The organism is Desulfosporosinus nitroreducens, from assembly GCF_023897015.1.
Taxonomy (GTDB): Bacteria; Bacillota; Desulfitobacteriia; order Desulfitobacteriales; family Desulfitobacteriaceae; genus Desulfosporosinus; species Desulfosporosinus nitroreducens.
This window is the reverse complement of the sequence record NZ_JAMHFY010000030.1, coordinates 1-57,671: the sequence shown is the minus strand read 5'-3', so window position 1 is coordinate 57,671 and position 57,671 is coordinate 1. Positions and strand designations below refer to the sequence as shown.

36 protein-coding genes, 4 pseudogenes and 1 riboswitch (1 of these 41 running past the window's edge) are annotated in these 57,671 nt (G+C 43.2%); of the genes and pseudogenes, 7 read left to right on the top strand and 33 right to left on the bottom strand.

From position 1 onward, the window contains the following. Positions 1 to 8: the final stretch of a hypothetical protein gene (locus M8E35_RS22405; protein WP_252472683.1), read on the top strand. Its footprint begins 256 nt before the window's first position; 8 of the gene's 264 nt are visible here — the last part of the coding sequence; the start codon falls outside the window, past its left edge; it ends in the stop codon at positions 6 to 8. A gap of 237 nt (positions 9 to 245) precedes the next feature. Here M8E35_RS22405 and M8E35_RS22400 read toward each other — a convergent pair whose 3' ends face one another. The 5 genes from M8E35_RS22400 to M8E35_RS22380 all read right to left on the bottom strand — a co-directional run bounded on the left by M8E35_RS22400 (position 246) and on the right by M8E35_RS22380 (position 3,946). Beyond that, on the bottom strand, positions 246 to 575 hold the full coding sequence (locus M8E35_RS22400; protein WP_252472681.1) for a hypothetical protein: 330 nt from the start codon (positions 573 to 575) through the stop codon (positions 246 to 248). 15 nt (positions 576 to 590) lie between these two features. Further along, entirely contained in the window at positions 591 to 896 is a 306-nt protein-coding gene (locus M8E35_RS22395; protein ID WP_252472679.1) for a hypothetical protein, read from the bottom strand. A gap of 146 nt (positions 897 to 1,042) precedes the next feature. Next, on the bottom strand, positions 1,043 to 2,278 hold the full coding sequence (locus tag M8E35_RS22390; RefSeq protein WP_252472677.1) for an IS110 family RNA-guided transposase: 1,236 nt from the start codon (positions 2,276 to 2,278) through the stop codon (positions 1,043 to 1,045). Positions 2,279 to 2,482: 204 nt separating this feature from the next. Next, a complete protein-coding gene (locus M8E35_RS22385) occupies positions 2,483 to 3,091 on the bottom strand; it encodes a recombinase family protein (RefSeq protein WP_252472675.1) in 609 nt (202 codons plus the stop codon). Between the two features lie 372 nt (positions 3,092 to 3,463). Continuing rightward, entirely contained in the window at positions 3,464 to 3,946 is a 483-nt protein-coding gene (locus tag M8E35_RS22380; protein WP_252472673.1) for a hypothetical protein, read from the bottom strand. 652 nt (positions 3,947 to 4,598) lie between these two features. Between M8E35_RS22380 and M8E35_RS22375 the strand changes: the two genes are divergently transcribed. Next, complete coding sequence (locus M8E35_RS22375) at positions 4,599 to 5,087, top strand: helix-turn-helix domain-containing protein (RefSeq protein WP_252472671.1); 489 nt, start codon at positions 4,599 to 4,601, stop codon at positions 5,085 to 5,087. Positions 5,088 to 6,142: 1,055 nt separating this feature from the next. Here the strand turns inward: M8E35_RS22375 and M8E35_RS22370 are convergent. The 19 genes and pseudogenes from M8E35_RS22370 to M8E35_RS22285 all read right to left on the bottom strand — a co-directional run bounded on the left by M8E35_RS22370 (position 6,143) and on the right by M8E35_RS22285 (position 35,680). Continuing rightward, a complete protein-coding gene (locus M8E35_RS22370; protein ID WP_252472669.1) occupies positions 6,143 to 6,394 on the bottom strand; it encodes a hypothetical protein in 252 nt (83 codons plus the stop codon). Further along, complete coding sequence (locus M8E35_RS22365) at positions 6,379 to 8,238, bottom strand: RHS repeat-associated core domain-containing protein (RefSeq protein ID WP_252472668.1); 1,860 nt, start codon at positions 8,236 to 8,238, stop codon at positions 6,379 to 6,381. Before M8E35_RS22365 ends, M8E35_RS22370 begins: the two co-directional genes overlap by 16 nt. A 168-nt stretch (positions 8,239 to 8,406) precedes the next feature. Continuing rightward, complete coding sequence (locus M8E35_RS22360; protein WP_252472666.1) at positions 8,407 to 8,793, bottom strand: Imm50 family immunity protein; 387 nt, start codon at positions 8,791 to 8,793, stop codon at positions 8,407 to 8,409. Positions 8,794 to 8,809: 16 nt separating this feature from the next. Then, positions 8,810 to 18,223, bottom strand: coding sequence for a DNRLRE domain-containing protein (locus M8E35_RS22355; RefSeq protein WP_252472664.1), 9,414 nt, complete (start codon positions 18,221 to 18,223; stop codon positions 8,810 to 8,812). Between the two features lie 119 nt (positions 18,224 to 18,342). After that, positions 18,343 to 18,428, bottom strand: a riboswitch (cyclic di-GMP riboswitch). Between the two features lie 504 nt (positions 18,429 to 18,932). Then, positions 18,933 to 19,655 carry a CpsD/CapB family tyrosine-protein kinase gene (locus M8E35_RS22350; RefSeq protein WP_252472689.1) on the bottom strand — a complete coding sequence of 241 codons (723 nt, stop codon included), beginning with the start codon at positions 19,653 to 19,655 and terminating at the stop codon, positions 18,933 to 18,935. A 411-nt stretch (positions 19,656 to 20,066) separates the two neighbouring features. Beyond that, entirely contained in the window at positions 20,067 to 22,142 is a 2,076-nt protein-coding gene (locus M8E35_RS22345) for a cell wall-binding repeat-containing protein (RefSeq protein ID WP_252472662.1), read from the bottom strand. Positions 22,143 to 22,881: 739 nt separating this feature from the next. Next, a complete protein-coding gene (locus M8E35_RS22340) occupies positions 22,882 to 23,388 on the bottom strand; it encodes a type II toxin-antitoxin system HicB family antitoxin (RefSeq protein ID WP_252472660.1) in 507 nt (168 codons plus the stop codon). Continuing rightward, positions 23,354 to 23,944: pseudogene (locus tag M8E35_RS22335) on the bottom strand (DUF3102 domain-containing protein); the annotation flags it as partial. The pseudogene M8E35_RS22335 and the gene M8E35_RS22340, both read right to left, overlap by 35 nt. Further along, on the bottom strand, positions 23,844 to 24,059 hold the full coding sequence (locus M8E35_RS26780; protein WP_309446498.1) for a 16S rRNA (uracil(1498)-N(3))-methyltransferase: 216 nt from the start codon (positions 24,057 to 24,059) through the stop codon (positions 23,844 to 23,846). The pseudogene M8E35_RS22335 and the gene M8E35_RS26780, both read right to left, overlap by 101 nt. 116 nt (positions 24,060 to 24,175) lie before the next feature. After that, positions 24,176 to 26,137, bottom strand: coding sequence for an ASKHA domain-containing protein (locus tag M8E35_RS22330; protein WP_252472658.1), 1,962 nt, complete (start codon positions 26,135 to 26,137; stop codon positions 24,176 to 24,178). Positions 26,138 to 26,202: 65 nt separating this feature from the next. Next, positions 26,203 to 27,618: a MocR-like pyridoxine biosynthesis transcription factor PdxR gene (gene pdxR / locus M8E35_RS22325; protein WP_252472656.1), complete on the bottom strand. Its 1,416-nt coding sequence runs from the start codon at positions 27,616 to 27,618 to the stop codon at positions 26,203 to 26,205. A 593-nt stretch (positions 27,619 to 28,211) separates the two neighbouring features. Further along, on the bottom strand, positions 28,212 to 28,916 hold the full coding sequence (locus M8E35_RS22320) for a vitamin B12 dependent methionine synthase (RefSeq protein ID WP_252472654.1): 705 nt from the start codon (positions 28,914 to 28,916) through the stop codon (positions 28,212 to 28,214). 31 nt (positions 28,917 to 28,947) lie between these two features. Further along, positions 28,948 to 29,850 (bottom strand): pyrrolysine--tRNA(Pyl) ligase large subunit, encoded by a 903-nt coding sequence (pylSc, locus tag M8E35_RS22315; protein WP_252472652.1) that lies wholly within the window; start codon positions 29,848 to 29,850, stop codon positions 28,948 to 28,950. Beyond that, entirely contained in the window at positions 29,799 to 30,128 is a 330-nt protein-coding gene (gene pylSn, locus M8E35_RS22310) for a pyrrolysine--tRNA(Pyl) ligase small subunit (protein WP_252472650.1), read from the bottom strand. The genes pylSc and pylSn overlap by 52 nt, the downstream gene beginning before the upstream one ends. Before the next feature lie 3 nt (positions 30,129 to 30,131). Then, positions 30,132 to 30,947 carry a 3-methylornithyl-N6-L-lysine dehydrogenase PylD gene (gene pylD / locus M8E35_RS22305; RefSeq protein ID WP_252472648.1) on the bottom strand — a complete coding sequence of 272 codons (816 nt, stop codon included), beginning with the start codon at positions 30,945 to 30,947 and terminating at the stop codon, positions 30,132 to 30,134. An 18-nt stretch (positions 30,948 to 30,965) separates the two neighbouring features. After that, positions 30,966 to 32,111 (bottom strand): 3-methylornithine--L-lysine ligase PylC, encoded by a 1,146-nt coding sequence (pylC, locus tag M8E35_RS22300; protein ID WP_252472646.1) that lies wholly within the window; start codon positions 32,109 to 32,111, stop codon positions 30,966 to 30,968. Positions 32,112 to 32,153: 42 nt separating this feature from the next. Next, positions 32,154 to 33,212 (bottom strand): methylornithine synthase PylB, encoded by a 1,059-nt coding sequence (gene pylB / locus M8E35_RS22295; RefSeq protein ID WP_252472644.1) that lies wholly within the window; start codon positions 33,210 to 33,212, stop codon positions 32,154 to 32,156. 413 nt (positions 33,213 to 33,625) lie between these two features. Then, positions 33,626 to 35,017, bottom strand: a pseudogene (locus M8E35_RS22290) (monomethylamine:corrinoid methyltransferase). Positions 35,018 to 35,020: 3 nt separating this feature from the next. Beyond that, a complete protein-coding gene (locus M8E35_RS22285) occupies positions 35,021 to 35,680 on the bottom strand; it encodes a cobalamin B12-binding domain-containing protein (RefSeq protein WP_252472642.1) in 660 nt (219 codons plus the stop codon). Between the two features lie 574 nt (positions 35,681 to 36,254). Here M8E35_RS22285 and M8E35_RS22280 point away from each other — a divergent pair. Continuing rightward, positions 36,255 to 37,631 (top strand): uroporphyrinogen decarboxylase family protein, encoded by a 1,377-nt coding sequence (locus M8E35_RS22280; protein ID WP_252472640.1) that lies wholly within the window; start codon positions 36,255 to 36,257, stop codon positions 37,629 to 37,631. Positions 37,632 to 37,672: 41 nt separating this feature from the next. After that, positions 37,673 to 38,590 (top strand): CobW family GTP-binding protein, encoded by a 918-nt coding sequence (locus M8E35_RS22275; RefSeq protein WP_252472638.1) that lies wholly within the window; start codon positions 37,673 to 37,675, stop codon positions 38,588 to 38,590. A gap of 568 nt (positions 38,591 to 39,158) precedes the next feature. On the opposite strand, the gene M8E35_RS22270 is transcribed toward M8E35_RS22275, so the two are convergent. Together M8E35_RS22270 and M8E35_RS22265 are read right to left on the bottom strand one after the other, a co-directional pair. Next, positions 39,159 to 39,677, bottom strand: a complete 519-nt coding sequence (locus M8E35_RS22270) for a DUF3231 family protein (RefSeq protein ID WP_252472636.1) — start codon at positions 39,675 to 39,677, stop codon at positions 39,159 to 39,161. A 24-nt stretch (positions 39,678 to 39,701) separates the two neighbouring features. Beyond that, on the bottom strand, positions 39,702 to 40,232 hold the full coding sequence (locus tag M8E35_RS22265; RefSeq protein ID WP_252472624.1) for a DUF3231 family protein: 531 nt from the start codon (positions 40,230 to 40,232) through the stop codon (positions 39,702 to 39,704). 96 nt (positions 40,233 to 40,328) lie between these two features. On the opposite strand from M8E35_RS22265, the pseudogene M8E35_RS22260 reads away from it, so the two are divergent. Continuing rightward, a pseudogene (locus tag M8E35_RS22260) lies at positions 40,329 to 41,132 on the top strand (IS1634 family transposase); the annotation flags it as partial. A 719-nt stretch (positions 41,133 to 41,851) separates the two neighbouring features. Here the strand turns inward: M8E35_RS22260 and M8E35_RS22255 are convergent. The 3 genes from M8E35_RS22255 to avs3a all read right to left on the bottom strand — a co-directional run bounded on the left by M8E35_RS22255 (position 41,852) and on the right by avs3a (position 50,018). Beyond that, positions 41,852 to 42,721: an Abi family protein gene (locus M8E35_RS22255; protein WP_252472622.1), complete on the bottom strand. Its 870-nt coding sequence runs from the start codon at positions 42,719 to 42,721 to the stop codon at positions 41,852 to 41,854. Positions 42,722 to 43,072: 351 nt separating this feature from the next. After that, entirely contained in the window at positions 43,073 to 43,792 is a 720-nt protein-coding gene (avs3b, locus tag M8E35_RS22250; RefSeq protein ID WP_252472620.1) for an AVAST type 3 anti-phage protein Avs3b, read from the bottom strand. Continuing rightward, complete coding sequence (gene avs3a, locus M8E35_RS22245) at positions 43,719 to 50,018, bottom strand: AVAST type 3 anti-phage nuclease/ATPase Avs3a (protein ID WP_252472618.1); 6,300 nt, start codon at positions 50,016 to 50,018, stop codon at positions 43,719 to 43,721. The genes avs3b and avs3a overlap by 74 nt, the downstream gene beginning before the upstream one ends. Before the next feature lie 1,574 nt (positions 50,019 to 51,592). Here avs3a and M8E35_RS22240 point away from each other — a divergent pair. Together M8E35_RS22240 and M8E35_RS22235 are read left to right on the top strand one after the other, a co-directional pair. Continuing rightward, positions 51,593 to 52,456 carry a tyrosine-type recombinase/integrase gene (locus M8E35_RS22240; protein WP_252472616.1) on the top strand — a complete coding sequence of 288 codons (864 nt, stop codon included), beginning with the start codon at positions 51,593 to 51,595 and terminating at the stop codon, positions 52,454 to 52,456. Next, positions 52,449 to 53,616, top strand: a pseudogene (locus M8E35_RS22235) (IS91 family transposase). Before M8E35_RS22240 ends, M8E35_RS22235 begins: the two are co-directional and overlap by 8 nt. A 565-nt stretch (positions 53,617 to 54,181) precedes the next feature. On the opposite strand, the gene M8E35_RS22230 reads toward M8E35_RS22235, so the two are convergent. From M8E35_RS22230 to M8E35_RS22220, 4 genes are all read right to left on the bottom strand, one after another. Beyond that, a complete protein-coding gene (locus M8E35_RS22230; RefSeq protein ID WP_252472687.1) occupies positions 54,182 to 55,423 on the bottom strand; it encodes a DNA polymerase Y family protein in 1,242 nt (413 codons plus the stop codon). 214 nt (positions 55,424 to 55,637) lie between these two features. Then, positions 55,638 to 56,312 (bottom strand): SOS response-associated peptidase, encoded by a 675-nt coding sequence (locus tag M8E35_RS22225; protein WP_252472614.1) that lies wholly within the window; start codon positions 56,310 to 56,312, stop codon positions 55,638 to 55,640. 28 nt (positions 56,313 to 56,340) lie between these two features. Next, positions 56,341 to 56,496: a hypothetical protein gene (locus M8E35_RS27055; RefSeq protein ID WP_373887475.1), complete on the bottom strand. Its 156-nt coding sequence runs from the start codon at positions 56,494 to 56,496 to the stop codon at positions 56,341 to 56,343. A 19-nt stretch (positions 56,497 to 56,515) separates the two neighbouring features. Continuing rightward, on the bottom strand, positions 56,516 to 56,683 hold the full coding sequence (locus M8E35_RS22220) for a DUF5658 family protein (RefSeq protein WP_252472613.1): 168 nt from the start codon (positions 56,681 to 56,683) through the stop codon (positions 56,516 to 56,518). Positions 56,684 to 57,671 lie beyond the last annotated feature (988 nt).

Genomic DNA, 57,671 nt, shown 5'->3' with positions numbered 1-57,671 from the left:
ACCAGTGACAAACTGGGGAAGAGTTCCTCTTTCGAAGAGGGCGCTTTCCCCTCGTTTTTTTTGCACTTTTATCGGTGCCATCATCAACTTGCTCGCTGCATAATGAGGCTGAATTCACTGCAAAAGAAGAAGGACCCAGTTGACTTTTCGCTGGACCCTTGTTCCACATAGGTTTGTTAGAATCGATGTGCCGCGAAACTTACTGCAGAATTATTATTATGCGGTGAAATCAGTTTTAATCCTAGTCAGTTTTCTTTATATTCATAATCTAAGAGTATTGATTTGCCAATTATTTTTGAAGCATTTTGAATATCTAAATTCATTCCTTTTTTTATAAAAGATTTAACAACTTCATAAGCTTCATCTTCAATTGTTGGAAATTTTATGGTTACTACATATAAATTTTCATAAATATACTTCTCACAACAGCTATCACTTTCTATTGTTCCAGAAAATAATAACCCTTCACCAAAATTAAACGCTGGTCTTAAGATGTTATTCGTACTAATACCATCGTTAATTGCAGAATTTCCATTTGGACGAAAAAACATTATCTCTGCTTTTATTGCTAGCATTTCATTCCCACCTCATTAATAATTGTGAGTAATTTCTCGGATAATGTTATTGAAGTCACCTAGTTGGTCCGCATGAATTGTTACAGTACCGTTTTTAAACATAAACTTGTCAACTTGAGTGAAATCTCCAATTCTATTTAACATCTCTGTAGGTACTTTTACCTCAATTATTGCTCCAATATCCGAGTATTTATCTGCAAACTTCATCGTGTCCTCCATGCTTAATCCAAATTGTTTAGCTTGTAGCCCATTTGGAATGATACTAAATTCTCCAGTCTTCATAATATCATAGAATTCATCTGGGCCAACCGCTCTATACAAGCTGGTTAATCCTTCTCCAGCTTTACCCGCCCCCTTAGATGTAAAGCTATCATCACAAATATAAATTTGATGTATTATTTCACCTTACTCTAAAGAACTAATAATACTGCCTAAACCTAAATATACCAATTACATATACAATTCTATCATACTGCCTTATCCTCCGGGAGAGTTGGCAGGATATATTCAGTTTTATTCTTCAACATACCGTAAACAATGTTTACAAGCCTACGCATGATACATACCAGTGCCTGTACCTTTGTTTTGTTCTCTGCAAGTTTACGCTTATAATACACGAGAAATACAGGATTCCGGGGCAGTCCACTTCCTTTAGCTATCTGTATCTGCTGAATAGCCATAAAGTAGAATATACCATGTAACGTCCTGTTACCTTGCTTTGACTTTTGCTCTGTACCCTTCCCTGCAGAGCTGAACTTTACAGGTGCTATCCCCGCAAAACGTGCAAGTTTATTTGGATTGTCAAACCTTCTTATATCCCCAATTTCAGCTAATAGGGCGGCAGCAGTGACAGTATCCACCCCAGGCATAGATTCAAGCTTGTATCCCATTATTCCCAGTATGCGTCTAAGCTCAGCTTCTACCTTCACTATCTCCTGTTTTTTAAACTTAATGTCAGCCACAAGGCTTTTTACTAGAAAGTCCCTTGACTCTTGAAACTCCCTCTTTGGGTTATTATCCTTCTCTATGAGGGCTAATATAGCAATTGCCTTCTTTGTAGAGCAGGCATTATTGCTATGTTTACGAAGGAATCCAGCTAACGTTTCCACTTCTACAGCCCGCAGATGACAGGGTGAAGGATATTCCTCCCAATAAGCTAACGCAGTTTTACCATCAACATCAGAGTAAAATTGTGTATAGCTTGGATAACTGTGTGATAACTGGATATGAAGCTGATTATTCACGGCAGTCATTGCCTTTACAAGTCCATTACGTCTTGCAACAAGCTGTGCTAGGGTCCAGAATGAATCCTGTGGATTGGCATTCGGCAGTATTTCCAGCTTATTTAGCAGCACATTTGCTATACAGAAGGCATCCCAGCTATCCGATTTCTGTGTAGTCGGGTAGCTTTTACGTTCTGCAAACGACAATGCAGAATTGGCTTCTTTGACTATCTGCTTGTTCTCCAACAGGAATACCGCCAGCGAACGACCATAACCACCAGTATCCTCCAACCCGAACATAGGAACAAGTCCATTTTTGGCATGCTTACGCACCTTTTTCAAAAAATCATTGAATGCATGCTGTCTGTTCTCAAAGGTTATTTCATCTAATCTTTCGTTCCAACAGTTAATAATAACTGCCGTATTGGTGTTTTTATGCAGATCAAGTCCTACATAGACATACTTCTGTTTATAATGCATCAACCTCACTCCTCAATACTTCCCATCCAAAAGAATGTCGGCAACCTCAGCGTCAAGCGTTAACCTCCTTTACAGAAAGTCCGCATGGGGGCGACAACCTATCCATTCGTTTTTTAGAGAATACTTGACTTTTCTATATTTAGATCATTTAGAGCAATTTCGGTACTTTGTGCGTTAGTCTATAAAACCCGCATTCCCGAACTGCTACCTACCTTCATACTTCCTGACAAGCTTGTAGAAGGTAGCTTTTTTCAAATTAAGCCTTGTAAATGTTTCTACTGCTGTTGCTTTTCCATGCTTCCATAAACTGTAGTAATAGTCCCATTCAGGTGGGTATTCCATCGAGGGGCGACCGAATTTTACACCTTTCCTCTTTGCTATGAATATCCCCTCAGCCTGTCTTGTCTTGATGCGTGACCTTTCTTCCTCTGCAAAGTAGCTTAATAGCTGCAATACAATGTCAGTAATGAGACTTTCCAAACCGGAGATATTTTTATATTTGGTGGAGTCCAGTAGAGGCATGTCCATTACAATAATGTCTGCACCTATTTCCTTCGTGATGTTCCGCCATTCCTCCAATATCTGCTCTTTGTTTCTACCGAAGCGATCTAATGATTTGATATACAGCTTGTCGCCTGGCCTTAAATAGCTTTTTAAAACCTTATACATAGGTCTGTCGAAGTCTTTTCCTGACTGCTTGTCAATAAATATGTCTCGCTCGTTGATGCCAAGAGCAAGTATATCTTTAACTTGCCTATCAACATTTTGGTCTTTACTGCTTACCCTTACATAGCCAAAAGCCTTTGTTTGCATGCCCTTCACCTACTATACCTGATTTTTAAGCACATTATATGACTGACCGCTTACAAAGGTCGACCAGAAAATGCAAACGTTTACAAACTTGGTTTTAGGGTTTTATACACCCGAAAACATCGCCATTTCCGGCCGTACAAAAAAGTTTACGATTATGCACGGGGGTATTTATGTCTCAGCAACCCCCCTTAATATGCAAATTGTATTAACAAACTCCGATGATTCATTTCGGCAATAAGATATACAATTTTTTAGAGCAAATTTTATAGTAGAAATTGATCAATTTTAAAAATATTTTTTAAAAAAGAAAGAAGCGAGTGTTATTACGGCTGAACACTTGCTTCTTTTCTGTACTTTTATGCTGTTGTTGCTTTATAGTGCTTTAGTTGGTTCTTCCTTTGCCTTAGCTTCGGGGGGCTTTTTTCTGTTTGCATTGCCGGCTATGTACAGCCTGTCAGCGATTAGCTTATCTACTCCGAAACACTCCTGTAGTATTGCAAATATCCCCTGCATGGATATACCGGAGTATTCCAGCTTGCTATTCACATAAAGACTTGCCGCAAGTACACCGCCCCCCTTCACATAAAATACCTGTACCTCTTTTTCTTTAACAGGAACTATAAAGCTATTACTGTATGCTGTAGCAATAGAATTGTCGGGTATAATTCTGCATTTAAGAGTTATTTTTTTGCCGTTTATTGTTACCTCAACTTTTTTGGGGGCGGTTTCGACTGCTTCACCGTTTATGATGAGTCTGTTTGAAAATTTCAAAATAGTATCTACTTTAGTCTCGTCAACTTTTTGAGCGGCAACCTCTATAATACTCTCCGTTGCTTTTACGATTACTTTGGCCATATCAAACATCCTTTCTTAGCCCTATTGGGCAGTTTCCAGCTTGTTGGTTGTCCATAATGTAAATATAAACTCATTGCTTTACAATCTCGACCTGAATATACCTCTTTGCGCTCTATTGAGCTTAAGGAGACTGTGCTTTTAGCCCCACTGCCAACATTTATTAAGTAGCCACACTTACAAACTAATACATTAAAAAAACGACACAACGATTACAAGCTTAAAACTATAGGGGGAATGTTTAAAAAATGGCAATCTGAAAAATATTTATTTGTAGTCTTATTGTCAAATGACCTTTCTTGTGTTCTATATAGTGATCCACATTAATAACTGGAGGGATTGTTGCTATGACTAACTGGGATACAAGCTGAAAAATTCATTCTTGGGGGGCCGTTTTCTCTCATGCTATAGTAGATTCTGAGGAAAGATTTTTAGAAATTCCAGTATTTCTTATTTAACTATTTCTTATCTAGTATTTGTTATTAATATTTATTATTTATATGCAAAAGTTAACACCCCTAGGATGCTTATTTAAACACTCCCAGGGGTGCTAAACTTAACAAAAATATTGGGTTGAGGTGCTAATGTATACAGCGGTGTTAGAATTAGCAGGATGTTTACTTTAGCAGTCCTTATCATTGAAAGGATGAATTTTATGACTAAGTGGCAGAGATGTATGGATAGTATTACTACAACCGGCGGTGCTGTTTTCAGTAATAAAGCTTTAAGAAAGTATTTTAAGGAACATCATTGCAAGAACTCCATGGACAAGTCATATATTGATTTAGCTGATATTTATGGGCAGATAGTTTCTCAAGGTGCTTTTTGGGAGAAGCAGAACAAGACAACTGGCGAGGAGGGCTTTTTTTATACCTCAGCTGACTATATAGCTGATGAACTATGCCTTTCGGTTAGAAGGGTCAGGGACTTGATTGATGTGCTTGCTGATTGTGGTTTGCTCCTTAAAAGGATTGACCCCGGACATCCTAACAGTTATGCACCAAGGCTTGATAGGTTTATCGAATTGACGAAGGATGTTACCTTTAAGTATCGTGAACAGGCGAAGGATAAAAAATTTTACAGAGAGCATGGACGTGATAGAGAAACTAAGCATGTTGGTCGTAGGGAAGCTCGTATGTTTTAAATATATTGTATTTCTAATTCACAATGGGCTAAAATTTTCCGGGGATATAAAAATGGGGTGGTGTGTAGCAAGGTACCAGAGGACTGACTGGAAGCGTTTCACAGGAAATTATCAAAACCGCCGCCCCACATAAAAACCTTACTCTTTACGACTCCAAGCGGGACATACAATTACAGTGTCTATATGCATTAAAGCAGTGACAAAGAGAGCTACAATGTTGACATTTTGAAGTATAGTTATATTTTGCGGTATCAAGCGGGATAAGTACCAAAGAATAAAACCACCGCCCCCTGCAAACAAAGTCATATTAGATATTCAGTAAATGCAAATAAAAACAATAGTAGTATACAACTTTGAAGTGATGATACTTGATTTTATAGCATTATCCTTTAGGACGGTTTTACAGACCAAAATTCTAGAAATGTTATATAGCCGTATTTTATTACAACCCCTTATTTTACTGGGCTAATCGGACTTGAAAGATTCTAATATTCATTGATACTGCACTGTGACTGATCTGTTACTTTTTGCGTAAAACAACAAATTTGATGGCCTCTGAGGACGGGTAAAGACATATTTTGCATAAAACTACAGGAGGGGCTTCCCGAGAAGTTCCCTCCTGTTTAATCTTAGTGGCAGACAACACAGTCTTCGTTTTGCACGCTTTATATTGTTGCATAGTAAGTTATGCTGGGACAATTAAACAAAACGGTTAAAACACATTTTACAGCGTTAGTTAGCCCATCAACTAATAGTATGGTTGCCGGGCATGAATGTATTATCTCAACACAATTCGACCTTAGGTTCATATGCTGCATCGAATTCATTGCAAAAGAAAAAGGGTCCAGTTGACTTTACACTGAACCCTTATGCCACTTCTGTTTGATAGAATCGTTGTACTAAAAGACTAACTCCAGAATTATCATTATGCTGTCAGCTTTTCTGCGTTCAGTTAGGCGGAAGTGATATAGCTATACATCTTGACCTTTTCAGTCGCTCAACTTCGCAGTATTGTCGACAGTCTAACCAGTATTTTATAATCAGTCAGTAATCCCTCACTGATACTTTTCCCATATACCTTTGAATGGGAAATCGGGGTGTACTAGTCTCCAAATCTGAGGACACGACGTACACTTGAACCATTGTTCTGGGAACCCTGCATAATGTTTCTGAACAGGCACTTCTATCAAATCTCCATCCTTTTCAAGACCTTTAATGTACTTCTGAAATCTTTCAAATTCCCAAATTGATTGAAACTCGTTTATCTCCTCTAACACATTACAAATGCATTCTATTTTACCAACCATGATGAATCCACCTTTTCAATATAGACTTGACTGCCACCACCTACTAGTCCACCCTGTTGAGCAGCCGCACCTTGGTAAATTGTTGTACCCTCAGGTACCTTAATCGTAGCAACATTCTCGGCTGTATTTCCCCACCCTTGATCCAACGCACTATCTATCGTAGATTGTAGCGGTCCTTGGGGTTTAGTCGTCGTCCAATAGCTACTTAACTCTCCAGCTTTTCCACCATAAACCCGATACAAAGTGGTTTCCCCCTGTGTTACTACTTGGGTATAGGTACCACTGCGGAAAGTGTTTGCAATAGCATCAGGTAATGGCCCTTTCACCATTGGACCATACGTTACAGCTTTACCCGCCCCCTCAGAACCTTTCTCTGCAAATCGCTGTAGATCCATCTGGAGCCGGCCAATCCTCGCGGTTTCATTTCCAACTTCCGCAGCTTCAGCCCCAACTTTTTCTGCCTTAGAAAGCTTATCTAATCCTTTTGGACCCACGACGAGCAACAAGGCTTCGCTAACTGCTCTACCAGTAAATCGTGCACTGCTATTTGCATCTCCGTTTATTACATTTTCTTCATATGAGTTGGAAACCTGATTCCAAATAGCCTTACTGGTAACCACGGGATGAGCGGCTGCATTAATTATTCCTTCCGCGGTATCTATGGGATGCGTTACCATTTCTTTTAATCCAATTACAGTACTTTTACCTGTATCCCATACTCCTAATCCAAAACTCCCAATTACAGATAGTCCATCACACCCATTGTTTTTATAACTGAAACGTTTCTCCGCCATTTTCTCAGCATAAGCCTTATTGGCATTCATCGTCACAGATGCCTGATCTGCATTTAACCTGTCAAGATTACTTATCGTTGGTCCAACCGATGAATTTTCTGGAACAACGTGAGGATTTCGCAAAGGTCGTATTACTTCCGTTATAGGCTTATAGACCGTAGGCTCAGGCCTAGCGTTCATTGGAGAGTATTGTAAAAACTGTTCCGCGAGCGTAGGCTTATATGAATATGCTTGGAAGGTGTCGGGGTTTGGTATATGCCCGCTCGGATCAGAATACATCACCGGATTATTAGCCGTATACACATACCGATTTAGACTCAGCGGGCTCATGATCTCACCCAAATAACTATCCCTAGTCTGGAACCTGCCCATACTCGGGTCATAATACCTAGCTCTTAAGAACTGCAGGCCCGAATCAATATCATGAGCTTCACCGTTGTAGCCATAGGGGTTGTTAAAGAGCTTGGTGTTCGGGCTTAACTGCCCGCCAGGCATAGGAGTACCAAAGGGGTCATAACGGTATTTATCCCTTACATGCCCTGCAGAGTTAATCATCTGGGTTACGCTGTTATGCCCGTCATAGAGGTAATAGAGGGGATCGTTGGGTACACCTTCGACGGCGACTAAGTCTCTTTCTGCTATTCTTTCGTTGCCGAAAGTGTAAACTCCTCTGTAGACTCCATCTTTATCTGTGGTCATTAAGGTTTGAGTATTTTTTAGGGAGACATCATTGATGTAGTTAATAACCTCATAAGCATCTGGTTTGTTTATGGGAGCCTGATCAATCGGATTCATAGGATGGTCAGCTCGTTTATACCAGCCAAGGTGTTTGCCTTTGTTTCCTTTTACTTTTTTGAGTTTTTTCTTATCCCAGCCCACGTGCTTGCCACTGTCGTTACTCTTTTCTTGATCTTTGCCGTTATCATGGATGCTTTTGTCTTGTCCGTTACCCTTACTACCGGAGTTCTGGTCAATCTGCTCGCTGCAATATGCGGCTGAATTCACTGCAAAAGAAAAAAATGGGTCCAGTTGACTTTTCGCTAGACCCATGTACCGCATCGGTTTGTTTGAATCGATGTTCTAAGAAACTGACTTCAGAATTATTATTATGTGGTCAGTTTTCTTTTCCATACCAAGCTTGTCTCAAAATATGTGGCTAAAAGCTTTGCATGTTTCAGCCACCAGCTTCCGAAGTTTTGCGTAATTTTGCATTGAAGGTTACGTTTGATTGCAATACCCTTCTATCGATTGTATCATACCTACCCCAGCTCTAATTTTAGCTCCAATTGAACCAGTTACTTCAACTATAATCATACCTTCTTTATCCTTTTCTATTTCGATACTACCTCTATACCTATTGTCGATTGACTTTAGCATCACTTCTTTGATATCAAAAAAGTCTACTTGAACTATAGCTGTATTGCAACCTAAACCCACCCACTTTTTAGGTGGTTTGTCTGCAAAATAAGGCATATCAAAAACAAGCGATATTCTATCCCCCTCATCGAGGATTTTTATTTGTGCGATTCGTACGTTTGCTAGATGCGGAATTTCAGTGTACATATTCTTTATAAACATATTTTTTTCTAGACTTTCATACCACATATTGTCACCTCGCAACTTATTTATTAAAAGGATAATGGGCATTCGTTCCAGGGACACTTCCCGTACGGGGATTTTCAATTGGTCTTACATTGAAGTGTGGTCCTTGACCACCTTTCGGGTGTCCAGCACTGTGTTCTTGGATGATAATATTCTTCCCATCTTGATTGGTATAATAGTACTCTCTTGTATAAATGACATTCCCATTTGCATCTTTAATTACATGTCCACCCTCATGTGGAGCAGATTTCATAGGGACACTTTCAACCGCATCAGGGTGTTGACTTCTTAGTATGCCAGCATCCCTTTTAGCTTGGTTTAAAGCGCCATTTCTCCCTTGAAGAAGATTAGCATTACCCGCGCCCCCTTTTAGTAGAGCCGCAGCTTTATCTGTGTATTTTAGAGCTCCGACTAACGGTAGTACCCCTGCTGTATCAAGTGTCGTCTTTCCAACATGGCTCCACGACCATTCCCAATTCTTTACATCATAAGATATGTCTCTGATGTCTCCTGGCAAATCTACCCCAAGTAAACCCGTACCTATTTGTCCTGCTGTTCCAAGAGCAGTTACATCATTTGTGTAATTACCTAGTATAAGCTGTTTTCCAGATGAAACTAGATAATCAGCATTACTCGTCCCCTGAGAAGATATATCCTCCCCATCACATAGAACTTTATTATAATTCGGCTTCTTCGCAGATGTATGATCTGCATATGACTTAGAATCTGTAACTCTAACACTATTATTTACACTATTACTTATCGTTGGTCCAACCAATATATTCTCCGGAACAACTTGGGGATTTTTCAATGAGCGTATAACTTCCGTTATAGGTTTATTAACCGTAGGCTCAGGCCTAGCGTTCATTGGAGAGTATTGTAAAAACTGTTCCGCGAGCGTAGGCTTATATGAATATGCTTGAAAGGTGTCGGGATTAGGTATATGACCGCTCGGATCTGAATACATGACTGGATTATTAGCCGTATACACATACCGATTTAGACTCAGCGGGCTTATGATCTCACCCAAATAACTATCCCTGGTCTGGAATCTACCCATGCTCGGATCATAATACCTGGCCCTTAAGAACTGCAAGCCCGAATCAATATCATGAGCTTCACCGTTGTAGCCATAGGGGTTGTTGAATAGTCTGGTATTCGGGCTTAACTTCCCGCCGGGCATGGGGGCACCAAAGGGGTCATAACGGTATTTGTCCCGAACATGCCCTGCTGAGTTTATCATCTGGGTTACGCTGTTATGCCCGTCATAGAGGTAATAGAGGGGATCGTTGGGTACGCCTTCGACGGCGACTAAGTCTCGTTCTGCTATTCTTTCGTTGCCATAGGTGTAAACTCCTCTGTAGACTCCCTCTTTATCTGTGGTCATTAACGTTTGAGTATTTTTTAGAGAGACATCATTGATGTAGTTAATAACCTCATAAGCATCCGGTTTGTTTATGGGAGCCTGATCAATCGGATTCATAGGATGGTCAGCTCGTTTGTACCAGCCAAGGTGTTTGCCCTTGTTCCCTTTTACTTTCTTGAGTTTTTTCTTATCCCAGCCCACGTGCTTGCCACTGTCGTTACCTTTTTCTTGATCTTTGCCGTTGTCGTGGATGCTTTTGTCTTGTCCGTTACTCTTACTACCGGAGTTCCCGTTTCCTCCTGAATTGCCACCTCCTGAGTTACTTTTACTTCCGGAATTTCCGCCACCGGAGTTCCCTCCAGAATTGCCACCGCCTTTGCCATTACCGCCGGCGGCTAACATACGGTATACTGCTACGACGGACGTATTCGATTGAACATCGCTTAGTTTCTTATTTTGGCCATTTCCTTGACCTGGGTTTCCGTTATTCCCTTTATCTTTGTCTTTGCCATTGCCGTTGCCATTACCTTTTCCGTTTCCTTGACCCGGTTCCGTTTGTATGGGGCCCGGCTCTGTAGGTGCTTGCCAGTATACTCCTACGGTTTTATATAATCTGTTGCCGTCGCTGTCATAACCGAAGGTTTGGATTTTACCCTGTTGTTCGGTAATTTGGACTAGGCGGTTTTCACTGTCGTAGTCATAGGAGGTTACTTGATTGCCTTGGGTGGTGGATCTGATCACGTTACCGTTTTTGTCATAGTCAAAACGATCACGGTCACCGTCGTGACTTTTAAGGATTAGTTCATCCCCTTCGTTATAGTCATAGGTCAGATGCTTGGTGTCGTCTTTGCCGGTGATGTCTTCCGTTAGACGGTTGCCGGTTTTGTCATAGGTATAGCTGTAGGTTTTGAGTTCCTGGTCGGATTGTTCGGTAAATCCAATGACTTCATCAGCTGCATCATAGGTGTAGGTGCGGGTATAGACTGAGCCGGTCTGGGTTTGGATCTCTTGGGTGATGTTGCCGGCTTGGTCATAGCCGTACTCAAAGGAGGAGATGATGCTGTCGTCGGATCCTTTGTTTTCCAGCTTGATCAATTGGTCGTTTTCATCATAGCTGTAACTTACTTTGGCTCCGTTCGGAAGAACGGTTTCGATTCTCCGTCCATTGGCGTCATAGCTGTAGAGGGTCTTTTGCCCTTCCCAGTCCGTGGCTGAGGTGATGCGATCGAGAGCATCATAGGTGTATTTGACGTATTTGCCGTCTGGATAGATGAGCTTGGACTTTCTGCCCAGCTGATCATAGACATACGTTACTTCTTCAGCCGTGGGCAGGCTGACGGACGTGAGTCGTTCTATTTTGTCATAGCTGTAGTCTGTTTCTCCTTCTGGGCCGTCCATGACGGTGCGGCTGCCCATGATGTCATAGTTATAGGAGACGTCTTCGCTATCCTGACTTTGGGCAGATTCGGCTGTAGTGGGGTCAGCTGGGGCTGAATCTGTTGGAGCAGTATTAACGTCGGTAGATTTCTTTGCCAGAGAAGTTTTTGTCGGAGAAGTCTTTGCCGGATGGGAAGAACGAGTAAATATATTTATCAGTTTGGCTGAATTAGGTTCTTCACTGGAGTTGGTCTGTGAGTCTGTGCTTGCCTCCACTTCAGCTGGGGCTGCATCTTGGATAGTTTCGCCGTTGCTGTCTGCTTGTTTATAGAGTTTCTCTGAGAGACGGTTAAGGATGTCATAGCTGTAGCTTATTTCTGTGCCGTCTGCTTTGGTGGCGCTGGAAAGAGTACCTACCGGGTTATACTCATAGCTTTCTTTTTCCCCTAAGGGGTTGGTGCGGCTGAGTGTTTCATGCCTTTGGTTATAGGTGGAGGTGCTGGTGTGTCCGTTGCCGTCGGTGGCAGAGGTTAAGTTGCCGACCGCGTCATAGTCATAGGCTGTTGTGTTGCCCAAGGGGTTCGTAACCGCGCTGAGCCGGTTTAAAGGATCATAGCTGTAGCTGGTGGTGTGGTCATTGCCGTCAGTTTGAGCTGCCAAGTTGAGGTTAGGGTCATAATCAAAACGAGTGGTATTGCCTAAGGGCTGTTTTACTTTGTTTAATTGGTTCAAGGGGTTATAGCTGTAAGTGGTGGTATTTCCTAAAGGATTGGTGATCGTCTCTGTGAGGTTGTTGGGGTTATAGGTGTAGGTGTTGCTTTCCCCTAAGGGGTTGGTGTCTTGGATGCGGTTATTGGTTTCGTCATAATCATAGGAGTAATGCCGGTTACCGGGGATGACGACGTTTTCAATGTTGTCTAAGATGTCATAGTCAATCTTGGTGATTTTTTCTTCTGGGTCGGTGATCTGAGTCAGCCGGTTTAAGATATCGTAGTCATAGGCTGTGGTGTTTCCGTTCGGTTGCTTAACTGTTTCTAAATTGCCGAGCGGATCATAGCTGTAGCTGGTTAAATGCCCGGCTGTATTTTTGGTGCCGAGGAGCCGATGCATTTTGTCATAGCTGTACGTGAGGATGTTGCCGGCGGAGTCATATTGTTTATCTTGGTTACCGGCTTTGTCGTAGCTGAAAAAGCGGATATAGCCTTCAGGGTCGGTAACGGAGGTGAGGCGGTGAATTGGGTCATAGGTGTAGCGGGTTTCCGCTCCTAGGGCATCAATCTGTCCGAGCAGGTTGTCGTTGAGGTCATAACGGTATTGGCTTTCTCCCTGCAGGGCATCGGTGACCTGAGTAGGCATGCGGTGTTTGTTATAGGTATAAGAAGTTTTGTTTCCTCTAGCATCGGTGAAGCCGATAAGGTTGCCTAGTTTGTCATATTGATAAGCGCTGTCAAAGCCCAGGGCATCGACTGTTAGGCTTGAGCGGTTCAGAGGATCGTAGGCATATTGGGTGCTGTTGCCGACTGGATCGGTTTTCTTCACAAGGTTGCCGTTAGGGTCATAGTTGAAGGTGGTTTTGTTTCCTCGTTCGTCGAGCACTGCCTGGAGGCGGTTTAAGGGGTCGTATTCGTAGTTTTTGCTGTTTTCTTTGGCGTTTTTCGTTTCGATGAGGTTGTTGTTTTCGTCATAGAAATATTGAGTTTTGGCTTCTATGGGATTTTGTTCTTCAGTCAGGTTGCCGACGCTATCATAAACGTAGCTGAAGAGGCGGCTGCCGGGTTCGAGCTTGGTTTTTAGGTGGCCGAGTCCGTCATAGGTGAGGTTGGTTATTTTTCCTTCCGGGTCAGTGAGTTTACTGATTTGGCCTTTGAGGTCGTATTTATAGTTGACCGTGTTGCCGTCAGGGGTAGTGACTGAGGTGATGTTGCCGGCCAGGTCATAGCTGTATTGGGTGCTACGGTCTAGGATGTCGGTTTGTTCCTGCAGGCGACCGAAGGGGTCATAGATGAAGTTGTAAATGTTGCCGCCGTTGTCTTCGCTTTTTATTTTGCGGTTCATAAGGTCATAGGTGTATTCACTCTTCAGGCCAAGAGGATCTTGGGCATTGATGAGGCGGTTGACGGAGTCAAAGGCATAGCTGTAGCTGCCGCCTTCGGCATCGATGAGGGCGATGGTGTTACCGTTTTGGTCATATTGTAGCTCGGTGATGCCGCCAAGGGCGTCTGTAACTTTGACGGCGAGGCCGCGTCCGTTATATTCATATGAGGTGGCATGGCCGAGGGGATCGAGCTTTTGGTCTAAACGTCCTGCTGGGTTGTAGCGGTACTGGATGATGCCCTCTAAGGGATCCTTGACTGCCTGCAGGCGGTTAAGGGGATCGTAGGTGAGGGTAGTTTTGTTGCCTCGGGCATCGGTGACTGCTGTGAGGTTGCCGGCGAGATCGTAAGCGAGGGTCTTTGTGTGCCCGTTGGGGTCTACCGTTTCTTTAAGCTTGTTGATGCTGTTATAGCTGTAAGAGGTGGTTTTTCCTTCTTCATTCGTACGAGTGATGGGGAGGTTAGCGTCGTTATAGCTGTATTTTACTTCATAGTCCAACGGATCAGTGGTTTGGAGCAGGTTCCCGTTCGGGTCATAGCGATAGTGATACTCGCGCCCGAGGCTGTCTTGGATTTGGCTGATATGGCTTAGGTTATCATAGGTGAGAGTGGTTTTGACACCGGTGATGTCGGTAATTTCGTTGGGACGGTTGAGCTCGTCGTAGCGGTATTGTTTTTTGGTGCTGTCTGGGAAAACCACTCTCAACAGGTTGCCGACTGGGTCATATTGGTAGGTTGTGGTCTGGCCAAGGGCCGTGACGGTTTGAGCTGGTTTGTCTACACTGGTATTGTAAGTGATGCTGGTTTTATTTCCTTTGGGGTCGGTGACAGAGAGGATTTGGCCTAGGGCATCCCGTTCATAGACGGTGAGACCATTATCCTGGTCTTGGGTTTTGGTGAGGCGGTTTAAGGAGTCATAGGTGTATTTGATTCTGTAATCTGAAGGATCTTTTTCTTCCGTTTTGTTGCCGTTAGGATCATAAGTGTATGCCGTGCTGTTGCCAAGGGGATCCTGGACGGCAGCGAGATGGTCCATTGGGTCGTAGGAGAAGTGGACGGTGTTTTGTCTGCCGTCGGTTATGGCGGTGTTATTGCCGTTAGGGTCATAGGTATAGCGGGTAATGCTCTGGTCAGGGAGCTGGGTGTTTAAGAGGCGCCCGGCTGGGTCATAGGCCAGGCGGGTTAGTTTTCCTTCCGGGTCGATGACCGTGACAGGTAATCCGAGGGGATTGTAGTAATAGCGGTAGTCATGATTGAGGGGGTCTTTGACCTGGGTGGGGTCGGCCCCTTCGTATTCGTAGGATGTGAGGTTGCCTTCCGGGTCTTTGATGGTAAGCATCAGCCCCTGGCTGTTGTAGGTGTATTCTGTGCTGCTGCCGTCAGGAAGGGAGGCTTGGATCAAGCTCCCTTTGTTGTCATAGGCATTAGACGCTGTGTGGCCGTTGTAGTCGGTGGAGGTCAGGAGATTATTTTTATTGTCATAGGTAAAGGTTTGGCTTAAGCCGTCCCAGCGTGTTTCTTTCGTTTTATTGCCCTGGGAATCGTAGGCATAGGTCATTACTCGATCTAGTACGTCTTTAAACGAGGACCGGTTGTTCTCCGCGTCATAGGTATATTCTTCTGTGTTGCCGTCAGGTTTGACGGTTTTGGTGATCCTGTATTGATCGTCAAAGTAATAGGTGGTTTTGTTGCCATTGGCATCAGTCGATTCGTTGTAGCCGTCATAGTAGGCTATGCTTGCTTGGCCGCCGTTGGCGTCGATTTGGGTGACGACCCTGCTTTGTTCGTCATAGGTATTTTGTATGACCCTGTTGCCATTCGGGTCAAGATAGGAGACCATACGTCCTTGTGAGTCGTAGTTGTAGGTGGTTTCCCGACCGCCAGCATCGGTGTAAGTAGCGAGGTTGCCGTCTTCGTCATAGGTATAGTCAAGTGAGCCGCCGTTAGGCAACCCGATGGAGGTGATACGAGCCTGGGCATCCGTCATGACTGAAAATACTTTGCCTGCGGGAGAGACTATGCTTGTGAGCCGTTCATTCAGATCGTAGTTCAACCGGGTGCGATTGCAATTTTTATCTTCGATCGCTTTAAGTAGACCATCAAGGGCAAAATAGTAAATGCTTTGATCTTTCAGAGTGAGTTTATAATCCTCTGTTTGTTTCTCTAGAGTATAGTTCTCACCCACAGGAGCTGTATAGCTTCCGTCTGGGTTTTTCTGAAAGTTAATAATACTGCCGTCACTGCGGATATAAGCCACAGAGTTGTCCGCCATAAAAGCGAGATACTGGTTAAAATTAGAGTCCCAGCGGTTGCCGAAGGGACCACGGTGAACGCCCGTTTTTGCATTATAAGCCCTAGCGATTGTGAACTTGCCACCGAAGTCTGGGATACTGAGATCCTCGGCGTTATAGTAAAAATTACCTGTAAGCATATTGATCGGTTCAAAGTCAAAAACACAGTTTTTGGCGCGGCCTATCATGCTGGCGTCAAAAAGCTTTTTCTGTTCATCGGTGAGATCAGTTGGGGTCATGGCTTTTCCTTGGTTTTGCTGCGGGTTGCGGATGAAGATGACATTGTTTTCAATGAGTCCGTCTTTGCCTATGTTGTTGTCTAATTTTAATTGGTCTATCGTCACATCATAAAATCCGGCGATCCTTGAAAGGAGATCAAAGGTTTTAACCTGATATATCTGAAAGCTTTCGCTGACAGAGGTCCCGATTAAATCTCCTTCTTCGTCGAAAGCCTTCGCTTCAATATGGTAGAGAGTATCCATTTTTGGCACAAAGAGCTTGTTTGTCTGCCAGTTGCTCTCTTTGGCGGTGTATTGGTTAAAGGAGCCTCCGTCTTTAAGGAGATCGCTAAACATTTCTTCCGGATGGAAATTGGGATAACGGTAGCTTACGGCTGCTGATACGCTACCGCTAAAGCCCTCACCGTTGTCGGGGACTGCAGAGTATTTAATGGTAGATTTGGGCACAGCCAGCCCGTCCGCAGTAAGTCCGACAAATTGCCGGAGGCCATTATTATTGACGGCTACGTACGGCCTAAGCTTGATAGAAGGATCGGCGGGAGTTTCGCCTGGGTCGATGGAGCCTTTATCTTCGTGGGTTATTTCGATATAGGGTGTGGGATGATCCTTGTTGTCTACGGAAGCGAAAACTTCGGCCTGCTCCAGTTCGTTATTATACATAAGCATGATGCCATGGTTTGTCGCACCAGCATTCATGTCATTCATTAGATTGGTCATGTCCCACTGGACATAACCGGTGCTGCCATCAATGGTGGCACTGCTTACGAAACTGGTCTCCTGCGGCTGTGTATTCCAGGTCAACCCGGCTATACCGAAAGACTCGTTAACCCGCTGCAGTTCGACCTTTCTTGGTGCTTCACTCCAACTAGTGAATTTGTACATATTTAGGCTAGCTGAACTGACACTCTGATCCGGACCGAGATCGGGCTTGGTGAATTTGAGAAAGGTCCTGGTCATAAGGTGCGCTTCCCCGTACTCAGCCAGGTTGCCGCTAATTTTCCCATCATCATAGCCGATATATGAATAGGCATTATCTGTATAGACATCCGGTGAACCTTGTTCTACAGATGTATCAGCTATATCACTAGAGTTAATCGTTACCGTGGGATCAATTCGAACAGGGTACGCCCTTTCAGGCGCTGTAAGCCAGTCTTTATCTACAGTTAGGATAATTCGATCTTTTTGGAGAATGTTTTTTTCTAAGTGCAACTCTACTTTCTTAGATACCTTACCCGAGGCATCCACCATATAAGGGGCAGGAATGGTCCACGTAGGGCTGCTGCTTCCTTGTTCATAGCCAAAAATTGCTCCCTTTTCTTGTTTTAGCTCAATTCCTTCTGTTTTGACAGCAAAGCTGAATTGTGTCCGGTCAGTCTGGTTATTTAGAATTATGTCTTCTTTAACGTTGGTGTTTAGGACCGTATAGCTGTAATCAATTCCTGGGAAGACGTCATTATAGAGGATGGCGTTTTCTTTGACCGCACTGCGGGAGAAATCTCCTTCTACAGGGATGAGTTCCAGCCGGGCTTTATCTTTGGTTATGCTGATGGGCTTGTCCTTTGTCAGACTCTCGGGAAAGCTTACTTTATAGTCATTAGCTTTGTTTATGTAAGTTTTGTCTCCAGCGTTTTCAGTATCGGAATTACGGCCAGGTTTGTCTGTTTTTTCTATTACCAAGGTATTATCTATGTCCTGGTAGCTGCCGTTAGCCTCTTTGTAATGGATTTTTTCGAGAAAAACAAACGTGTTGTTATGGCCGTTGCCAGCAGAGAAGGTTTTGCTGTTGACGGTTCGTTTATCGGGTTTTTCCTGTTCCTGATGGAAGCGTCCTTGATAGGGTTGGGATGATTTTTGTACCGATGGGGTGCGCAATGGTTTTTGCGTTTTGGCGGAGTCCGAAGAGATTTCTTTGATTTTTTTAGAGATCGGTAGAGTTTGTCCATAATATTTACCATGAACCGGATCGGTTAAAGTTTTGGCCATAGCCACGTTAGCAAGGATACCATTTAAGATTAAACTGACTGCAAGGGCTAAACCCATGGCTTTCTGCCAAAATTTCTTGGGCATCTCTTTTTCCCCCAAATCTGATATTTTTTTCACTTTCTTTTGCGGTTTGCTATATACGAAGGTAAAAACTAAAGCCTTTCTCCAAAAGAGGAGAAAGGCCAAGCGTGCTTCAAATATATTACAGCAACCTGGCAATCATAGCATTCTCAGCCTTAGACCCATAGCTTTGCGCCCCCGCCTTTCGACGGGTTTGCCAATTATATAAATTTAGACATTATCTTACCATAGTTATTTGGAATAATTTGTCGAAATATGGTTGATGTGTAAGATTTGTTGTTTATTGCACGAAATAGACTTGAATTATCTTCTTAAAACAACTAGTTTGAAAGGTCTGCTCCACTTTAAATTCGCTAGAAGAGAAGCTCATAATCCCCTCCCAACTAGTAATTTCAAGGGCCTATTTAACTGTTTTGTACTTGCTGAACTGGAGAAAGAAAAATAGTCGTTGAAAATATCGCCTTAAACCATGCTCGATATGCTTTAAAAAGCCGAAAAGCCCAGTAATACTAAGTAATACTGGACTTTTTATGTTCTCAATTAATTGTATCAAAGATTGAGTACTTATTTGGTGGAGGCGATCTCTATGCAGCGCGTGAAATGGGTAAAGAGGCGCAAAAACAAGTTGTCGAAGGGTATGCCCATTTTTAGTTGACCTTTCCAAGACGAAAGAATAAGCAGCCCATCCGTCAGTACAGTGGAGGAGGGTTGCTTATTCTTTTTTGCGATCTTTATGATGCTTTTGCTTCTTCTTATTTGAATCGTCAGACCCGTGATAGTAGTAGTAATAGTTGTATTCACCGGTTTTTAAGTCCGCTTTATTGAGAACGGCCCCAAGGATCTTGGCGCCCACTTTATCCAGCAATTCTTTAGCTCTTAGCGCATAATCTTTGTTCACTTCGCCTGAGGCCAAGACCAAGATGACCCCGTCAACTTCCTGAGCAAGAACTGCGGCATCGGTCACTGCTATAACGGGAGGGGTATCGATGAGGACTATGTCATATTCCTGACTGAATTCCTTGATCAAACGCTTCATCCGATTGGAACCCACAAGCTCTGCAGGATTAGGAGGAATGGGTCCACCCGTGAGAACCTTTACGCCAGGGACAGCTGTTTCCCTAATATAGTTTCGGTAATCTTGTTCCTGAACTAAGGCAACTGACAACCCTTGACTATTATCTAAGCCAAATAGTTTATGTTGAGTGGGATTGCGTAGGTCGGCATCGACCACAAGAACGCGTTTCCCAGTTTGTGCCATACTCACCGCGAGGTTAGCAACCGTGGACGATTTTCCTTCCCGAGGTCCGGAGCTTGTTATCATGATTTTCTTGGTTTCTGAATCCACACCCGTAAACTGAACGTTCGTCCTGAGCGTTCGATAAGCTTCTGAAATTGGAGATTTCGTTTGTTCTATAGTGATTAATGAATATGCCAATTGAATCTTCTCTCTGACCCTTGTTTCCTGTTCCATTTTGACCTCCTAGATTTGCCCTCTAAACTTGTTCGAAATTTTAGTATTCAGGATTAATATTTTTTCTTCCAATTTAAATATTGTTCGTTATTTGGAAAGTCTGTCTTCGAGAATCAAAAAGCCGTACATCATACGGCCTTTTCTCATGTAAAATTCCTTAGATTAGTAGTGAAAAACATAAAACCCCAGCCAAGCCGAAGGCTAGGCTTGTACTGATCAGTCGTTGCCAATGCATGTCATAATATCGCCCTCACATAGCCAATTAGCGAGGTTTAAGAAAAACCTTAGCCCTAAAAAATATAACTGAAAAACAGAGAGTTGGAATTCCCAACTCTCTGTATGGGACAGGTTATGTCTTCTTCCACACGAAACCCATTACTCTACTTTCACTGTGAACTTTACCAACTCGTTACCATTCCTAGAAGCAGTAATCACGGCAGTACCTGTAGTGAGGCCTTGAATTTTTGAACCATCCTGGGCAACAGTCGCAATCAGAGGATTGGAGCTTGACCAAACAAGCATACTTGCAAGATTAAATCCATAAGTATTTATCCCTACGACAGATAGAACAGGTGTATTATCATTATTAGCTAATGTATAAGGTTCCAACGAATCCGTAGTACAGGTAGTTCCGTTCATTTTGATAACGATTTGAGAACGGATAACCGACATGGCCATGGCTTTTTCTGCGGCATTCGCTGGATCAATAACCGCCCCAACCTGACGCTGAGCTTTAACAAGCATATCTATATTCCAGCCATTGTCTGCGAGCTTTTCATCAAAGACCTGGTACGTGCTTTTCTTGATAACATTGGTCGTAGCAGTTTTCGTCCATCCAATAAGTTTTTCCTTCAGTTCTGTACCTGAACTGTTTACGAGATCTGATAACGCAGATATATTACCATTTTCGTAATCGGCTATGAGCTCGTCTTCGATTACGTTTTTAAGCTCTTCTTGCATTGCCAACGCGAAACCATAGAACTCATTTACTTTAATGCCTGGGAAAAGGATGTTGAATGTGTCTAAATTATTTCTTTCAAAATCATTAAGTGCCTGTTTCAAATCGTTTGCGTCACTAGAATAGTTGATCTCTCTAAAACCTTCTAAGGCCTCGACGATTTTTGCTTTTACCTCAGCTCTTGTAACACCTTTAGCTTTAAATGCACTAACCACTTGATCTGTCATCAGTCCTTCAGCGGCATCGGTTAAAGCCCCTTCTTGCACTGCAGCCGTCAATTTTGTTCTGGCTTCATTAATGGAATCTTTTTCGTTCTGATTAAGATACCCACGGTAGGACATAATTTTCGTAACAACTTGGTTAAGGTTTGCCGTAGATGATGAACCTCCGCCTTCGTTGACTCCACCACCTCCGCTACCTCCGCTACCTCCACTACCTCCGCTACCTCCGCTACCTCCGCTACCAGGGGTTGCAGGTGTAGCAGGGTTTGCAGGGTTTGCAGCTCTACCTTTAAGAATACGGTTAAGAACACCGTCAGGAACAACAGCTGTACCACCTAAAGCGGTTACAATACTTGTCGGGGAAAGTTTGCTACTTACATAAGTTGTATCTTCATTCTCCGATCCGTCAGTGAGAACAATGCCAGCATTATACTTAGCAGCAAGAGGTGCACCAGCCAAAGCGTCAATCGCTGTTTCCCCGTTTGCTACGAGTACATACTCATACTTCAAAACATTGTCAAATTGTTTAAGCACTGCGATGTTCGTATCATAGGCTGTGTTTCCGTAATAGCGAGTTGCGCTTGGAAGCTGAGCTTTTACAACATCACTGATCACGGCTGTTCCACCAATTAGATCCGTTGCAGTTACACTCGCATTTGCACTCAGGAACGCTTTAACACTAGCAGGAATTGTGTCTCTTTCAGTTAAGAGAATTGGTTCAGTTTGAGCAGAGGCAATCGATGCGATGGAGAGCGCGTCTTGGTTCAGCCAGCCGTAAGCAACAGCTACTTTGCTTACGGTAGCACCTAGAGATACCATTTTTTGAGCGATATTCGCAGATGTGGTAAATCGGTCAACTCCAGCGAGAGACTCAACCGTAATACCCATGCCTTTTAAAACATCAACTACAGCTTGGCTGATCACAGCAGTACCACTTGTAACATAAACCTTTGTGACATTGAGTTTTATGAGTTCAGCTTTGGTGTCAGCATCCAATACGTTTCCAGCCCCGGTCAGAAGGATAGGAGCTTTAAGGAATGTAGCGAGCGGCCCAGCAGTCAGTGCATCAACCATACCATACGAGGTTGAGGATGCAAGAATTGCTGTACCCGTCCAGCCTGTTTGGTCAGCGATTGATACCGCGGTTTGCGCGGCAGTTGCTCCACCTATGCGATTCGCCGCTACACCTTCAGCAAAAGCATTAAATGGGATCATAGTGAGTGCCATACCAACAATAGCTAATGAAGCTAAAGCTTTTTTTGCTTTTTTCATGTAGAAATTCCCCCTCTCGAATCTTTTTAGATCACTTTTTTCTCTTAGCAGATAAACTACTTTTTTCCAAGGACGTATTTGTCGTCCCTGACCCCCTGAAAATGATCCAAGGCTAAATGTGAATATGATAGTCCATTCTCAAGAGACAGATAATATCCAAATATTATTATATATACAAGCATATACCTAAACTGTATATACTTGTATATATTAATATTATAATATTGTTCCAGCATATTTAAATCTGTATAAACTACAGGTTAAACAAATATATTTTCCAGGTAGTTCCTACAGGTTTTCATATAATCTATTAGACATTACGCAGTAAAGCATTCCACAGAATAACCATAATAGGTTCTATGTCCACCTATATGTATTCTTTATTAAATACATTGTTAAAGTGAAATCTAGAGTCTGCCCTCATCAACGCCTAGAAACACTCAAGAAATCCTCTCGTGCTTCCGAGTCCTCTTTCAAACACTACAACGGATTGTTCTTCCCATTCTGGTATGCCTTCCTCTCCTCCTATTCTCTAATACGAAGCGAATTCTCTCTTTTAAGGGGCTTTCGGCCGAATCTCTGACAAAGATGACAAAAAGTAGTAAAATAGTTTGCTTTTATAACAAATTGGATCAAAAAATTCAATGAGGTAAAATGATGGATAAAAAAAGCGTGCCCTACTCGGGCACGCACTCTTGTTTCTTTAACCACCATTCTGGGTACATTTCTGCACCAAGATTCAATTGGCATGTGCGTTTTCAGGCAGCATGTCAATCCCCAGCTTCTCCCTCAATACCTCCTGAATGTCCTGTGCAGAAATCGGCCTGCCTTTTTTCCCCAATTGGAAGAGCCAGCTGGGAAACCCGATGGCTTTTCTGGCGAATTTGGGACCGTACATGCAACCGTACTCCTGCAGATCGGCCGCTACCGGAACAACGACAGCGTCCGCCGCGATTTCCCAGCCTGAAGTATCCGAAGCTTCGGGTATGTGCTCATGCTCTCTGTCCATCATACATAAATGAAACCCCAGCCTGGGCCCGGCCAAGTAATAAGCCTGGATAAAATCCTCCCCTTCGATACCGCAGCCCGGCAGGTCCGGGAAAACAACCGTATATTTGCCGCTTATTTTATCCCGCTCTATAATGGCCGGGAAAACATATTTCCTCTTCATCATCCACCATTCCTTACTGCGCATCTCCGCCGGGACGAGCTTACCTGCTCCACGTCTCGTCCTTAAGCCACACACTCAAACGATCGTAAACTTTATTCTTATAAGTAATATACGTCTCCTTATCATTGGGGGCGATTTGGAGAAGCTCATGCTTTACTTCCTTAATGGTTTTATCCAGGTTTTCACAGAGGAAGGCGATATGGTTGGCCCTGACCTTGAGCGAGGTATTAATGAAGTTCGTTTTCATCCTCTCGTAGCCCTTGGCGGATGAGCTTTGTTCGAGCGATTCCAGCGAATCCTTCAGCTGCCTGGCCGTTTTATCGAGTTCCGCTTTGGACGTCTTGACGTTCTCCAATTGGACCTTCAGATTGGCAAGCTCCGTAGTCAGCTCGGTGATGATACCGCTTTGGTCTTCCACTGTTTTCTGGAGGTCCGCGTTCTCCTGCAGAGCCTGGTCTTTTTCCTGTAAAACCTGGTCTTTTTCTTGCAGGGTCTGCGTCCGTTCATTGACCGCTTGCCTGAGTTCCTGTTTAGTCATTCCCTCGATATCCATATCGATGATAAATTGCGCCCGTTCCTCCTTTGGGATCCCTAAAAGAAGCACCGCCTGGCTGTAGTTCAAATTCGGATCCAGGCCCCAACGAAACACTTTCAGCCCCCAGCTTCTCACGTGCAAACGAGACCTCGTTCAGGTCAAACCCTCCCTCAGGCCCAATCAACAAATCGATCGGCCGTTTACCATCCATAGTATCTAGGGTTTCTGATTGATATGAAATCCTCAAAATCCCCATACTTCTTGGCAATAGAGGTATAGGTGGTACCGATTTTAACAATAAGTAGTTGTTTCATCGTTCCCTCACTCTTACTTTGAATGTTTTACTGTGGGTATTGTGTCCAAGATATGCTGCACATGGGGAAAAGTGTCCTTTCCATGAGGGAAATACATCGCCTGCACGAACTGAGACTGAAAATCTGGTTCGACAGCTGTTTCCACGAATTGAACAAAATCGGCTACTTCTTGGGCTTCTACCCTTTTATCTTTATCTAAAAGGGCTATTTTGGCTCCGTCTCCCGCAGCATTCCCCACAGCAACTACATTATCCAAATTACAATCTGGGAACAGACCGATAACCAAAGCGCTTTCTTTGTTGATATAACTACCAAAAGCACCGGCTAAGGTAACACTGTCCACTTGGTCAGTACCCCATTTTTTCATGAGGATTTTAGCACCAGTGTACAATGCCGCTTTGGCCAATTGTATTTCTCTAACATCCCCTTGAGTCACAGTAATGTCACTTCCGATGGACGTCTCCTCTGACCAGGCCAATACATACTCGGGCTTATTGTTAGCATTCCGACGTATTCTTCGGGATGTTTGTTGCATATTAAACTTGCCGGTTGGGTCTATAATTCCCGTTTTAAACATTTCGGCAATTATGTCGATAATCCCGGAGCCACAGATCCCCTTTGCTTTAATCGTTTGAGACGGCTGGAACCAATCAGCCTCGCCAATGACTTTATACTGTGGTTCTAACGAAACAGGATCTAGTCTTACTTTTTCAATAGCACCCGGAGCAGCTCGCATTCCGAACTTGATCTGAGCTCCTTCCAAAGCTGGGCCAGTGGCACAGGAGGTGGATAGCAACCGCTGTTTATTACCAAAGTCAATTTCTCCGTTCGTACCAATATCGATCAGCAACCTCCTTTTTTCCTGTTTATGTGGTTCTTCTGCAATGAGGACCGCTACATTATCTGGACCCACAAAACCGGCTTCTACTGGAAGACAGTGAATATTGCCTCCAGCTGCAATGCTTATCCCTAGGTCTCGCGCCTTAATATCCAGAGATTTGCGGACAGCGGGAGCAAAAGGAGAACGCCCCACGTAGCAGGGGTTAATATTTAAAGCTATATGGTGCATGGCAGTATTAAAGACCAGAACCATTTCAGCGACTTGCTCCACATTAATTCCAGCAGCCTTGGACAGTCGTGTAACAAGGGTGTTAATCCCTTCAATAATAGTCTGGTGCAATATAGCCAAACCGTTATCATCGTTCATACCATAGGTGATCCGCGATAAGACATCTTCACCGTACCTTATCTGGGGATTCATCATTGAATCTTGCTGTAATACCTTCCCCGTGGTTAGGTCACATAGATAGGCCGCAACAGTGGTTGTACCAACATCAACAGCCACTCCGTAAGTTGCTTCGACTAACCCAGGTTCAAGAGCAATGACTACCTGTTCCTTCCACAGGGTTGCTGTTACAGACCATTTTCCTTTGCGCACGGTAACTGGTAATGAGAGCAACACTGTGTAGTCGATACTCAACTCTTTGTCTAGATGGGAGTATCGGTCCAGTAGAGCGCTCTTTAATCGTTCAGAATCATCTCTGTGATCTTCCAGACTGGCAGGTATCATTTCTACAAAATAGTTACGTACAGCTGGGTTGACCCGTAAAACTCTATCCTTACCGGTTTCCAAGACAACCTGTTGAGTGCTCCGGCTTTCTTCGGGGACAAAAACTAATATGTCGCCCTCTATTTGAGTACAGCAAGCTAAACGATATTTCTCACTTATTTCTTGAGGTTGAAGCCTATCTTTTTCATTCTCTGTTAATTGAGATACATGGGAAATATGAGTTTCCGCGCTCAATTCATCAACATATCCTTCGTCAATTTTCACCTTGCATTTTCCACAGCATTTTGTTCCTCCACAGGGACTTTCAATATCTACACCCAGTTTCCTGGCTGCCTCAAGTAGGCTAGACCCTTTTTTTACCGTACCTCTACGGCCAGAGGGCTGAAAAATCACCTGACAATCCATATTTTGCTCCTTCGATTGCGTATTCTAAAGGACATTATTCCTTCAATATCTAAGATAAAAAAAAATCACATTTCCAATGTTTCAATAATTTCCTTCAATGCACAAGCAAACTCAATGCAAGCTCCTTCTAGATCTTCCTCTGGTATAGAATTAAACCCAAAGAGGAAGATGTTTTCCGGTGCTTTTTGCTGGTTCCGCCAATAGACTTTCGTCCCATAAATTCCAAAGCCTCTCAATCTCATCTTCGTGATCAGACCTTCTTGACTCGTGCATCCCGGAATTTGTATCAAGGTATGAGAACCTGCTGGCGCCGGGAAAATCTTAACGACACCTGCAAGATGTTCTTTTATCACTTTGTTAAATATTCCGTATTTTCTTCTGTTTGACAGCGACATCTTGCGTACATGTCTTTCGAGATGCCCATCTCTGATAAAATACGCCAGTGCCTTCTGATTATTAGTCGGAAGCGCCGAATAATAATACTTGTATTTATCTTCGTATATTTCCAAAAGTTTATATGGGAGGACAAAATACGCACACCGAAGAGATGGAGAGAGAACCTTCGATAATGTACTCAAATAAATCACATTCTGCCCAGTGCTCAAAGACTGAATAGAGGGAAGGGGTTTTTCTCCATATAAAAATTCATTGTCATAATCATTTTCAATAATATGGGCCTGGTTCTTTTGCGCCCATTCTAAAATCTGCAAACGTTTTGTTAAGGATGTAGTGACTCCGGTAGGAAATTGATGGGATGGCGTCAAATAAAGCAGATCACACATCGAGTTTTCTAGGACATCAATATCGATCCCCAGATCGGTCATGGAAAGCGCTTTGATCGAGTATCCTTTATTCGTAACTATTCTTTGCATTCCAATAAAGCTGGGGTCTTCCACACCTATCGAATATACTTTCTCATGCAATATATCGGTAATAATATCCATAGCATATTGTGTGCCGGCGGAAATGACGATTTGCTCCCAACTGCATTTTACACCCCGGCTGTTATTGATGTAATCGCACAGACTTTTCCGTAATTCTACATTTCCTTTGTTGCATTCATATGCGATTTTCGTGGAACAGGATTCCTCCAACATTGCGTCCTGCATATACTTTCTCCACTTCGTCCACGGAAAAAAACTTGACTCAATGCTCTCATAATTGAAATCATACTTCAGCGGAACAATAGACTCCCGTACTACTTCTTTTTGTCCCTTTCTATATAACACGCTCGATCTCGGTAAAGTTAACAAGTTCTCCACATAATAGCCGCTTCCCTGAACCGACCGGATATATCCTTCCGCCAGTAGCTGCTGATATGCCCTGCTCACGGTATTGATGCTGATGTGCAGTTCTTCCGACAATACCCGAATCGGCTTAAGAGCGTCGTTTGTTTTAAGATCACTTTGTATAATACTCTGCCGTAAAGTCTCAAATAGCTGTTCATACAAAAACGATCCATTTTTATCCAGCAAGAGCATGGAAATCCCCCTCTTTCCAATTCTGGATATTAACAATATTCTTGGTTCAGATGGGGTTTTTACCCCACCTGAACCTTAGAAGATGTTATCCAGGAGCTTAGTGCCACTTATCCCGCCGCTTGAAGAAGCGGAGGTGTTAGTGGCAGTTAGCTATCGGATAAATCCTGTAATCATCATGCCAGCATTTCTAATCCAGCACCCATTTGCAAAAAACTAATCAGAATATTTGTATCCGTAAAACCTGGTGCGTGTGTAAGCAAGTGACTTTGATGCTCCAATTATTTCTTTGGTAATGTTCATAATTTTAGTTATTAGCTTCATAACGATACACCCCACATTTTTTACATTGCAACCAGCTAACTCAGAGAAAAAATGACGCTCTTCTGAGAAATAGGTTAAACCTACCCCGGAAGAGCGCCGTTGCTCAGGGAAAAAAATAACGCTCTTCAGGGAATAGGCTAACCTACCCTCGAAGAGCGCCGTTGCTCAGAGAAAATATCTTACGAATAACTCATTCATAAAGCACGATGCTTTTCTTTAATTAACTTACCATCACAATATATGAGGATTTTTCACTTGTCAATAGTCTTGAACTATTGAATATTGTATTTTGCCATCTTTCTTCCCGCCTTACAATACATACAGGTTTTCCCTGAGGATAAGCAGTTCCCGCAATCATTTCCGACGAAGTTTTGTTTGCTGTTTGTGACCAGAAAGAACCCAGCATAACTCTTTGTGGGCGACATAAAACCACTGTCGAGCAATTTTAAATAGATTTTCTCGCCATCTAATATGGCAAAAAATTGCTCCAACTGTGAAATATCCATACCGAAAAATCCCGGTCCAAAATTATCTGAAACATTCCTGCCTTTATTGCAACTTAATCCCTGCAAATATTGTCTTAATATTTCCTGCCCGGCGTCCATGTATGCATTTTGCCACATATCATAGTAAACTTGATTCAGGATACTGGCTTCGCTCAAATTTAGTTCTCCAACTGTTAACAGGTAGATGTATATTCGCTCAATTTCCTCGGTGGGAATCTGAGCAAGAGCATTACAAGTAAACAGTTTTCCGTCCAGCAGCATATTTATTCCATCAACACAAGTTTTTTCGTATTCTGAGATCAGAGCCTTGATTTCCAGCTGATGGTACACATCATTCAAACTTCTTAATGATCTTTCAATTATTTTCTGGGATACAGGTTTTGCCCTGTTATACCCGCACATGTCTCTAAAATTCTTTTCCGCGAGTTCCTTTCCCTGACCCTTATCTAAACGGATCATATGGTTTTTCATACCTACCTTCTCCTTCTATCGAAACAGAGTATCACTTTATCTTTAAACAAACACCATCCAGAAAAACATTGCTTTTCGAATAACGCTGGATGCCACTCTGCTTTTCCCTGTGCATCAATAATCGTTCCAAACCAAATCCGATGCCGACCCAGGAACACGTGATTCTCCATTTGTCATCCAGCGGATGAGGCCCCATAGCAGTAGATGCCAGCTCCAATCCGTCTCTGCTTACCACATCAAGCCCAACGCCATAAACGACCGAGTCCTCTTCTTGGAGAGAATAGTCGTCGATTCGGGCTGCCTTTAACACCAGGTCTGCAAATTGTTTTAGTTGGTCGATTCTGTTTTCCTCCGGTGTTCCCCACTCGACCAGATTGAGCATGGTGAATTCTTTCAAATGAGAGTTACCTTCCGATTCCTTGCGGAAACAAGAGCCAATTTCAAAAATACGAAGTGGCAGCTTTTGGCTGGTCAATATCTTTCTGGAAACTTCATAAAGATTCGGTGCAAGCATTGGGCGCAGGCAGGTCTTGGGATCCAGCCAGAACACCTGCTCGTGCAGAGGGTTGTTCTTGTCAATCGTCATTTTCTCTAGGGCCATCGACGAGATTATGATAGGGGTCGTCACTTGGGTAAACCCTTTTTCACACAGTGCATCCGCCAATTCCTGCTGCAATCGGCAAAGTGCCGGTTTGCGGCTCTGTTCCAACAGGTACTTTAAATCGGCCTTGTTTTTTACCGCCGCCTGTTTTTCCACTATTTTATAGGTCTGTTCTCTTTCATTGACCGTTTCAAACATCCGAAATACAGTTTCCTTTTTGATGCCCAACTCTGTCAATCGGTTTTTTTGAGTTTCCGTAAATTCTATACTCATACCGTCACCTATTTTCTGGCATCCGTAAATACCGTCTGGGAATATTTCGTCAGTTTCCATTCCGGGATCTTGCACTTTTTACAGGGATTTTTACACCAACGATTGCGTAGCCATCTTGCGCTCCGGCTATTTTTCGAATCCCACGCGACAAAGGATTCTCCACAGTGTGTCGTCACCACCATGGTCTTACCTCTATTTTCTAATGATTTTACACCGTGAAGCGTTCCGGAACGCGACGGCCATAGTTTGACCTTATTGATCAATTGGAATAGCCTCTGATTTTTGAAGATATACCTTACGACTTTTTGTTTTTTGATTTCCTTTATTTTTTGCTCCATATCTTAATCCTCTAACTGTTTCATACAATCAAAATACATGGTTATGATCCCAAGCTCCAATGGATTATGTATTACGGTGGCTTTTTCTCTGGCTGCAGCCGTCGCTCCGCACGGCATACCCGGTGCCGCAATGATTGTTTTTGGGGTCACGTCTTCTCCCGTAATAAAATCACCTATCGTACCGGCATAGATGATATAGGTAAACTGATGGATTGGAGCCGGCGAAGAAATCCATGCGGAATGCTCCAAAGTTGCTGCCAAGCAAGCCGCTTTATTATTGTCCAAATCGCAGATTACTGGTATCGCATGTTGTTCTGCGATGTAATGGGCCGCCGCTTGTCCCACCGGGCCGGCTCCGATTATCAGCACGCGTTCCTGCAGAGGATTTATCCCCTGTTTCCTCATAGCCTCGATGATCGCCGCTGCAAAGCCCCTTCCCGTAGCCCAGCCATTGTCGGAGTGCACGGCACTCCCAATCCCAAATGCCGCGCACACGCAATCGTCGGCAAGAAATGCGATCCCGCATTTTGACCGATACGCTTGTTGGAGACCGGCAACGTCCGTTTTCTCCGCAATCAACGTTTCCACCCGGCAGTGACGAAGAATGGCTCCCACCGCTTGTGAAAATCCGGTGATAATGCCCAGTCCGCTCGTAACCGAAATTACGGCGGTCTTGATTCTCTTTGTATTTTCCGTTAAACCGACCGCTTTTTGAGCAATTTCCTCCATGGTATAGCCTGTTTGTCTGATAAACAGATCTTCATAATCCTGAAGTTGTGTTTCAATCAAATTGATATCAGATTCCAGCAGTCTCGACATACGTCCTTACTCCTCTCATCATTCAATAAACTCCCAGTCCTCGATCCCCAACCCTTTCTTCAATTGCTGAATAAACATGAGAAATGTTTCGTGCGCTTGCTGTTCGGTTTCCCCGGTGACGATAATAATTCCTTTCCAGTCCCTGCTGCCTTCTTCATAGTCGGTGATAGCTTCTATGCATCCAAAGAATCCTTTGCGAATCTTCAATTGGCGGCAAGACCCAATGATATGTTCTCCTGTGACTTTGATCTTTCCGTCGCAAACCTGTATCTGCTGGTACAGACAAACCTGTTTTGCCGGAAGAATCCGGATGCTCTCGGCGTTTCCTAATGCCAGCTCGGTCATCATTTCCACCATATTCATCCCCGTTGAATGATATACACTGATCGGGGTCTGGCTTGGCAGCCTTGCATCGATCTCTAGTAATTTCAGTTTTCCTGCCTGGCTGATCACTTCAATGTCGAAAATGCCCTTAATTTTCAGGATTTCCGCCAGCCTTTGACCGATCTCCAGCATCTGTTGCTTTTCCTGCGCTTCCATATTGGCAGGAGCAACGATTCGTTTGCAGTCATATTCGTCGTCTACTATAACTTCTGTAATCTGCGGAAAATAAAAATGTTCTCCGTCCCCGATCACTTCCAGAGAATAAGAGGCGCCCTCCAAATATTCCTGAATTACAGTATGAATGTTTTTATGCGTTTCGAGGTATTCTTCTACCTCTCGACGACAATAAGCCTTCTTTACATGCTTGCTGCCACTTTCCCCGTCCGGCTTTAAAATAACAGGGAATACACAATCTGGATATATTGCGGGTATCGGAAGTCGGTTTTTTTGAAAAAGTTCAATAGAGCGATGTTTGGAACGGGAAATATTATACACATTCACATCAAACATGACTTTAGTGCCCATTTTTCTTCCGTACTCGTCCACTTTGACAATGACTTCATGATCCTCTATTGCCGGCAGTACGACATCCGCTTTCAAAAACAGCGGGAGCATCTCTTCTTCATCAAAGACGTCCGCTTTGACAAATTCGTCTGCCAGATCTCTGCCGGGAGCATCCGCATTATGATCCAAAGCCGTAACATGATACCCGGCCTTTTTCGCCAGATATATTGCCTCAACTCCTTGCAATTTCGCACCGATGACCAGTATGTTTATCATGGAATCCCCACCTTAACTGCGAATGAAATCATCTGCACATTTTTAGATGCATGCTATATCTATAGTTCTTCTGTCCGCAACCCAACGGCTATATTCCTGTGCCGTGGCATTCTCCAAATTACATTTCTTCAATGTATTCTGAATCCCCGCCACCGTACGGCTGCCCTCATCAATGTCATAGTTACAGTTTGCAACGCCCGCGAACCCCTTCATAGGCGGAATGATGGAGGTCACGATGTTCGCCCCAGCCATCAGTCGCTTTTCAAGGCCACCCAACCCTTCTATATCCATGGATGCCGGGATCAATACATCCGGGAATAGCAACCTCATAACCGCGATATTCATCAGTTCGTTTTGATATCCCTGACTCCCCGCACCTTCAAACGGTGCTCCCTCTTGCGGGACAAAGGTCATAGTCCTCATTTGCATTGCTCCCAGTCTTTTCATCACTCTAAACGAATGAACCCTGTCCTCTAACGTGTCTCCGATTCCGGTCAACAAGCCTTCCTCAATGAGCATCCCCAGGTCTCTGGCATATCGTTTTGCAATCATCCGTTTTTCGTAACTTTGCCCTTGCCGCAGCTGTTCAAACAAGGGTATTTGATGTGTCTCCTGATACAACGCATACCAATCGGCCCCCGCCCGCTCGATCAACTCCAAACCGTGCTGGTCCAGCACTCCCGGTGATACCATGATAGACAGACCGGTTTCGTCTTTTACGGCTTTCACAATTGAGGCCAGTCTTTTCGGATGTTCTGTATAAAACGTATCGTCTCCCGTCGTCAAATCAATCAAATGCACTCCGGACTTCTTCAATTCCACAGCTATGTTAACCACTTCCTGCAATGTTTTGCGATACCGTGGAGAATTGGGGTTTTCTTTTCTGAAATAACAAAACGTGCAACTGTTCTGACAGTACGTTGAAAAATATACGAAACTATATAAAAAGACTTTATTCCCGAATACGGCTTGCCGTACCTTTCTTGCGGTCGCAAAAATCTGTTCTATTTCACTTTCATCCGTCCGGCTCAATAGGTAGACAATTTCCTCGAAGGATATTTGATTTCCTCGATGGCATTTCCTAAATATTGTTTCAAGCATTCCGTAAGCCTCCTACTTAACTTTTTCCTTCCTGTATCTTTACTCTTCTGCCAAAAGGCAGAAAAACAAGCGAACATAACATAAGCACCATCCCCAAACGTATGAATTTTAATATACATTTTTCAACAAAAAAATATAGGAATCCGCAAGTGCTAAACATACTTCAATGAGACATACCAGAATGTTTAGACTTTCCAGACACCTATATACCGGAATCCATTATGGCGAAGAGTCCCGGAGTCGCACCCGGCTGTACGGATTTAGAGTCCGTAAGATCACTACGATCCACCCTCCATATAGTCATCTGCCAACAGTCCGCAGATCGAACTTACGAACTACCCTGAGTCAATAAGCGTAAAACCCACAGACTGCCGACAGATTAATACAGTAATAGTAGTTATGCCTGATTGAAATTAGTCATTCCAATATGTCAGGCCTAAATCAGTCATAATTTTAACAGCTTCATCGTAAACCTTGATATATTCCTCGGTCGGAACCAGTTTCTTTACATCATAGCATTCCTGGAAGGTTTTCCCCGCAGGCGCCGTTTTATAATCCTTTTCATACATGGAAACTAGTTTGTCCAACAGAATGTTTACTTCATGAAGATCCATTCCCGCAACTGCATGTGCTACTTCACCCATGAAACGGGCTTCCATGGCGGTAAAGAGGTCGGTGACGACACCTTTACCGGCAGCGACACCGGACAAGATCTCTCGTCCGCTGACTGTATCCGTAATAGCCTGAGCTGCCGTCTCCAGTAAGCACATGACTGTGCAGGGACCTGCTAAAGTGTAATACTGATTTCCCAATATCAGATGGGTATTCTCTTCAATGGCACGAGCTGCGTGACCAGCAACGGCAAGAGCCTCTCTCGTCGTTGTTATGCCCCAGCGCACGTGCACCGGCCCATCCAGATGCCAGGTGGCCTGTAACATTACAAATGAGTTTAAAGTTGTAGCGACATCAACGATTGTGGTCTCTTCCAGGCCACCTGCGTATCCGCCGAAGATAGGCATCTGTTCTACCATTACGTTTACACCAGCTGTAGCGTAATGTGCTCCAACAACCAACGCACCTACGTCGATTTTGAGCTCATTCAGCTGAGAAACCTCATGAGAATCAGATGGCCTCATGCCGCCTTCAAAGTCAGCAGATATGACCCCTGCGGCACTTAATGATGTCTCATTGCCCTACGTTCCCATGCCTTTGCGTCCGGCTCTGAGCTGTGCCTCGCGCACTTGTAAAGCCTCTGAACGCACAGCCATTATCTCCCACGGAGAACCGGGCGACGGGTCCTTACCCATGACAGTCTGCAACACACCGTCAACCATCGCATCTATGATCCGTTCTTGTGCATATGACTGGTGGATTGCAAGGAATAGTTCCTCAGAACAGGGAGAACCAGTTGGGCCACCCTGAATAACGGGAGCTTTCGGCGAATCATAACTCCTTGGCACCACATTTATAGCCTCTTTGCCTTCACCGTACGTGAAATGGTCCGGTGCGGCTTTAATGGCATGTAGCACCTCATCCTTTGTGTACTTGATTACCCGTCCGGTATCCATGCAATAAATGCCGCACTCAACCAGCATCTCCAAACCTGCCTTAAACAGCTTATCTATAAGTTCTTTGTCCTCCGGAATAATTGTTTTTTTGTCCATTTTTATTCCGTATTTATCTTTTAATTTTCGGGCGGTCTGCGGTATTAATTTGAAATCCCAATCTTTTTCGTTCATTTTGGGTCCGCTCTTTGCGCGATCATATACGTCAAACACCGTAACGTTTTTCCCTATTGCATTCATTGATTATGCGCCTCTTTTCTTTGCAATCAAGTCTTTTGCCATTGAAGCTACCTCTGAAGCCGTATCGGTGTAACCGTCTGCTCCGATTTCATTACACCACTTTGCAGATACGGGAGCGCCTCCGAACATGACGATGTATTTATCACGAATTCCGTCTTCCTTGAGAGAATTGATAATTTCCTTCATCGACGCCATTGTTGTCGTCATAAGGGCGGAACCACAGATAAGATCCACGCCGTATTCTTCAGCCTTTTCGATAACTAACGAAACCGGCACGTCGCGTCCAAGGTCAAATACTTCAAAGTTGTTTGCCGCAAACATTGTACTTACTATGTTCTTGCCAATATCGTGAATATCGCCCTGCACAGTGTGAATAATTACTTTACCACTGGAAGCATTGTTTTTCTCCTCGGCAGACATTGAACTCGTCAAGATATTGACAGCGGTTTCGAATGCCTCGGAAGCCATCATCAAATCAGGAACAAAAGCCTCGCCTTCATCGAACAAGTCACCCATAACCGCCATGCCTTTCGAGAGGCCCAAGCTGATACACTCCAACGGATCAAGGCCTGCTTCAATAGCCTCTTTAGCTGCTTCTTCTGCTAAATCGGGGTCCATTTCCACAATCGAGTTTTTGAGTTTTTCATAAATATCTTGGCTCAAGTGTGTTTCTCCTCCTTTGATAAAATTTTCTTTTGCTAGAATACTGACTCATTACAAGCAAGCTAACAATATGATTGATTGACACAAGATTGTTTTACTGCGAGCAATACTCCCAAAAGCTATAATTGAAAATAAAAAAAGGAGTCATAAGTATTTGCGACTCCATTGTCTGCTTATTACTACGTCTCGTCCGTCTCATGTGCCGAATCTATATGCAAATTATAAGATACCGTTCCTCAGCATCAAAGATACAATTTTAGAATTTTTTCGGGATACAATTCCTAACGGTCTGTGTCTGTCGATTAAACAATGCAGCTTTTTCACTTAGTCAATGAAGAATGCACTTTGGACGATTTCAACGCCGAAGAAATTGTATCCTGAAAATCCTTTCAAATTGTAGCTTCACAATTTTTAGACCATGATTTATACTTCTTTAAAATCAACAAGTAACTCGTCACAGCAAAGACAAAGACGCTTTACCAGCTTATCAGAAGCGTCTCTTTGTATACAAAACCCTGCATTTGACCCGGGGTTCGGTGGATGAATTATTTCAAAACGTCAGGAGGATACAAAAATGGGTAAAGAATTGCTAATGAAGGTGTTGAATCACGAGGATACTAACGGACAGCTTCCCTGGATTCCTTTCGCGGGTGTCCATGCAGGAAAACTAAAAGGTTATTCAGGAAGAGAGGTCTTAACTGATTCCGTCAAATTGATCGAAAGTCTGCGGGAAGTATACAAGCTTTATCAACCGGACGGTATGCCAATTACGTTTGACTTGCAACTAGAAGCCGAAATTCTTGGTTGTGAGCTTATGTGGGCTGATTACAACCCCCCCTCTGTTGTGTCTCATCTGTTCGACAAAGAAAAAGGGATTCCCTGTAAATGCAAATTCCCGACACCGGAATCTGGTCGGATACCCGTTGTCTTGGAAGCAATGCACGTAATGAAAGAAGAAATTGGCAATGAAACCGCCCTTTACGGTTTGATCTGCGGACCATTGACACTCGCCTCGCATCTTCGCGGGAGCGACTTCTTTAAAGATATTAGAAAAGATCCTGATTACGTCGTACAGCTCACGTCCTTTTGTGCCGAGTATGCGCAGAAAATGGCCGACTTATATATTAATGCTGGAATGGATGTGATCGCTGTTGTCGACCCGTTGGTCAGCCAAATTTCTCCGAAGGTATTTGCAAATCTGATGCACGAGCCGTTCAAAGCTGTCTTTGATTATATCCGTTTGAAGGGTGTAAAGTCTTCCTTCTTTGTGTGCGGGAATGCTTCTTACCAAATAGAAGTGATGTGTGAGACCCATCCGGATTCCATGGCGGTCGACGAAAACGTCGATATGGTTTCCGCCAAAGCGATTACGGATCGTTATAACATTGCGCTGAGTGGTAACATTCCGCTGACAACCACCATGCTTTTTGGTACCCAACAAGATAATATAAAGGGCGTTCTGGATTTGATCGACAGCATCGACAACAAACAGAACCTCATAATCAGTCCCGGCTGTGACATGCCATATGATGTACCTCTGGAAAACACAGTTGCCTGTGCTTTGGCTGTCCATCATCCTGATGAGGCCCGTGCAATGGTTGTCAACTATTCCGTAAGCGACTTTGACCAGATTGAAATCGAGATTCCCAATTACTCAGGCATGGATAAAGTATATATCGAACTGTTCACGCTGGATCCGGAACAATGTGCCGCCTGCACTTATATGGTGAAAAGTGTAACCGATATTTTTGATGAGATTAAAGATATGGCTGACTATATTGTATATAAGTATTTTATTAAAGAGGACATTGCCAGAACCGCTAAAATGGGATTGAAAAATCTTCCCACTATGTGCATTGACGGGGAAAGTGTGTACATTTCCATCATTCCTGACAGAGACGAATTGATCGCTGAGATAACCAAACGTTACAATGCTAAGCACAACAAATGAGAATGTGCTGATTAAAATGTCTGATGAAAGAATGATGCTTTATGACACAACTGATCCTGCTTACAGGCTTTCTGGGTACGGGAAAAACCACGCTTATGGAGCGCTTGCTTCATTACTATAAGGACAGCCCTGTGGGGGTTATCGTCAACGAATTCGGTGAAATCAATATCGATGCCCGTGTGCTGGAAAATGACGGAATTATTATGCGCGAGTTATCCAACGGCTCAATATTCTGCTCCTGCATCAAGGAGAACTTTATCAAGGCTCTTATCGATATGTCGTCCCAAAACTTCGAATATCTGTTTATCGAAGCATCCGGACTGGCTGATCCTGGTAACATGCAGCAGATTTTGGAGGTGATCGAGAAATACACTGTTCATTCATACCACTATTCAGGTTCTATATGTATTTTGGACGGCGAAGCTTTTCTCGAATTGAACAACATTCTTCCGGCAGTACAGAACCAGTTGACCCAGGCGGGGGTTGTTCTTGTAAACAAAGAAGATCTGATTTCTTCCGCAATTAAGGCCGAAATCCAGGCTGAAGTACGGAATGCCAATACCCATGCCCCTATATATTTTACCAGTTACTGCAATATCGATATCAATAAATTAGTGATGAATTTGCAGCCCTCAAAATCGGCGAGCCAAGACAGCACCAATACCCCGGAAAACAGGCCTCAGACATTTATCATCAAGGTTCTGCTATCTATTACAATGAAAGAACTTCAGGGTTTTCTAAATTCCATTGCGCCCTATACTTATCGTATGAAAGGTTTTGTAACTGTGGGAGATAGCAATTATTCTGTAAGTGGTGTGCGCTCTCATATGATGATCATGCCATGGACCAGAGATATTCCGTCTTCCGAAATAGTACTCATTTCCGCTGTTGGGATAGGCTTGACAGGGGCCATAGCAAACGCGATAAAAATGAATGCCCCCAAATCAATAAAGCTATGATGAAATATTCATATACATCGCCCACTATTACTGAAATAAAGCATGTAGGAAAAATCGGGTGGAAGTGGCATGACGCGTTGAAGCGATTAAGCAAGAATGAATAGGTTTCTCTGGGAGCAAAGGCGCTTGTTTAATTCCGATTATCGGAATGAAATATGCGCCTTATTTGTTCCGATTTTGCAACTGCGGACAAATTGCATAACGTTTAATGTTCACAAATATTATTGAGCCGCTTATGAGTAATCATGCAATAGGAAATCAGCAATTTAGCCTATCTATGAAATCGCTGCCACTGATTGCATATTAGAAAAAACACTCCTAGCAGCCATGTTCGTATCGAGTGAAAAATATGGTCTCTATAATATGAGCTACTTCCGTAGAGCATCCCTTCAAAATCCGAATACCTTTCATAATAATCAAACAGTTTTTTAAACTTAAAGTGATTAACATACTGAATCCCTGCTATAGACTCATACTTTTCTTAGATAATCTTATGAAAAACCCTCCAGTAGCATCTTGAGTTGCTCCTTGAGGGTTTGCATGAAAACAAATCGTCCTTTATTTCCTACTAAGGCTTGTAGATAGGTGGTCTTAATAAATAATCCTTGGTTTTACCATATTCAAGATACATATCATATATTTTCATTTCTTCACCCATAAAAGACAAAAACAAATCCCTGATTTTAGGCGACGTACTGTGGATAAAGGCCATGGTATGAACCGGTAAAAAGGCCTGAATGCCTCTTAGTATCCGTCTGTATATCTGCCTGTCCGATATGAGCTCGAAATTTACCGTCTTTTGGGTTTGTTTTGGTGGCCTGAGAGGTAAAGGAATGCCATAGTTCAAAAGCTCTTTTTCTAATAATTTTGTATGCTTAGTAAGAGTCTTGATGCCATATTTAAGGACTAATTTTAAATCATCATCTTTAACGAAACTGTTTAAAAGATTAGTTATATAAATGACGTTATATCTCTGCATCAAATGATTCCAGAGATGGTAAACCTCGCTTACATTAATAGTTCTTTGCTTATCCCTGAGAGACTTGTCCATTTCAGAGATTTCTTTAATGTACTTCAATATCTTCATGACATCAACCTCTAATTTAAAATTTTATGGACGATAGACAGGGGGTTGATTTAAAAAACCTTTTAATTTGCCGTATTCAACCAGCATTTCTTGTAATTCTATAGTTAGGAGTAAATGATTCTTTAATCCTTTTCTGACATCAGGAGTAGTACTTTGCATAAAACCGATGCCCAGAATAGGAAAAAATGCTGCAATAACTTCATATAACATTTGGAAAATGTCCCTGTCGCTAACGATCTCGATTTGAACTGTCGAACTAACGTCTGCTGGTGGCCTCATGGGAAAAGGCAAATCGTAATCTCGCATTAATGCTTCCATATCATCAATTCCTGCAAGAAGGCCTTCTTTAACCCTATTTTTTATTAGTGTCAAATCATTATCTTTAATCATATATTCAAAAATCTGAATGGTTTCCAAGGCATCCAACTTGGTGACTAAAACATCCCAAATATAAAAAACTTCTACCACATTGATAATTCTTTGTTTTTCCCTGGCTGACTTACCGATATCAGCTATCTTTTGGAATTTATCCATTAGATCTACTATTGTTAACACTCCCTTTTTCTTCTTGCCTTTTTATAATTTCCTAACTCTTATTTATTATGCTTATATTAGGGGAAAATTTACGATTCTTTTTGGGTTGCAATTCTAATTCAAAGGGTCATTGTTGTTGGCGACCGTGGAATGATGGGTAACGAACTCTAGATCTTCTTAAAGAGCTCGATTTGCAATATATTCTGGGGGTTCGGATGCGCAGCATAAAAAGTGCTCCTGAAATTATTAACGATAGCCCCCCCTATCTTACGGTTGATGGAAAGGATAATTTGAAAGTCAAAGAAGTTTTATTCAATGACAATCGTTACATTGTCTGCCTCAATGGAGAAGAAGCAAAGCGGGACAAAGCAGTCCGGGAACACATTGAGGAAAAACTTCGCGCTCGGCTAAAGAATGGCAATGTAAAAGACTTAATCGGCAACAGCGAATACAAGCGCTATATTAAAGTCGTAGACCAAGCTGCCACCATCAACGAAGAGAAACTGAAACAAGCTGAACTCTTTGATGGCCAATACATCATTCAAACAAACACTGGCCTACCGACAGAAGAAGTAGCCACTGCCTATAGAGACTTATGGAAAATTAAAAGAGCCTTCCGAAGCCTTAAAAGTACGCTTGATCTTAGGCCTGTATACCACTGGACAGAAAAACGAATCTGTGGCACATTATGCTCTGTTTCCTCGCTCTGGTCATGCAGATCAAATTCCAAAAGCTTCTAGAAGAAGTGGGTAGTGAGTACGGCTATACCGATATCATTCGATCCTTAAGGAAAGTAGATGTCGTTAAAGTTAAAGTCAAAGAGGTGAACATCTAGTAAGGACTGAAATCCAAGGTGCTGCCAACATTGCATTTAGGGCGGTGGGAGCCAAAATACCAGAAAGAGTGCAAACCATTAGCTAATTTCCAAAAAGAGAATGTAGTGGTACGCGCATTTTTATACTTTCCTAACCCTTGCACTGCAAGGGTTACGGTTTTTTAACTGTCAAACGCCAGCTTGAGCTTTCATAAAAGACTTCCCAATTGACAAAGGTATTAATACCAAGGAAATGGTCTGCTTGTAAATGTTGTCCCCTCTACATTAATTTTGACTAGGTCTAACCGTAATCTCTTTCTAGAATGCAAAAAAGCCTTGAAGTACATCATGTGTACCCCAAGGCTCTAATTTTTATGTATCTCCACCACATTCGAGGGTTTGATTGGTGGAGGCGACCTTACACTGTACAAAACCCTGCAATATAGGACTAGTTTCTAACTATATGTTCCTACCACCATAAAAGTGACAGGCACCGATTACTTTTCGGTGCTTTTTTTTCGTAAACGATTATCATATAGACTTCTTCGTCTCCTGCTCTGCGCTCTTGCCTTTGGTTTCCAATTGATGATTATTAAGAGCACTATCAAAATAGGCCATATCCATAAAGGCACTGAACTGATTATCACCCTGAGAATCCTGAGAGCGTAATATAGGGCATCTAATGCATTGTATCTAGGTTTATTGCGAATCACTCGCTTTCATATTAACGATTTATATTGCTTCGAGCTGGTCGTGCATGTCTGGCCTTAATATGAGGTTAATCTTTGAAAAGAGAAAAGCCCCTGCAGAAGCAGAGGATGAATATTTATGTAAGTAATCTCAATTCGTTGTACCACTCTTTCGGAAAACCAAGTCTCTCTAAGTCAACGCCTTCATATTGTTCCACTAAACCTACCAAGTTATTAACGAATGCTCTCCACTCTACTTTATTTAAACATAATTTCCCCATGACATACATCACACTAAAAATCTTATTGTCAGGAAACTTATCAGCAAAAGCTTTATACAATCTAGGCTTAATCTTTAAATTCCTATCATACAGCCGCCCATAATGTGCGCAAATATTTCTTACGTTAGAAAATACGTAAAGCCAGTTCTGTATGAAGGTATACGGTATGCTGTTATAGTATTTGTCCGCTATTAGCTTTTGGTCTTCGCTCTTTAAGTTTTTAAACATTTTAGATAATTGCCCAAAAGACATTACTTCGATTACAACCCAGATAGGAAAATTACCGTCATACTTATGTATATGATGCCTAATAAACAGTTCGTCCTGCCTTTGGTCAACATCCTGCTGAATACATTTCAGCATTTCTTGGTGATATGTAAGATCTCTAAAACACACGCTATCCTGATAGCTCAGTGGGCCATATTTATGAGCAAGTTCATAAGCAATATGCGTACGGAATGCGATCTCAATCCCCTCTAGCACTTCAATGATCATATTCCTGAGTCTTTTGTCAAACTCATAGATGTGATATACATCCTCAAAGGTAACCCCATCATAGAACTTATTATTTTCCTTCAAAGTAAGCATATAAGCACTTAGTCGATAGTAATTTACCCTTTTTAGCACATCCTCTGCCTGGCTATCGACCGGAATACCCATACCCCTCGATTTTAGTATGCTTATTTGCTCCTGATATGTTGTCGGGTCTTTTACCGCTTTTTCCATGGCTGACCTCAATATAAAAAATGTCCCGCCGTGGTACGCATTGTTAAGAGGCGTGGCGGGTTCTGTTACTATAATAATACGTTGGAGCCTTACATAATGTCAATCAAAAACTTCTTAAAATGTTCAAAAGGTTTATCTAAAGCAGTAAATTATTAAGGGAAATGCTAAAAATATACGCTATAACCCTCCCCCCGCACTAAAACGAGAAAGGACTTTTACCTATGCTTATTCCTTATCCAAGGACCTTTCCAGGCTCAATAAATAACTGAACGATGCTATCAGGGATTTGCGTAACTTCTATTTTGATAAGCCAGCTTGGTTACCATTCTAAATCTCATACTTTTAAGTTTGCTAAACTTCTTTCTTGAGAACGGAGACCACTTCCATAGCCATTTTTGCGAACCCTTCCAGCCGATTGATACGATCCTCTATAATTTTTTTGTCTTTCTCACTCGGTTCTGATGCTTCCATCCTATCTTCCTCTTCAAAAATAACTTGAACCAGTGAAAACTCAGGACCCTCATCAACACCGGCGGCTTGAGCAAGACTAACCCACTCCAACGATTTATTCAGTGCACTTTGCACGGCTTGAGTCAAGCAATAACGGATGAGTATCTTTGCTGAGTAGTCCAAGCCATCAATAAGTTTCAGCCAGGACTTCGTCTCCTCATTTTCATCTGCACTATCTGCAGCAGTCCGCACCGAGCGGAAATATCTCGGTGTATCATCTTCTGGATCCAAACTATCGAGAGTCCGCAGGATCGGTTCTAATTCTTTAAACACACTTTCGCCATTTTGCAGTGTATGCCGGTGCTTCCAAAGGTTCAATATTGCATCACAGCAAGCTTGCATCTTAGCCGCCCGGTCTTCAGTCCCGGCTTTCTCCGCTTCCTGAATCAGCTCCGCAATGTAATGGGCTAACCATCGTCCAAGGGTATCTACAGACTTATCGAAGTCAAGTTCCTTCGTCAATCTCCTGCCCAGTTCAAGCGTCGCTTCACAGCGTACTGATACTGCCGTCAGTCCGGATGAGGAACAGTCGTGCGCTTGGCAAGATGAATCCACTGTCATCATTACCACTCCTTTCCCATCTTGAATAGCGTAATCGCTTTTCGATTTCTACTTCCACGATTAAATCCATCTTTAATTCACGCAAAAGCGCTACGATAAACTCAAGTGATGCTTGAAAACGGTAACCTGTTTCATGCTTCACTTCATCGTTGTCTTTTTCTCGGAAGTGTCCCCATACTTGAGACCACGCAACCTCAGTACCATCGCCCTTAACAAACCATCGCCGATGTTCAGCGTCGGAGTCGAGTTTCATAATTTCAATAATGTGCGGAGCTGGAACCGGTGGCGGATAACTAATATCTCCGCCCCATGGGTCATATTCATCTATGCCGCTATCGCGAGAGCGATCAATAAGCCAACCTTTAAGCTGAAAACCCTCATAGTCGATCTCTAACTCATCATCGGCATCGGGAATCCGATAATCGTGCGGATCGTCCGCGCTTTGTAAAGCTCTTAGCAGGGCCATAGAAGAATCTGGAGAAACGAGTGCGCTATATACACTAACAGTCTCTTCCCGATGCCCCGAAGCCCATGTCCAGTGCCCCCAAAAATTCATTCGACCGTCAGGAGCCGTGAGACTTTGATCAAAGTCTTTCCTTGCAGTGGACCAACGCCAATCGTCCTTCTCCGCCTCATCCTTCCACACTGGTCTTTCAAGCGGAATAGGATCGCGGCGATCTGCCAGCCAGCCGCCATCTTGCCGGGATAGGTCATGCCTACTTATCCAGTTATTAAATTCATCTTCAGAATCTTCAGGGTCGCGATGCACGGGCATCGTCGCCAAAAGTTTCCCGGCTGCCACCATCATTGCATGGTACGGAATATAGAATCTAAGTTCATCAGCACGGGGATATGAACCATGAGAGTGATGCGTTTCCATATCTCTAAATATCTTTCGCCGATGCCGTTCATCTTCACCCCATCCCTTACCTCCGGACATCTGCCAGTTCTCGCGAATCACCTTTGACACTTCTCGCTGGATGCTCGCTTGCGACTTAGCAAAACATTTACCGAGAGGGGCAAACCAATAAGGTCCGAAATCTATACCAAAATAGAACCGCTCATCACTTTCGGTATCGTCCTCTTCTTCAATATCCGTTTTTCCTTTTTCAAAGCGACGATAAGACTTCGATTCGATTGTGGGAAAAGGCGATGAATTGACAGCAGCAAGCTGAGTTCGCAAATCAGCTTGGGATTCTAAGAATCCTGCATCCAGCAGCACAAGAATCGTTCTCTTTGCCAACTCACGAATAAGGACATGAGGGTCTCCGGTAAAGGCCAGCTTAAGCAAAAAATCACCATAGGGGGCAACCCGATTTGGATACTCTTTGGCGGCACGGGCCAAAGCGAATAACAGCCATTGGCGGGCATGCAGCTCATAAAAATACAGATGAGCGTCATAAAAAGCACCGGCTGAGGCACCCTTTGCCAGGAGCATAAGGTGACTAAGAATTTTTTCGTTTCCCAGTTTGCATAGCCCTCGAACCACATGAGCAGCTTCCCAACGCAAACTTGCCTGGGGGGCTGCAAGACTACTCCAGATGTAGCCGGCGACTGAACCTTCAATCTCAGTAGGCGGTTGGAATTTAGATACCCATGGGCCATCACCATCGGTATCTTCAAGAAGGGGCTCGAAAAGATCGAGTCCGAAGGAGAGAGCTTCCAGCGCTTCCTCTCTCGTCAGTTTTGTTGCAAGGAGTCCTACCAATGTAAATAGACGACCTGCATCAGCGACTTCGGCCATTTCACCAATAGCAATCAAGACCTCATCAATGGCCTCGCTTTCAGGAATTCCTGCTAACTCGCAAGCACTCTTTAACGGAAGCTCTTCATCGTACCGGCTTTTTGTAATAGACATGCAGAATCGACGACAAAACGCTTTCAAGGTTTTGGCAATGGCAGATGTGACGGCGAGCCTGCCTTTCCAGTTCTCCGGAAGTTGCTCAAGAAAGACGCGTAAATTATAGAGGTCGAATTCAGTTACATCTGAAATAGCAACGATAAATTCAGCCTCTTTGCCAACTTGTACATGACGGCAGGCTTCTTCAAAAAATCGATCATGATAATACGGTGGCTCGAAATCTTTGAACCGACGATATGCTTTTGAAATATCATTGGCGCTGCTTAAGTCGATGCCCTCAAAGAGTTTGTCCCAGTCACGCTTATCTTTGCTTTCTCGGACGGCAGCATAATCCACACCATGGCTGTTCTTTGGTTTACTGGATTGCTCCTCTCGTTCGCATAAAGTGATACGTCCATCAAGTTCAGGGAGTATTATACCGTACTTGCCTATGATATCCTTAAGTTCGCGCCATCTATCAGCACTTTGCCAGCTCAGTGTCATGTATCGATAGGTAAAATCTATGATATTTTCCTTTTCGGCTTTGCTTGCACAGGTCATCAAAGCGCTCTTGAGCAAGAAGGGCTCGTTCCATTCAGAGCGAAAACAGGTTAATGCCAGAGCGTTTTTGGGCTCAAGGTCACCGCGTGTGACCAGGAAGTTGACTGCAAATGGCAATAACCGTTCCGCCGACCCAAAATCCCGATCCCGCCAACGGCTGAGAATTGCCAGGGAGGACTTCCCGCATAAACCGCAAATCGCTTTGACAGTGGCCCGCCAATCAAAACACTTATCCCGGACGACATAAACATAGGTTAATTCTGCACAACGGGCAAGCCGATATGCAATCAGCGGCTCCGCGTTGTCCTTGAAGGCAGAATGATTAGCCAATTCCAAGAGCGCACCCCATCGATCCAAGTTCTCATCGCCAATCTTGCTGGCAACTTCCACCGCTTGATTGAAATAAGCGATTGCATCTGAGCTGCTTACCGTCAAGACTGCTCTTGCCAGTTTGACATAACTGTCCGATTTGGATTCAGCATCTTCGCGTGCATTTTGGACTATACCAAAGGCTTTGCTGGCATAATCCAACGCTCGTGCTTCCAGCGATGGCGAACGAGCTGCCAAATGCGCAAGATAGGTAAGTGTTGTAGTAAATAACGGGCGTTTAAGGCTGGCGATCCATTGGTCAAATATATCAACCGATACAGAATCAGTTCTTCCTGCTGTCAGTAATGTATCAAACCAGACCCGAGCTATTTCATCCGATGTATCTGATTCCTCCCAGTAATTAATCCTCTTTGCTTTAGCCGACTCGTCTTTGGTTTGGGCGATAGCTTTCTTAAGATCTGCAGGTGATGTTTGACCCACAAAGACCGCCGCCCACAAACGATGCCAGGGGAGAAGTGAGCCGACATATTCTTTAAATTCCCGCGTTTCCTGAGATTCAGAGTAAGGTTTTGAGCCTTCCAGCTCTTTTCGTAATTCATCGTGTGCCAAATCTATTAAATTAAGTTCTTGATTACTCAGAGCCGCTCGTAAGGCATATGCTCGAAGCAGATGAGGCCTCTGGCTGTCAAAACGTGAGGAAAGACCCCTGGGGGGCGATGCGGGTAGGTAGTTTGTCAGAATTGAGGTCAGTTCTTCGGCTGTACCAGTAGATAGTCTATGTGCAGCCTCTACAAACGCAGTAACTGCTCGTATAGTGGTTCCTTCATAATCCCAGTGACTGCCGTCGCTAAATTTAGTCCGCGATTTTGTCATTATGCGAAGCAAGCATTCCACCACATTTTTGGGTGGTATTCTATGAACCTCTCGTAATTCCAGTACAATTGCGAGCATAAGATAGTGATTTTTTCTTGCAGCCAGCGCAAGCTCATCGAGTTCTTGATAGCGACCATGATCAACGAACCGTTTGGCTAGCAATCTTCCAACGCGAAACGAAACTTCGCGTGGTTTCCATCCTCCGATTTCGCGTGCGCAGGGTCTGGGACCATGGATATTGAAAGAAGCTATGGCCATTTCAAGAATATCATCATCCGACACTTCTTCCCGTTTTCGTTCCCCAGCAGGCAGCTGACTCCAATTTCCCAGCCATTCGTAAGCCATCCGTAACCTGGAACGAGCATCACCTAACAGTTCACTTCGTCCGGAAAGCAGTGCTGCTTCATAAGCATGGTGAGATCCAATCCACCCTGAACCAAACGTCCTTCGGGAAACAAGTTCTTGAATACGGTCGGTTTCCAAAAAGCCTGCAGCCAGGTCTGTATTTGCTTGCAGCAACTTGCGCTGCCGTTCATCACCGGCGCTTTCCCCCCCAGCCTTCAACGCCAGTTTTGCTGCATCGGTAAATCTTTTCGCACGCAGGCTCGCTTTAAGGGCAAATTGAAGACGCTGCAATTCAATATCACGTCTCTCAATTGGACTGGCGCTTGGCAGTGCATCCGAGGATAAAGCAAGGGCCATAAGATCTGCGATATGCCCTGCCTCAAGCATTAACTGAGGTAACACGGAAGCAACATAGGCACTGCTTGATGCAAGCGGCTTCAGGCTTGCCACAAAAGCCGCCCAATCGCCTGCCGTTGGCTTAAACCTTTCTCTGAACCAGGTCTCGGCGGGTTCATCGAAAAATTGAATGGTATTGCCTGTTACTAGGAGAGGCCGCCCCAGATCGTAGGCAAAACTCTTGATTGCAGTCTCATCAACCCCGGACATGGACGCCAAAACAGATATTGGAATCAAGGGACGCAAAGCAGCCAATCCTGCGCATATCTTATTTATTTGTTTCTCTTCAACACTTCCTGCTGAATCACGTAATCTTGCGATAGAGCTATCAAGCAAGTTTCCGATTGTATCATCGACAGTGGTTGGATTGGGCCCAAGGGAACGAAGAATCTCGCTCAAAGGAACTTTTTGTGTAAGCGCAAGCGCTTGAACACGGGGATTCTGAGAACTCAAACTGTGGAATTCGTCCATATCTTGATCCGTGGCATCAGGGAAAGCATTCCGCAAATATGCAGCAGTTTCAGTTCGGCTAAAAGGTTTGAGTTCGAGTGGCAAGGCCTCGGGAGGGGGATCAAGATATTCCTGTCGATGTGTTCTGCATAAAGCAATTAAACGAATACCTTCCGAGAGTTTCTCTCTGATTAAGTCACGCACAAAGGAACGCGCTTCGCCGGCTTCCTCTGCCGCCATTTGCGTATTGTCGGCGGCATCAATAATGATGCAAAGAATCGCTTGTGGATTCTTTGACCTAAGCGAAGTGATGCTTTGACTCAGACGATAAAGGAAGGCCCTTACATAGGCTGATGGTTCAATATGAGGACTGGGGACGAGCGGGTGGCACAATCCATCAGAGGCCAACTCATTAGCAATCTGAACGAGAGCATCTTTATGGCGATGGCGATAACCACTGGCGCTACGGTACTGACCGTTGCCAAAACAGTCATAAAGAACACTTGACGAACCCTCAGGTAATCCTAACTTGATGCGCGATGCGAAAACCGACTTTCCCACTCCGCCAGCAGCATGAATGATGATCGGGATACCGTTTGTCTCAGTGATTGTTTGCAAGAGCTCTGCTTCCTGCTCTCGCGGCACCACATTTTCAATGTCTTCGATGCGGCATGGGGCGGGAAACAGACGATCCTCGAAAGTTTTGAGCGCGCGAAGCACATCCGATTTTGTTATAGTCGGATTATCGGCGCTTGAGGAAAGCGCTTTTCTGGTTACTAACTCCTTCAATTGAACAGGGGCATCCACATCGGCATCAACCAAGTAATAACTAATATCCTGGGCTAATAAATTATGTTGATCCCATAGCCCCTCCTGCTCTCCTTCGAGACGCAGCCGTTTACAGAAGCTTGTGAGTGCCGTACCGTTGAGACTGGTGAATTGCTCCAGCTTCGCTAAGTTTCCGGGATGCCGTGCTTGAACGCCCTTGGCCGCATCATAAATAGCTTCTAAAAAATCGGCACTGATTGGGCGATTTGAGACAAACCAAAACTCTAATTTCTTATCTAAATCTACTATTTGAAGATGTTGTTGAATTGCGTTATATCGCTCGGCGAATTTCTTAAGTGTTCTTTCCAGTTCACTTGGTGTCCAAGCCGTATTTGTTCTTACTGTCGAATGTTTGACTTGAATGTATCGGACAAGTGTTGCTTCTTCAAGCTTTTCACTCCCATAATATTCGCCGACATCGATCATTTCTTCACCAGCCGCAATATGCGTTTCTGCATCTATTTCAGATAAAGACGGGCCCTCTATTGTCATTGCTTTCAAGTTGGAGGTGGGGGAAATTAGAAATAGGCAGCGACGAGCAGCCCACAAATAGTGGAACTGATCCCCGTCTCGGCTTGCACGGACTAAATCGGTATTGGACATTAGATGAATCACCTACCCGAAAGAATATTCACTAAAAGATGACACGAAGATTTGGGGTGTACATTTATATATCGATAATATTGTGCACAATGATATTCTACATTTTTCCGTACAATCCTTGTATTTAAAATACAGTAGCGTTTCATAAAGCTAACAGCAAGACAGGTTGTCCCTGGCCTTGAATATGGAGCATTTGCAGCATCGGCCACCCGATACTTATATTTTACGACAAAAGACGGCTTCTGGCATCTGCCAGTCGCCGCCTTTTGTTATTTCTTAGCTGCCTCACTACGACAGCCTCTTCAGCTGCTATTCTTGAGAGAATAAGTAATTCCGAGGCGAAAATAATATCTCATATTTAATAAAAAAAGTAAATTAATGGCAAAGGCGACCTTACACTATATAAAACCCTGCAATTTATAACCACATTTTAGAATCAGTATTCGAACTCGCGACCCTCGTCTTGGGAATTCGATGTCGTTAGTCTTATCTAGTCCTAGGTATTAGTGTTTAAGCCTATCTAATTAATTATTCGTGTAATTAATTAACCTTCTTTCCCCTCTATTTTCGCCTAATTACAAGCTCGTTGTCGTCAATTTGTCGTCAAATATAACAGGAATACAATTTAGAATGTCGTTACAAAATATGTTATTCTTCTGGTCTTCACCCCAATCCATATCTACCCATAAGCTCCGGAATAAAATACGGCCGCAACACTTATCCATAAGTAGGTCTAGGTTGATATACGGTCACTCCAGCAAATCCTCAGGCATGAGAGCGTTGCAACAACATAAGATTTATACACATATTGATGAGCATCAATTGCAGTCTGCTGTCAATTTAAAACCTCTGACCATGATGTTTAACACTGTCATAAGGAATGGGTATATGTAGAATACGAACCATAAAGACACAGTATAAGAATAGCACTAAACTGCTGGCGCGGTGGCGGGAGTAATAGTCCTATGGAACCGATGGTCGGAATCGAACCGACGACCTGCTCATTACGAGTGAGTTAAAAGATATCCTGAGCTATACTGACGAATCACAGAACACAGTCATATGGCGGATTCTGTGGTTTTTAGATTTAGCCATGTACTTAATCGTACTGCATTTTTTGGATCGGGTTGCAACGACGGTTGCAACGGTTGCAGTTATATTTTAATGAGGTAGTGGATTTCGTGTGCATAAGTATCTTGCCTGCGGGGTGGTCATGAATCGGAACCTCTCTAACAGCCGTGTTTGGCAGACCAACAATATCAATTGTCGGGAGGTTTTCCATTCGTTAAATTGGATCCGACTCTAAACAATATGGGGGTCTTAAACATAATATTGGCTACTCAAATGTAAATTTCACACTTATACTTGTTAAAAATGGTTATTGCAACGCTAAGACTACGACTTATCTGCGTTCTCAAATAATCTAGCCAACAGTTCGGAAGCCAGACTAAAGCACTAAACCGCTGGCGCGGTGGTTTCCGTAGCATATCTCTTACTGTTTAATCAAATATTCCTATTAGTTGTTATGAAGCTTTGCCTCTCCTGTAAAACTATTTTGCAGGAGATGATTGAATATGACAAAAGAAGAAGTTTTAGCCAAACTGAAATTCGATGTGGAGCTTCGAGGGTTTAGTAAGCATACCCAGCCTGCATACTATACCAAAGTTAAACTCTTTCAGGAGCACTTCGGTAAACCTGCAACTGATCTAGGTGTAGAGGACGTTAGACAGTTTCTTCATTATCTCACGACAGTTAAGAAGCTTGCTCCCGAATCGGTAAACACCTACAATAGCGGCCTCCGCTTTTTGTATGGCGTAACTCTGAAGGTTAATTTAAACCCCAGACAAGTCCCTCGCCACCGCAAACCATGCAGACTCCCTGACATCCTTACCCAAGAGGAGATACAAGCCCTTTTTAACGTCTGCGACAACCTGCGAGATAAATGCATTCTTATGACTCTTTATGGTGCAGGACTTCGCCTAAGTGAAGTAGCCTCGCTTAAAGTTTCAGATATCCATAGTGATAAAATGCAATTGTTCATCCGCAATGCCAAAGGAAGCAAAGATCGCTATGCTCTACTTTCTCAAACCAATCTTGAGATGCTTAGAGCTTACTGGAAAGCTTACCACCCCAAAGAGTGGCTTTTTTACAGCAGGAATCACACCTGCACCCACATGACTACCAAAGCAATACAAAATCTCTTCCATAAATATGTAAAGAAAGCTAACATCTCTAAAAAAGTTTCAGTCCATACTATGAGGCATAGTTTCGCGACTCACCTGCTGGAATCCGGAACAAGCATTTACCACATCAAGCAACTACTCGGTCACTCAAATATCAACACGACCTGCGTTTACTTGCATTTGGTTAAGATTGAATCTCTGAACGTAACAAGTCCCCTTGATCAGATGGTTGAATCGGACAAAGACAATGGCTGAGGTCCAAGATATCTTCATAAAATACGGCCAAAACTATCGTACTAACCATAAGCTCACTGTCACGCAACATAAGGCGATGTCTGCCATTCAAAAATGTAGAACGTCAGAGTTAGGCGGCCATAAGGAGATTTGTGACAGTTGTGGGCATACCCGTGTTTCTTACAATTCATGCCGCAACAGGCACTGCCCTAAATGCCAAGCTCTGGCCAAAGAGCGTTGGATTGAAAACCAGAAAAGCAATCTGCTCGACATCGGATACTTCCATGTGGTATTCACCATCCCGGATACTCTCAATTCAATGGTCTACCAAAATCAAAAAGCAGTTTATACCCTTATGTTTAAGACCGTTGCTGAAACTCTTACCGATTTAGCTTCTGACAAAAAATATCTTGGTGCAAAGATTGGCTTCACATCGGTTCTGCATACTTGGGGACAAAACCTCATGCACCATCCGCATATCCATTGCATTGTACCTGGGGGCGTGCTATCTTCCCTGGGAAAATGGGTGAATAGCAGAAAGAAATTCTTCATCCCGGTTAAAGTTCTATCCCGAAAGTTCAGAGGAAAATTCCTGTATTACCTTAAACAGCTCTACTACCAAAACAAGCTTGAATTCCACGGAAATCAAACCTATCTTTCCGACGATGAAGAATTCGAAAAGTTGCTCGCAGTCTCTCTATGGTAAAGAGTGGATTGTCTACTGCAAACCACCGTTTAAAAATCCTGCTTGTGTTGTTGAATACCTGGGGCGATATACTCACCGAGTGGCAATATCCAACAAGCGCATCGTTAGCATGGAAAAGGATACAGTTTCCTTCAAATGGCGGGACTACAAAGACGACAGTAAGCATAAGGTGATGACTCTTTCCTCAGAGGAGTTTATCCAAAGATTTCTTATCCACATCTTGCCGAGTCGCTTTATGAAAATTAGGCACTACGGCTTACTTGGTAATCGTAACAAGACAACCAAACTAAAGATTTGCAAACAACTTACCCATACCCCTTTATTAATTGGAGAGAAAGCTACAACCCTCCAACTCATCCAGAAGCTTACAGGATTAGATTTATCTAAATGCCCTAATTGCGGCTCAGATAAACCCAAACGGTTTATGAGCTTGGGTAAATCTCCCCCAATCGCTGTCCAAACTGCATGTATTTAATAAAAAATGCCCTGTTATGGGGAGGGGGAAACTATATCTGTTTCAGCATAATTAACGCTACTTCGATACAATTCCTTCTGAGTTTTACATAAATGTCATATGAATTGGACGGGAGATTAGAAATTCAATCCCCATAGCATTTTCCTTAACCGTCGCGGTTTCGTGCATTGTAATTATCCAAAGTTAGGTAACAGCTTCACCAAATGAACCACTTTCTATTTACTCAAGCTCAAATTCGGAGTTTGAGCTTTTTTACCCCTAACTTCGGATAATTTGCTAGACAAAATTGCTACAAGCCATCTCCCATCATCCGGGCATGAGATGGCTTTTTCCACTCTGATCTAGAATTCAACTAATTCCCTATACATTCCTGCCAGATACTACTATTATCAGAAAATAATTATCATAGCGACAAAAACGCGTGTGGGCGTAGTTTTATAGCCCAATAAATCTACTGAGCTAGTATCTGAACAGTGCTTCTCATTTATTGCAAGCAGAAGTACTGGCGAGTATTTTTCACTCGCCAGTATTAGGTTCGATCATAACCACATCTAGTTTTTCCACTCTATAAAACACTTGACATCATGGGGTATTCTTCATCATCAATAGTCCCTCCAGACCGGAATCGTACCCCACTATTCAGAAACGATGAGCGAAAAACTGCATCTGGTCCAAACCGTTCTCGAATTGAATCGACCGTACGATCAACAGCTCTCTGTTTTTCGTAATCCCTCTCGAAAAGAGAAAGCTGCATAAAATAATTTCTGCATAACTCAGAAACTCGAACTCCAAGATGTCGAATCGGCTCTCCTTTCCACAACTCGTCAAAAAGTTCGCAAGCAATCTCATGAATTGCATTTGTGCAATCTTTCGCTGATGCTAACTTTCGTTGATGAGAGCAAGAATAGAATTCGTTCGTCTTTATGGAAACCGAAACTAAACAAGCGCAGTATTCTGCTTGACGTAACCTTGATGCTACAGTTTCAGTCAGAGAAAGCAAGACTAAATGTGCCGTTGTCTTATCTTCCACATCAAAAGAAATTGTCGTTGAGTTGCCGATCCCTTTTATCATTGTTCTACGATTTTCTCTGACTGGCGATATATCGTTTCCGTTTGCATAGTTCCACACTAACACTCCATGACTTTTCAAAAAAAGCTTAAACATCTTTAGATCGGCTTGTGCTAAGTCTCCGATAGTATTAATGGCTCTACTCCGCAACTTTTTCGCAGTCGCCCTCCCTACCATGAACAGTTCTTCGATGGGGAGACACCACATTTTATCAGCAATCTCATGTGGGAAAATGGTATGTACTTTGTCTGGCTTTTTAAGTTCACTTGCCATCTTGGCTAAGATTTTATTGGTAGAGATCCCGATATTTACCGTAAACCCAAGCTCCTCTTTGATGCGCTCTTTAATTATATAAGCAGCTTCTACGGGGTCAGCATAGATCCTTCCCATATTCGTGAAATCTATAAAATACTCATCTATAGAATACTGCTCGACCAGCGGCGAATATTCTCGAAGAATATCACCAAAAGCACGACTGCATTGCATATATAGACCATAGTTAGGTGGTACTATAATCAACTCAGGACACTTCGCTTTGGCGGTGTAGATGGTTTCACCTGTCTGTATATTATATTTTTTTGCAGGAATCGATTTAGTCAAAACAATACCATGTCGTGTTTCTGGATTACCCCCTACAACGGAAGGAACGGTCCTTAGGTCCAGAGTATGGCCATGTTGAATTCTGTGAACAGCCTCCCAGGAAAGATAGGCTGAATTTACATCTATATGAAAGATAATCCGATTACCTACTGCTTTTCACCTTCATTTCGAACATTTGTTCCTATTTTACCAAAACAGGAGTTCTTAATAAAGGAGATTCATTCGCCAAATTATAGCAGTAAGCTCCCCATCCGTGATGGAGAGAGCTTATTCCTGTAATTTTTAGGTGTCAGCAGATACCCTTTGAAAGTGACTGCGGAGTTCACTGAACCATAAATATTCTTTCAAGATCCTAAAACAGACTGTTTACTGGAACCATACATTCAGGTCCATCGTTGCGTGGAGAATTCACCAATGGTGATACCTCGTAAGCAACCATCCCTTCCGCTGGAAAAGGCGTCAGCAAATCTCTGACTTCACGGCTAGGGAGTGTACCCCCATCCAGCCAAAGCGACTCCATACCCTGTGGCAATATTACAGGCATTCGGTTGTGTATTGGCTCCATCAACTTATTAGGCGTAGTCGTGATGATCACACATGAGTTTATCGTTTGGCCTGTAGGTGACAACCAAGAATCCCATAGACCAGCGAAGGCAAATGGTCTGCAATCTTGCAACGTGATTCTATAGGGTTTCTTGATACGCCCTTCTTTTTTCCACTCGTAAAAACCGTCTGCCAATACCAGACAACGTTTTTGCTCAAAAGACTTGCGAAAACTCGGCTTTTCCTCCAAGGTCTCTGCTCGGGCATTGATCAATTTATTTCCGATGCTCTCATCTTTAGCCCAATAGGGTATCAGCCCCCACCGAAGCATTAGTAGACGGTTGCCCTCATTTTGATGGACCACCACGGGGACTTGTTGAGATGGCGCAATGTTATAGCGTGGCCCAAACTCAAATTCAAGTTGGACTGGAGCAAAACGTTCTATAATGTCTTTGGGCTTGGAAAAGGAATATCGACCACACATCTAGCTTTCATCCTTTCTACAACGCTAGTCATGAATTAAAAATCCAATAAACATGAAATATCATCACAACCGAATGTACGATCAAAAGTAGCCCCAATGAGCAAGTAACAAACTTAAGCGATCTATTCCTTATCCTCCATAACACAAAGCCTAAAATGAATGGTAGTAACAACTTGACAGCCATAAATGCAATGGGGCTCTTTTCAATTAGCCCCTTCCATCACCGGATTAGCTTCTTCGATGGCGCGGAGTCCTAATCCCCATAGGGTCAATGCACCATCGAGTAGACTAAGGATTAAGAACATAATAGAACCGACGATGATTAGTTTTCCCCTTGTCCATAACCTGAATCTCAACTTTTTACCCAACATCAGGAGTAGTTTCCTTATGTTTGATTTTTCGAGTGTAGTTTTTATCTGATTTATGGGGGCGAGTACCAGTATTGAAGAGAGACCTTGTTCTCGGCTTACGGACTAGCTTTGATTTCTTTTTCATTCTTCTTGCCCTCCGATTTCACAAAGCAAACTTCGAAGCGTTCAGTTTTGAAATACTAAATGGCGAGCATACAATCACTTATTTATATTCTTCAAGGTATACCTATGAGTAATTTAATCAATTTGGAAAGTTCCTTGAACAGTGGTTATCCGCTTGCTTCATCAAATCGAAGAATACCGTTTCTGTGTTATTAACTACCGCTCCCATGGATGACTTAAATGTTCAGAAACACGGCTAAACGCCCCACAAAAGCACCCTAATCACTCCAACTGGCTTTTCAAATTCCTTTATGCTTCATGAATCGAATAGATACAAAGTAAGGCTAACTCTGACCAGCTTGTAATAAATAAAGAGCATTATAATAGTAAACATTCCTTTAAAGCAGTGATTAAAATCAATGTTACTGCGCAAAGACATAAATCTTCTAAATAAGTTAGTTAGGATGTTTAACAAAAACTAAATACGGGCTAATGACTACGATCATTAAACTCGACACTGGGCGATGTCAGTTGGTTCGAGACTACCTTTTTACAATCAACATCTCTCTTAAAGAATCAAGATGAAAACATTCGAATATCTCCGTTCCTTTACTTCAATGATTAAGCCCAAATAAAACGCCCATTCAAACCACCATAGAAGGTTTCACAAAACAAGCACGTTCACTAGAGCCATCAAAATCAAAAAAAACTTAGCATTTAGGATGCCCCTACAATATTTGCTTTTACGTGAACGACAGAATTGCCTCCAAATGCCGATCGCCACCGTATCTAGGTAAAGCTCATCAATCTATAGTGGCTCGGATGTAAAGACAAAAAGAATCAAAAAGATAATGTACCAGATATTTCATATTAATAGTATTCCTTT

Excerpts from the sequence above, each read along its gene's own strand:
- M8E35_RS22400 (WP_252472681.1), bottom strand. The coding sequence starts at position 575 with ATGCTAGCAATAAAAGCAGAGATAATGTTTTTTCGTCCAAATGGAAAT.
- M8E35_RS22390 (WP_252472677.1), bottom strand. The coding sequence starts at position 2,278 with ATGCATTATAAACAGAAGTATGTCTATGTAGGACTTGATCTGCATAAA.
- M8E35_RS22385 (WP_252472675.1), bottom strand. The coding sequence starts at position 3,091 with ATGCAAACAAAGGCTTTTGGCTATGTAAGGGTAAGCAGTAAAGACCAA.
- M8E35_RS22380 (WP_252472673.1), bottom strand. The coding sequence starts at position 3,946 with ATGGCCAAAGTAATCGTAAAAGCAACGGAGAGTATTATAGAGGTTGCC.
- M8E35_RS22375 (WP_252472671.1), top strand. The coding sequence starts at position 4,599 with ATGACTAAGTGGCAGAGATGTATGGATAGTATTACTACAACCGGCGGT.
- M8E35_RS22370 (WP_252472669.1), bottom strand. The coding sequence starts at position 6,394 with ATGGTTGGTAAAATAGAATGCATTTGTAATGTGTTAGAGGAGATAAAC.
- M8E35_RS22365 (WP_252472668.1), bottom strand. The coding sequence starts at position 8,238 with ATGGGTCTAGCGAAAAGTCAACTGGACCCATTTTTTTCTTTTGCAGTG.
- M8E35_RS22360 (WP_252472666.1), bottom strand. The coding sequence starts at position 8,793 with ATGTGGTATGAAAGTCTAGAAAAAAATATGTTTATAAAGAATATGTAC.
- M8E35_RS22355 (WP_252472664.1), bottom strand. The coding sequence starts at position 18,223 with ATGCCCAAGAAATTTTGGCAGAAAGCCATGGGTTTAGCCCTTGCAGTC.
- M8E35_RS22345 (WP_252472662.1), bottom strand. The coding sequence starts at position 22,142 with ATGAAAAAAGCAAAAAAAGCTTTAGCTTCATTAGCTATTGTTGGTATG.
- M8E35_RS26780 (WP_309446498.1), bottom strand. The coding sequence starts at position 24,059 with ATGGATGGTAAACGGCCGATCGATTTGTTGATTGGGCCTGAGGGAGGG.
- M8E35_RS22330 (WP_252472658.1), bottom strand. The coding sequence starts at position 26,137 with ATGGATTGTCAGGTGATTTTTCAGCCCTCTGGCCGTAGAGGTACGGTA.
- pdxR (WP_252472656.1), bottom strand. The coding sequence starts at position 27,618 with ATGCTCTTGCTGGATAAAAATGGATCGTTTTTGTATGAACAGCTATTT.
- M8E35_RS22320 (WP_252472654.1), bottom strand. The coding sequence starts at position 28,916 with ATGAAAAACCATATGATCCGTTTAGATAAGGGTCAGGGAAAGGAACTC.
- pylSc (WP_252472652.1), bottom strand. The coding sequence starts at position 29,850 with ATGGAAACTGACGAAATATTCCCAGACGGTATTTACGGATGCCAGAAA.
- pylSn (WP_252472650.1), bottom strand. The coding sequence starts at position 30,128 with ATGGAGCAAAAAATAAAGGAAATCAAAAAACAAAAAGTCGTAAGGTAT.
- pylD (WP_252472648.1), bottom strand. The coding sequence starts at position 30,947 with ATGTCGAGACTGCTGGAATCTGATATCAATTTGATTGAAACACAACTT.
- pylC (WP_252472646.1), bottom strand. The coding sequence starts at position 32,111 with ATGATAAACATACTGGTCATCGGTGCGAAATTGCAAGGAGTTGAGGCA.
- pylB (WP_252472644.1), bottom strand. The coding sequence starts at position 33,212 with ATGCTTGAAACAATATTTAGGAAATGCCATCGAGGAAATCAAATATCC.
- M8E35_RS22280 (WP_252472640.1), top strand. The coding sequence starts at position 36,255 with ATGGGTAAAGAATTGCTAATGAAGGTGTTGAATCACGAGGATACTAAC.
- M8E35_RS22275 (WP_252472638.1), top strand. The coding sequence starts at position 37,673 with ATGACACAACTGATCCTGCTTACAGGCTTTCTGGGTACGGGAAAAACC.
- M8E35_RS22270 (WP_252472636.1), bottom strand. The coding sequence starts at position 39,677 with ATGAAGATATTGAAGTACATTAAAGAAATCTCTGAAATGGACAAGTCT.
- M8E35_RS22255 (WP_252472622.1), bottom strand. The coding sequence starts at position 42,721 with ATGGAAAAAGCGGTAAAAGACCCGACAACATATCAGGAGCAAATAAGC.
- avs3b (WP_252472620.1), bottom strand. The coding sequence starts at position 43,792 with ATGACAGTGGATTCATCTTGCCAAGCGCACGACTGTTCCTCATCCGGA.
- avs3a (WP_252472618.1), bottom strand. The coding sequence starts at position 50,018 with ATGTCCAATACCGATTTAGTCCGTGCAAGCCGAGACGGGGATCAGTTC.
- M8E35_RS22240 (WP_252472616.1), top strand. The coding sequence starts at position 51,593 with ATGACAAAAGAAGAAGTTTTAGCCAAACTGAAATTCGATGTGGAGCTT.
- M8E35_RS22225 (WP_252472614.1), bottom strand. The coding sequence starts at position 56,312 with ATGTGTGGTCGATATTCCTTTTCCAAGCCCAAAGACATTATAGAACGT.
- M8E35_RS27055 (WP_373887475.1), bottom strand. The coding sequence starts at position 56,496 with ATGGCTGTCAAGTTGTTACTACCATTCATTTTAGGCTTTGTGTTATGG.
- M8E35_RS22220 (WP_252472613.1), bottom strand. The coding sequence starts at position 56,683 with ATGTTGGGTAAAAAGTTGAGATTCAGGTTATGGACAAGGGGAAAACTA.